The sequence below is a fragment of the Pseudomonas botevensis genome, assembly GCF_019145475.1.
Lineage (GTDB): Bacteria > Pseudomonadota > Gammaproteobacteria > Pseudomonadales > Pseudomonadaceae > Aquipseudomonas > Aquipseudomonas botevensis.
In genome coordinates this window covers 109,740-167,410 of the sequence record NZ_JAHTKI010000004.1, presented here as the reverse complement: position 1 = coordinate 167,410, position 57,671 = coordinate 109,740, and the positions used below count along the sequence as shown (strand labels likewise).

Annotated in this window: 44 protein-coding genes (2 of these 44 cut by a window edge); 19 read left to right on the top strand and 25 right to left on the bottom strand. The window is 61.0% G+C overall.

Annotated elements, in window-relative coordinates:
• Positions 1-602 carry the 3' portion of a LexA family protein gene (locus KVQ74_RS07890; RefSeq protein WP_217830525.1) on the top strand. 55 nt of this gene lie to the left of the window's left edge, so only the last 602 of its 657 coding nucleotides appear in the window; its start codon lies beyond the left edge, outside the window; it ends in the stop codon at positions 600-602.
• Positions 603-641: 39 nt separating this feature from the next.
• Here KVQ74_RS07890 and KVQ74_RS07885 read toward each other — a convergent pair whose 3' ends face one another.
• The 4 genes from KVQ74_RS07885 to KVQ74_RS07870 are packed head-to-tail and all read right to left on the bottom strand — an operon-like array spanning position 642 to position 6,200.
• The gene (locus KVQ74_RS07885; protein ID WP_217830524.1) at positions 642-2,591 is read right to left on the bottom strand and encodes an acetyl/propionyl/methylcrotonyl-CoA carboxylase subunit alpha; all 1,950 of its coding nucleotides are present in this window, start codon (positions 2,589-2,591) and stop codon (positions 642-644) included.
• Complete coding sequence (locus tag KVQ74_RS07880; RefSeq protein ID WP_217830523.1) at positions 2,591-3,403, bottom strand: gamma-carboxygeranoyl-CoA hydratase; 813 nt, start codon at positions 3,401-3,403, stop codon at positions 2,591-2,593. The genes KVQ74_RS07885 and KVQ74_RS07880 overlap by 1 nt, the downstream gene beginning before the upstream one ends.
• 13 nt (positions 3,404-3,416) lie before the next feature.
• Positions 3,417-5,024, bottom strand: a complete 1,608-nt coding sequence (locus KVQ74_RS07875) for a carboxyl transferase domain-containing protein (RefSeq protein ID WP_217830522.1) — start codon at positions 5,022-5,024, stop codon at positions 3,417-3,419.
• A 12-nt stretch (positions 5,025-5,036) separates the two neighbouring features.
• On the bottom strand, positions 5,037-6,200 hold the full coding sequence (locus tag KVQ74_RS07870) for an isovaleryl-CoA dehydrogenase (RefSeq protein ID WP_217830521.1): 1,164 nt from the start codon (positions 6,198-6,200) through the stop codon (positions 5,037-5,039).
• A 200-nt stretch (positions 6,201-6,400) separates the two neighbouring features.
• Here KVQ74_RS07870 and KVQ74_RS07865 point away from each other — a divergent pair, with 200 nt between their 5' ends.
• The gene (locus KVQ74_RS07865; RefSeq protein WP_217830520.1) at positions 6,401-8,098 is read left to right on the top strand and encodes an AMP-binding protein; all 1,698 of its coding nucleotides are present in this window, start codon (positions 6,401-6,403) and stop codon (positions 8,096-8,098) included.
• Positions 8,099-8,708: 610 nt separating this feature from the next.
• On the opposite strand, the gene KVQ74_RS07860 is transcribed toward KVQ74_RS07865, so the two are convergent.
• The 3 genes from KVQ74_RS07860 to KVQ74_RS07850 form a co-directional block, all read right to left on the bottom strand.
• Positions 8,709-9,608, bottom strand: a complete 900-nt coding sequence (locus KVQ74_RS07860; protein WP_217830519.1) for a hydroxymethylglutaryl-CoA lyase — start codon at positions 9,606-9,608, stop codon at positions 8,709-8,711.
• Positions 9,609-9,670: 62 nt separating this feature from the next.
• Positions 9,671-10,072 carry a MerR family transcriptional regulator gene (locus tag KVQ74_RS07855; RefSeq protein WP_217830518.1) on the bottom strand — a complete coding sequence of 134 codons (402 nt, stop codon included), beginning with the start codon at positions 10,070-10,072 and terminating at the stop codon, positions 9,671-9,673.
• Positions 10,073-10,251: 179 nt separating this feature from the next.
• A complete protein-coding gene (locus KVQ74_RS07850) occupies positions 10,252-11,181 on the bottom strand; it encodes a LysR family transcriptional regulator (RefSeq protein WP_217830517.1) in 930 nt (309 codons plus the stop codon).
• A 165-nt stretch (positions 11,182-11,346) separates the two neighbouring features.
• Here KVQ74_RS07850 and KVQ74_RS07845 point away from each other — a divergent pair, with 165 nt between their 5' ends.
• Positions 11,347-12,576, top strand: a complete 1,230-nt coding sequence (locus KVQ74_RS07845) for an acyl-CoA dehydrogenase (protein WP_217830516.1) — start codon at positions 11,347-11,349, stop codon at positions 12,574-12,576.
• Between the two features lie 93 nt (positions 12,577-12,669).
• Here KVQ74_RS07845 and KVQ74_RS07840 read toward each other — a convergent pair whose 3' ends face one another.
• Together KVQ74_RS07840 and xthA are read right to left on the bottom strand one after the other, a co-directional pair.
• The gene (locus tag KVQ74_RS07840; RefSeq protein WP_217830515.1) at positions 12,670-14,010 is read right to left on the bottom strand and encodes a substrate-binding domain-containing protein; all 1,341 of its coding nucleotides are present in this window, start codon (positions 14,008-14,010) and stop codon (positions 12,670-12,672) included.
• A gap of 122 nt (positions 14,011-14,132) precedes the next feature.
• On the bottom strand, positions 14,133-14,945 hold the full coding sequence (gene xthA, locus KVQ74_RS07835; RefSeq protein ID WP_217830514.1) for an exodeoxyribonuclease III: 813 nt from the start codon (positions 14,943-14,945) through the stop codon (positions 14,133-14,135).
• Between the two features lie 171 nt (positions 14,946-15,116).
• Between xthA and KVQ74_RS07830 the strand changes: the two genes are divergently transcribed.
• The 3 genes from KVQ74_RS07830 (at position 15,117) to KVQ74_RS07820 (ending at position 21,231) form a co-directional block, all read left to right on the top strand.
• Positions 15,117-15,767 (top strand): GNAT family N-acetyltransferase, encoded by a 651-nt coding sequence (locus KVQ74_RS07830; RefSeq protein ID WP_217830513.1) that lies wholly within the window; start codon positions 15,117-15,119, stop codon positions 15,765-15,767.
• Positions 15,768-15,832: 65 nt separating this feature from the next.
• Complete coding sequence (locus KVQ74_RS07825) at positions 15,833-17,560, top strand: autotransporter assembly complex protein TamA (protein ID WP_217830512.1); 1,728 nt, start codon at positions 15,833-15,835, stop codon at positions 17,558-17,560.
• Entirely contained in the window at positions 17,557-21,231 is a 3,675-nt protein-coding gene (locus tag KVQ74_RS07820) for a translocation/assembly module TamB domain-containing protein (RefSeq protein ID WP_217830511.1), read from the top strand. Before KVQ74_RS07825 ends, KVQ74_RS07820 begins: the two co-directional genes overlap by 4 nt.
• On the opposite strand, the gene KVQ74_RS07815 is transcribed toward KVQ74_RS07820, so the two are convergent.
• The 8 genes from KVQ74_RS07815 to KVQ74_RS07780 all read right to left on the bottom strand — a co-directional run bounded on the left by KVQ74_RS07815 (position 21,228) and on the right by KVQ74_RS07780 (position 34,260).
• Positions 21,228-23,717, bottom strand: coding sequence for a fimbria/pilus outer membrane usher protein (locus KVQ74_RS07815; protein ID WP_217830510.1), 2,490 nt, complete (start codon positions 23,715-23,717; stop codon positions 21,228-21,230). The two genes, KVQ74_RS07820 and KVQ74_RS07815, sit on opposite strands and share 4 nt — an antisense overlap.
• Before the next feature lie 85 nt (positions 23,718-23,802).
• Positions 23,803-24,552 carry a fimbrial biogenesis chaperone gene (locus KVQ74_RS07810; RefSeq protein WP_217830509.1) on the bottom strand — a complete coding sequence of 250 codons (750 nt, stop codon included), beginning with the start codon at positions 24,550-24,552 and terminating at the stop codon, positions 23,803-23,805.
• Positions 24,553-24,625: 73 nt separating this feature from the next.
• Positions 24,626-25,216 (bottom strand): fimbrial protein, encoded by a 591-nt coding sequence (locus KVQ74_RS07805; protein ID WP_217830508.1) that lies wholly within the window; start codon positions 25,214-25,216, stop codon positions 24,626-24,628.
• Positions 25,217-25,324: 108 nt separating this feature from the next.
• Positions 25,325-25,972 (bottom strand): response regulator, encoded by a 648-nt coding sequence (locus tag KVQ74_RS07800; RefSeq protein ID WP_217830507.1) that lies wholly within the window; start codon positions 25,970-25,972, stop codon positions 25,325-25,327.
• Positions 25,973-25,994: 22 nt separating this feature from the next.
• Positions 25,995-29,159 carry a hybrid sensor histidine kinase/response regulator gene (locus KVQ74_RS07795; RefSeq protein ID WP_217830506.1) on the bottom strand — a complete coding sequence of 1,055 codons (3,165 nt, stop codon included), beginning with the start codon at positions 29,157-29,159 and terminating at the stop codon, positions 25,995-25,997.
• Between the two features lie 86 nt (positions 29,160-29,245).
• A complete protein-coding gene (locus KVQ74_RS07790; RefSeq protein ID WP_217830505.1) occupies positions 29,246-30,433 on the bottom strand; it encodes an EAL domain-containing response regulator in 1,188 nt (395 codons plus the stop codon).
• On the bottom strand, positions 30,420-33,233 hold the full coding sequence (locus KVQ74_RS07785; RefSeq protein ID WP_217830504.1) for an ATP-binding protein: 2,814 nt from the start codon (positions 33,231-33,233) through the stop codon (positions 30,420-30,422). The genes KVQ74_RS07790 and KVQ74_RS07785 overlap by 14 nt, the downstream gene beginning before the upstream one ends.
• 55 nt (positions 33,234-33,288) lie before the next feature.
• The gene (locus tag KVQ74_RS07780) at positions 33,289-34,260 is read right to left on the bottom strand and encodes a fimbrial protein (RefSeq protein WP_217830503.1); all 972 of its coding nucleotides are present in this window, start codon (positions 34,258-34,260) and stop codon (positions 33,289-33,291) included.
• Positions 34,261-34,454: 194 nt separating this feature from the next.
• Here KVQ74_RS07780 and KVQ74_RS07775 point away from each other — a divergent pair, with 194 nt between their 5' ends.
• The 4 genes from KVQ74_RS07775 (at position 34,455) to KVQ74_RS07760 (ending at position 39,207) form a co-directional block, all read left to right on the top strand.
• Positions 34,455-34,928, top strand: a complete 474-nt coding sequence (locus tag KVQ74_RS07775) for a MarR family winged helix-turn-helix transcriptional regulator (RefSeq protein ID WP_217830502.1) — start codon at positions 34,455-34,457, stop codon at positions 34,926-34,928.
• Entirely contained in the window at positions 34,925-36,394 is a 1,470-nt protein-coding gene (locus KVQ74_RS07770) for an efflux transporter outer membrane subunit (protein WP_217830501.1), read from the top strand. The genes KVQ74_RS07775 and KVQ74_RS07770 overlap by 4 nt, the downstream gene beginning before the upstream one ends.
• A 15-nt stretch (positions 36,395-36,409) precedes the next feature.
• Entirely contained in the window at positions 36,410-37,612 is a 1,203-nt protein-coding gene (locus tag KVQ74_RS07765) for an HlyD family secretion protein (protein ID WP_217830500.1), read from the top strand.
• Positions 37,613-37,677: 65 nt separating this feature from the next.
• Complete coding sequence (locus tag KVQ74_RS07760; protein ID WP_217830499.1) at positions 37,678-39,207, top strand: DHA2 family efflux MFS transporter permease subunit; 1,530 nt, start codon at positions 37,678-37,680, stop codon at positions 39,205-39,207.
• Positions 39,208-39,378: 171 nt separating this feature from the next.
• On the opposite strand, the gene lpxH is transcribed toward KVQ74_RS07760, so the two are convergent.
• The gene (lpxH, locus tag KVQ74_RS07755; RefSeq protein ID WP_217830498.1) at positions 39,379-40,125 is read right to left on the bottom strand and encodes a UDP-2,3-diacylglucosamine diphosphatase; all 747 of its coding nucleotides are present in this window, start codon (positions 40,123-40,125) and stop codon (positions 39,379-39,381) included.
• Positions 40,122-40,625 (bottom strand): peptidylprolyl isomerase, encoded by a 504-nt coding sequence (locus KVQ74_RS07750; RefSeq protein ID WP_217830497.1) that lies wholly within the window; start codon positions 40,623-40,625, stop codon positions 40,122-40,124. The genes lpxH and KVQ74_RS07750 overlap by 4 nt, the downstream gene beginning before the upstream one ends.
• Before the next feature lie 263 nt (positions 40,626-40,888).
• On the opposite strand from KVQ74_RS07750, the gene KVQ74_RS07745 reads away from it, so the two are divergent.
• Positions 40,889-42,589: a glutamine--tRNA ligase/YqeY domain fusion protein gene (locus KVQ74_RS07745; protein ID WP_217830496.1), complete on the top strand. Its 1,701-nt coding sequence runs from the start codon at positions 40,889-40,891 to the stop codon at positions 42,587-42,589.
• A 20-nt stretch (positions 42,590-42,609) separates the two neighbouring features.
• Positions 42,610-43,992, top strand: coding sequence for a cysteine--tRNA ligase (gene cysS, locus KVQ74_RS07740; RefSeq protein ID WP_217830495.1), 1,383 nt, complete (start codon positions 42,610-42,612; stop codon positions 43,990-43,992).
• A 126-nt stretch (positions 43,993-44,118) separates the two neighbouring features.
• Here cysS and KVQ74_RS07735 read toward each other — a convergent pair whose 3' ends face one another.
• Positions 44,119-45,972: a sigma-54-dependent Fis family transcriptional regulator gene (locus KVQ74_RS07735; protein ID WP_217830494.1), complete on the bottom strand. Its 1,854-nt coding sequence runs from the start codon at positions 45,970-45,972 to the stop codon at positions 44,119-44,121.
• Between the two features lie 268 nt (positions 45,973-46,240).
• On the opposite strand from KVQ74_RS07735, the gene KVQ74_RS07730 reads away from it, so the two are divergent.
• Genes KVQ74_RS07730 through KVQ74_RS07705 form a run of 6 tightly spaced genes read left to right on the top strand, consistent with a single transcriptional unit; the run spans position 46,241 to position 52,196 of the window.
• Positions 46,241-47,335, top strand: a complete 1,095-nt coding sequence (locus KVQ74_RS07730; RefSeq protein WP_217830493.1) for an ABC transporter ATP-binding protein — start codon at positions 46,241-46,243, stop codon at positions 47,333-47,335.
• Positions 47,335-48,450: an ABC transporter ATP-binding protein gene (locus KVQ74_RS07725; protein WP_217830492.1), complete on the top strand. Its 1,116-nt coding sequence runs from the start codon at positions 47,335-47,337 to the stop codon at positions 48,448-48,450. The genes KVQ74_RS07730 and KVQ74_RS07725 overlap by 1 nt, the downstream gene beginning before the upstream one ends.
• Positions 48,447-49,313 carry a carbohydrate ABC transporter permease gene (locus KVQ74_RS07720; protein ID WP_217830491.1) on the top strand — a complete coding sequence of 289 codons (867 nt, stop codon included), beginning with the start codon at positions 48,447-48,449 and terminating at the stop codon, positions 49,311-49,313. The genes KVQ74_RS07725 and KVQ74_RS07720 overlap by 4 nt, the downstream gene beginning before the upstream one ends.
• Before the next feature lie 9 nt (positions 49,314-49,322).
• Positions 49,323-50,123 (top strand): carbohydrate ABC transporter permease, encoded by an 801-nt coding sequence (locus KVQ74_RS07715; protein WP_217830490.1) that lies wholly within the window; start codon positions 49,323-49,325, stop codon positions 50,121-50,123.
• Between the two features lie 10 nt (positions 50,124-50,133).
• Entirely contained in the window at positions 50,134-50,406 is a 273-nt protein-coding gene (locus KVQ74_RS07710) for a DUF2160 domain-containing protein (protein ID WP_056854889.1), read from the top strand.
• A gap of 47 nt (positions 50,407-50,453) precedes the next feature.
• Entirely contained in the window at positions 50,454-52,196 is a 1,743-nt protein-coding gene (locus tag KVQ74_RS07705; protein WP_217830489.1) for an ABC transporter substrate-binding protein, read from the top strand.
• Positions 52,197-52,312: 116 nt separating this feature from the next.
• Here the strand turns inward: KVQ74_RS07705 and KVQ74_RS07700 are convergent, their stop codons facing one another.
• The 5 genes from KVQ74_RS07700 to KVQ74_RS07685 all read right to left on the bottom strand — a co-directional run bounded on the left by KVQ74_RS07700 (position 52,313) and on the right by KVQ74_RS07685 (position 57,175).
• Positions 52,313-53,272 (bottom strand): class I SAM-dependent methyltransferase, encoded by a 960-nt coding sequence (locus KVQ74_RS07700; protein ID WP_217830488.1) that lies wholly within the window; start codon positions 53,270-53,272, stop codon positions 52,313-52,315.
• A complete protein-coding gene (locus KVQ74_RS07695; RefSeq protein ID WP_217830487.1) occupies positions 53,269-54,492 on the bottom strand; it encodes a YcaO-like family protein in 1,224 nt (407 codons plus the stop codon). Before KVQ74_RS07695 ends, KVQ74_RS07700 begins: the two co-directional genes overlap by 4 nt.
• Positions 54,493-54,542: 50 nt before the next feature.
• Positions 54,543-54,671: a hypothetical protein gene (locus KVQ74_RS29380; protein WP_262150510.1), complete on the bottom strand. Its 129-nt coding sequence runs from the start codon at positions 54,669-54,671 to the stop codon at positions 54,543-54,545.
• A gap of 438 nt (positions 54,672-55,109) precedes the next feature.
• Complete coding sequence (locus tag KVQ74_RS07690) at positions 55,110-56,504, bottom strand: heavy metal sensor histidine kinase (RefSeq protein WP_217830486.1); 1,395 nt, start codon at positions 56,502-56,504, stop codon at positions 55,110-55,112.
• On the bottom strand, positions 56,501-57,175 hold the full coding sequence (locus tag KVQ74_RS07685; RefSeq protein ID WP_217830485.1) for a heavy metal response regulator transcription factor: 675 nt from the start codon (positions 57,173-57,175) through the stop codon (positions 56,501-56,503). The genes KVQ74_RS07690 and KVQ74_RS07685 overlap by 4 nt, the downstream gene beginning before the upstream one ends.
• A 477-nt stretch (positions 57,176-57,652) precedes the next feature.
• Here KVQ74_RS07685 and KVQ74_RS07680 point away from each other — a divergent pair, with 477 nt between their 5' ends.
• A protein-coding gene (locus KVQ74_RS07680; RefSeq protein ID WP_217830484.1) for a TolC family protein crosses the window boundary here: on the top strand, positions 57,653-57,671 show its 5' end (the start). Its footprint extends 1,259 nt past the window's final position; only the first 19 of its 1,278 coding nucleotides appear in the window; it begins with the start codon at positions 57,653-57,655; the stop codon falls past the right edge of the window.

The window sequence follows — 57,671 nt, the reverse complement described above, 5'->3', positions numbered from 1 at the left end:
AAGTCGAACTCGGCGAGCGCGTCGGCATGTCTCAGGGTGGCATTGGCCACTGGCTGAACAAACGTCGCGAGCCCGGTGTCACGGAAATGAACCGGGTGCTCAAGGCGCTGGGTATGGAGTTTCTTGAGGTCGCGATGGTGATTCGCGAACCGCAAATCGATGCCCACGACGAAATGCCGTTGGCGCAGAAGTACAACCCATACTTCCGCTATCCGGTCAGTGACTGGAACGCTCCGGTGGAGGCCCGTGAAAGCGCCCCCGAGTACTCAGGCGCAAAGGACAAGCGCCGTTTCGAACTGACGGATTACCACGCCCGTGGCCCGGCGTTCTGGCTGACGGTGATGGGTAACTCGATGACCGCGCCCACCGGCCAGAGCATTGCCGAAGGCATGCTGATTCTGGTGGATCCGGCGCTGGAAGCGGAACCCGGCAAACTGGTGATCGTTCAGTGGCAGGACAGCGATGAGGCGATTTTTCGCAAATTGGTCGAAGAGGGCGGCCAGCGTTACCTGGTGCCGCTCAATCCGACCTGGCCCAAAGCGCTGTTCACCGACGAGTGCCGGATCATCGGCGTCGTGGTTCTCGCAACGGCCAGGTTCTAGTCGGATCGATCCTCTCTCCCTGTAGGATCGATCCGCTTTTCAAGCTTCCTGCAACTCGACCAAGGCACTGCCTTCGCTGACCATTTCGCCTTCCTGGCAATACAGCGCCTTGATCACTCCCGCCTGTGGCGCACGGATGCTGTGCTCCATCTTCATGGCTTCCAGCACCACCAGTTGCGCCCCGGCTTCAACCGATTGCCCAGCCTCCACCAGTACCCGCACGATGCTGCCGTTCATTGGCGCCGTCAGCCCGCCCTGATGGCTGTGACTGGCTTCGACGGCGCTGATCGGATCGTAGGTCTCGACGCGCCGCAATTCACCGTCCCATTGCAGGTACAGAGCATCGCCGCGACGGATCGCGCGCAACCGACGGCGCAAGCCGTCCTGCTCGATCAGCAGTTGCTCGCCAGTCCATTTCGCGTTGCCGCCAGCGCCGAGGGTGACCGCCCGATCCTGACCTTCGCAGCTCAAATGCAAGGTGGTTTCGTTCGGCAGGCCGGCACGCAAACCGCTGTTCAAAGCCCATGGCGAAGCCGGATCATCTGCTCGGCCAGCGCCCGGCAGACTCTGCGCAAAGGCCTGCGCCGCCGCGTTCCAGAACTCATCGCCAAGCGCCGTGGCCGTCGGCAGCAATTGCTCCTGATAGCGAGGAATGAACCCGGTATCCAGTTGCGCCTCGGCAAATGCCGGGTGAGCGATGATGCGCCGCAGGAAGTTGATGTTGGTCTTCAATCCGCCAATCGCGAACTCATCGAGCATGCTCAACAGACGCAGCCGCGCTTGCTCACGATCGGCTCCCCAGGCAATCAACTTGCCGAGCATCGGGTCATAGAACGGCGAAATCTCGTCGCCTTCCTCGACCCCGCTGTCCACCCGACGCCCCGGTCCTTCATGGGATTCGCGGTACAGATCGAGGCGCCCGGTGGCTGGCAGGAAATCATTCGCCGGATCTTCCGCGTACAACCGAACCTCGATGGCATGCCCGTTCAGCGGCACCTGATCCTGGCTGATCGGTAGCGCTTCGCCCCGCGCCACGCGGATCTGCCAGGCCACCAGATCCAGCCCGGTGATGGCTTCGGTGACCGGGTGTTCGACCTGCAGGCGGGTGTTCATTTCCATGAAGAAGAACTCACCGCGAGCATCCAGCAGGAACTCCACCGTGCCGGCACCGACGTAGCCGATGGCCTGTGCTGAACGCACTGCCGCTTCACCCATTGCTCGCCGCAACTCGGGGCTGAGGCCCGGTGCCGGGGCTTCTTCGACGACTTTCTGGTGCCGGCGCTGGATTGAGCAGTCGCGTTCGTTGAGGTACAGGCAATTGCCGTGTTGATCGGCGAACACCTGGATTTCCACATGGCGCGGCTTGATCAGGTATTTCTCCACCAGCATCCGCGAGTCGCCGAACGATGACAGCGCTTCACGCTGGGCCGAGGCGAGGGCTTCGGCCAGTTGGCTGACGTCCTCGACCACTTTCATGCCTTTGCCGCCGCCACCGGCGGTCGCCTTGAGCAGCACCGGATAGCCGATGCGTTCGCAGGCTTCGCGGAAGGTGTCGAGGTCCTGCGCTTCGCCGTGATAGCCCGGCACCAGCGGCACGCCAGCGGTTTCCATCAGGGCCTTGGCGGCGGATTTGCTGCCCATGGCATCGATGGCGGAGGCGGGCGGGCCAAGGAAAATCAGGCCGGCGGCTTCAATGGCGCGGGCGAACCCGGCGTTTTCCGAGAGGAAGCCATAACCCGGATGGATCGCCTGGGCACCACTGGCCTTGGCGGCCGCGATCAATTTATCGATTTGCAGGTAGCTTTCGGCGGCTTTGCTGCCGCCCAGATCGACGCGAATATCCGCTTCACGGCTGTGCCGCGCTTCGCGGTCGGTGGCGCTGTGGACGGCGACGGTCGTCAGCCCCAGGGCCTTGGCGGTGCGCATGACCCGGCAGGCGATTTCGCCACGGTTGGCCACCAGCAGGGTGGTGAGAACAGGTGCGCTCATCAACGCGACTCCTTGGTGGTTGTGGCTTGCCAGTTCGGCGGGCGTTTTTGCAGAAAGGCGCGCAGACCTTCCTGACCTTCGGGACTGACGCGGATCCGCGCGATGGCGTTTTCGGTGTAGCGGCGCAGCGCCGGGGTCAGCGCACCGTTGCCGACTTCGCGCAGCAAATCCTTGCTGGCCCGCATGGCGGCGGGGCTGTTGAGCAGCAGGTTGTCGATCCACTGTTCGACTTTCTGTTCCAGTTCGATGGCCGGATAGCTCTCGGACAGCAGACCGATGTCCTGTGCCCGTTGTCCGCCGAAACGCTCGGCGGTCAGGGCGTAACGGCGGGCGGCGCGTTCGCCGATGGCTTGTACCACGAACGGACTGATCACCGCCGGTGCCAGACCGATGCGCACTTCGGACAGGCAGAACTGCGCGTCATCGGCGCCAATCGCCATGTCGCAGCAACTGATCAAGCCCAGTGCGCCACCAAACGCCGCGCCTTGCACCACGGCCAGGGTCGGGATTTTCAGTTTGGCGAGGTTGTACATCAATTCCGCCAGTTCCCGGGCGTCGTCGAGGTTGGTGTGGTAATCAAGTTCGGCCGATTGCTGCATCCACGCCAGGTCCGCGCCGGCACTGAAGTGCTTGCCGCGCCCGCGCACCAGCAGAAAACGCAGGCTGGCGTCGCTGGCGACTTTATCCAGGGCGAGGATCAGTTCGCGGATCATCTCGGCGTTGAATGCGTTGTTCTTTTCTTCGCGGCTGAGCCAAAGGGTGGCGAAACCCCGTGGATCGCTCTGCAGTTCGAGGGTGTTGAAGTCGCTCATGAGATTCTCCCGATCACATCCGGAACACGCCGAAGCGGCTCGGTTCGATAGGCGCGTTCAGCGACGCGGACAGGGCCAGGGCCAGCACATCGCGGGTCTGCGCCGGGTCGATGACGCCGTCGTCCCACAGCCGTGCGCTGGAGTAATAGGGGTGACCCTGCTCTTCGTACTGGTCGAGAATCGGTTGCTTGATCTCGGCTTCCTGCTCGGCGCTGAACGGGTGGCCACTGCGTTCGGCCTGCTCGCGCTTGACCTGAACCAGCACGCCAGCCGCCTGCTCGGCACCCATCACGCCGATCCGCGCGTTCGGCCACATCCACAGGAAGCGCGGATCGTAAGCACGTCCACACATGCCGTAGTTACCGGCGCCGAAGCTGCCGCCGATGATCACGGTGAATTTCGGCACCTTGGCGCAGGCCACGGCGGTCACCAGTTTCGCACCATGCTTGGCGATGCCGCCGGCCTCGTATTTCTGACCGACCATGAAACCGGTGATGTTCTGCAGGAACAGCAGCGGAATGCCGCGCTGGCAGGCCAGTTCGATGAAGTGCGCGCCTTTTTGCGCGGCTTCGGCGAACAGGATGCCGTTGTTGGCGAGGATCGCGATCGGGTAGCCGTGCAAGTGGGCGAAACCGCACACCAGCGTGGTGCCGAACAGCGCCTTGAACTCATCGAACACCGAGCCATCGACCAGTCGCGCGATCACTTCTCGCACGTCGAACGGCTGCTTGGCGTCGGCGGAAACCACGCCGTACAACTCGTCGCTGTTGTACAGCGGCGCGATCGGCGTGCGTTGCTGCACGTCGCCCAGCTTGCGCCAGTTGAGGTTGGCGACGCTGCGTCGGGCCAGCGCGAGGGCGTGTTCGTCGCTCTCGGCGTAGTGGTCGGCGACCCCGGAAATCTTGCAATGCACATCGGCCCCGCCGAGGTCTTCGGCGCTGACCACTTCACCGGTTGCGGCTTTCACCAGCGGCGGGCCAGCGAGGAAAATCGTCGCCTGGTTGCGCACCATGATCGCTTCGTCGGCCATCGCCGGCACATACGCGCCGCCAGCGGTGCAGGAACCCATGACCACGGCGATCTGCGGAATGCCCATGGCGCTCATGTTGGCCTGGTTGAAGAAGATCCGCCCGAAGTGCTCGCGATCCGGGAACACTTCGTCCTGACGCGGCAGGTTGGCGCCGCCCGAATCCACCAGATAAATGCACGGCAGGCGGTTCTGCTGGGCGATGGTCTGGGCGCGCAGGTGTTTTTTCACGGTCAGCGGATAGTACGAGCCACCTTTCACCGTCGCATCGTTGGCGACGATCATGCACTCGACGCCTTCCACGCGACCGATCCCGGCAATCACGCCGGCCGCCGGGACGTCCTCGCCATACACCGAGTGGGCCGCCAACTGGCTGATTTCGAGGAACGGCGAGCCCGGGTCGAGCAAGCGGTTGATGCGTTCGCGCGGCAGCAGTTTGCCCCGCGAGGTGTGCCGTTCCTGGGCTTTCGCACCCCCCCCCTGGGCCACTTGGGCGAGCAGGGTGTGCAGGGCGTCGACCTGTTTGAGCATCGCGGCGCTGTTGGCGGCGAACTCCGCTGATCGCGGGTTGAGCTGGGTATGCAGGATAGCCATGGACAGCTCCGTTTAGCGGGTTTCGTTGAACAGTTCGCGACCGATCAGCATGCGACGGATCTCACTGGTGCCGGCACCGATTTCGTACAGCTTGGCGTCACGCAGCAGGCGACCGGTGGGGAATTCGTTGATGTAGCCGTTGCCACCCAGGATCTGGATTGCATCCAGGGCCATTTGCGTGGCGCGTTCGGCGGTGTAGAGGATCACCCCGGCGGCGTCCTTGCGTGTGGTTTCGTTGCGCTCGCAAGCCTGGGCCACCGCGTACAGGTAGGCGCGGCTGGCGTTGAGCTGGGTGTACATGTCGGCGACCTTGCCCTGGATCAGCTGGAACTCACCGATGCTCTGGCCGAACTGCTTGCGGTCGTGGATGTACGGCACGATCACGTCCATGCATGCCTGCATGATCCCGGTCGGGCCGCCGGACAGCACGACGCGTTCGTAGTCGAGGCCGCTCATCAGGACTTTCACGCCGCCATTGAGCACGCCGAGAATGTTTTCTTCCGGCACTTCGACGTCATCGAAGAACAGCTCGCAGGTATTGGAGCCGCGCATGCCGAGCTTGTCGAATTTGTTGCTGCGGCTGAAGCCTTTCCAGTCACGTTCGACGATGAAGGCGGTGATGCCGTGCGGGCCTTTTTCCAGGTCGGTCTTGGCGTAGATCACGTAGGTGCTGGCGTCCGGGCCGTTGGTGATCCAGGTCTTGCTGCCGTTGAGCACGTAGCGGTCGCCGCGTTTTTCCGCGCGCAGTTTCATCGACACCACGTCGGAACCGGCGTTCGGCTCGCTCATGGCCAGGGCGCCGACATGCTCGCCGCTGATCAGTTTTGGCAGGTACTTGGATTTCTGTTCGTGGTTGCCGTTACGGTTGATCTGGTTGACGCAGAGGTTGGAGTGGGCGCCGTAGGACAACGCCACCGAGGCCGAACCTCGGCTGATTTCTTCCATCGCGACCACGTGTGCCAGGTAACCCAGACCGGCGCCACCGTACTCTTCCGGAACGGTGATCCCGAGCAGGCCCATGTCACCGAATTTGCGCCACAGATCGGCGGGGAACAGGTTGTCGCGGTCGATCTGTTCAGCGCGCGGGGCGATCTGGTCGGCGACAAAGGCCTGAACCTGATCGCGCAGCATGTCGATGGTTTCACCGAGGGCAAAGTTCAGGGATGGGTAGCTCATGGGACACCTTTTGGCTTTTTTGTAGGGTGGGGAGGGCGGGGATTTGGCTCTCACCTTTACGTTAACGTAAGCCTGTGACGAATGGCTGTCAATCACCCTTTACGTTAACGTCAACTTGAGCGAGAGTAGAGCCAGTTCTGAAGGTCGGAGCTGTCATTGCTCCGGTCCAACACCCACTAATAAAGACAATAGGGGTCGTCATGGATCAACCCAGTGCAAACCCGCAGCGCAGCTACACCCGCGGTTCCCAGGACAAAGCCTTGCTGGCCATGACCATCGGTCAGAAGTTCGACGACACCGTCGTGCAGTACCCGGACGGCGAGGCGCTGGTGGTGCGCCACCAGCAGTTGCGCTATAGCTGGCGGCAACTGTCCGACGCGGTGGATCTGCACGCCAGCGCCTTGCTGGCGCTGGGTCTGCAGGCGGGTGACCGCCTCGGCATCTGGGCGCCGAACTGCGCGCAGTGGTGTATCACCCAGATTGCTACCGCGAAGATCGGGGTGATTCTGGTCAACATCAATCCGGCCTACCGCAGTTCAGAGCTGGAATACGTGCTCAAACAGTCTGGTTGCCAATGGCTGGTGTGCGCCGGGGCATTCAAGACCTCCGATTACCACGGCATGTTGCAGGGTCTGGCGCCGGAGCTGGCCGACCACGCCATCGGTCAATTGTGCAGCGAGCGTCTGCCGCAACTGCGCGGCGTGATCAGCCTCGACGCGCAGCCGCCATCCGGCTTTCTCCCGTGGGCGCAACTGACGGATCTGGCGGCCGCCATTTCCCCGCAGCAGTTACGCGAGCGTGGCGACAGCCTGCATTTCGATCAGCCCGTGAACATCCAGTACACCTCCGGCACCACCGGTTTTCCCAAGGGCGCGACCCTCAGTCACTACAACATTCTCAACAACGGTTACATGGTCGGTGAAAGCCTCGGGCTGACGGCCGCCGATCGCCTGGTGATCCCGGTGCCGCTGTATCACTGCTTCGGCATGGTCATGGGCAACCTTGGCTGTATCACCCACGCCAGCACGATGATTTATCCCAACGATGCCTTCGATCCGCTGCTGACCCTGAGCACCGTCGCCGAAGAGAAAGCCACGGCGCTGTACGGCGTGCCGACCATGTTCATCGCCATGCTCGATCAGCCGCAGCGCGCCGAATTCGATCTGTCGACCCTGCGCACCGGGATCATGGCCGGCGCCACCTGCCCGATAGAAGTGATGCGCCGGGTCATCAACGAGATGCACATGAGCGAAGTGCAGATCGCCTACGGCATGACCGAGACCAGCCCGGTGTCCCTACAGACCGGGCCTTCGGATGAACTGGAATTACGCGTGACCACCGTCGGCCGTACCCAGCCACAACTGGAAAGCAAGATCATCGACGAGGCTGGCAATCTGGTGCCGCGTGGCACCATCGGTGAACTCTGTACCCGTGGTTACAGCGTGATGCTCGGTTACTGGAACAATCCGCAGAGCACCGCCGAAGCCATCGACCAGGCCGGCTGGATGCACACCGGTGATCTGGCGAGCATGAATGACGAAGGCTATGTGTGCATTGCCGGGCGTAACAAGGACATGATCATCCGGGGCGGCGAGAACATTTATCCGCGCGAACTGGAAGAGTTTTTCTTTACTCACCCGGCGGTGGCGGACGTGCAGGTGATCGGTATTCCGTGCTCGCGGTATGGCGAGGAGATCGTCGCCTGGATCAAGTTCCATCCCGGCCACAGCGCGACGGAGCAGGAGTTGCAGGTGTGGTGCAAGGAGCGCATCGCGCACTTCAAGACGCCGCGTTACTTCCGGTTCGTTGAAGAGTTTCCGATGACCGTGACCGGCAAGATCCAGAAATTCCGCATGCGCGAAATCAGCATCGAAGAGCTGAAGATAAACGACCGGTAACGGTGGGAGCGAATTTGTGGGGGCGGGCTCGCTCGCTCCCCAAATGGATCGGGTGTGAAACACAAATCGCAGACAGCACAAAGGGGAGCCGAAGCTCCCCTTTAATTTTGTCGTCGCGTGCTCTTTTTTTATTATTGAGGGTCGGTCTGTTGTTGTTTTTGGCAACCGTGGCCCTTTACCGCTGTTTTTGGCGATCCCCATCCGGGATCAAGAGCAAACGTATTTTTTTGAGCGCTGATCTGCTTTCTCGCCAAGCGATCCAACCGATTCGGGAGCTACCTGAAGGTAGTTTTATTGTTCTCTGCCCGGTTGCGGGTCACTCCTGGGAGCACCCTGAAAAGCACACCTTCTCCAAAAAAATCTGTTAGCTGCGTCTCTGCCGTGTTGTTCTTGTTATGTCAGAGTCGTTTCGTCTTATTTTTATTGGTTTGCTGCTTTTTATTCTTGTTATGCCATAGAGATAGCAGAAGCCGTGCCAACGTTTAAATTTCCTTATAAATCAACAACTTAAAAATTTGTAGGATTTGGCTGTTGGCTAAAGCCAGACAATTTGTTTCCGTGTTACTCGCTTTTGCCCACGTTTCGCTCGCCGCGGTAACACCGTTCCCCCTCACTGTGCGCTACGCGCCTTCGCCACGCGCGAACCGCTCGGGCGGCCAAGCACCGCGCTGATCTGCTGGCCCGCAGCAATCAAGGCGTCCAGGTCGATCCCGGTCTCGATGCCGAGGCCGTTGAGCAGGTAAACCACGTCTTCGGTCGCGACGTTACCGCTGGCGCCTTTAGCGTATGGGCAGCCGCCGAGGCCCGCGATAGAGCTGTCGAACACCGCGATGCCTTCCAGCAGGCCGGCATAGATGTTGGCCATGGCCTGGCCGTAGGTGTCGTGGAAATGCCCGGCAAGTTTTTCCCGTGGCACGTGCGCCGAAACCACTTCGAACAGCCGCCGGGTCGCGCCTGCGGTGCCGGTGCCGATGGTGTCGCCGAGGGAGACTTCGTAGCAGCCCATCGCGTACAGCTCGCGGGCGACCATGGCCACCTGTTCCGGCGCCACCGTGCCTTCATAAGGGCAGCCGAGCACACAGGACACATAACCGCGCACGGTAACGCCGTGTTGTTTCGCGGCGTCCATGATCGGTGCGAAACGCGCGAGGCTTTCGCTGATCGAGCAGTTGATGTTGCGCTGCGAGAAGGCTTCGGAGGCGGCGGCGAACACCGCGACTTCCTTGACCCCGGCTGCTAGCGCATCTTCGAAACCGCGCAGGTTGGGCGCCAGGGCGCCATAGGTCACGCCGGGCTTGCGCTGGATCTGCGCAAACACTTCGGCGGAACCGGCCATCTGTGGCACCCACTTGGGCGAAACGAAACTGCCGACTTCTATATAGCCCAGACCGGCGGCGCTCAGCGCGTCGACCAGTTGCACCTTGTCGGCGACGCTGATGGGTTGGGCTTCGTTTTGCAGGCCGTCACGTGGGCCGACTTCGATCAGGCGTACTTGGGAGGGGAGGGACATGGCGTTGACCTGCTGTGATTGTTAGACGTCCGGGAAGCGTTCCACAGGGGCATTCGGGAGGTTTACTGAACCGCCTGCTGACTCTTGAGCGTTTGCTCCAGCGCCTGCACGCAGCGCTCCTCGGCGGTGTCGAGTTCCAGTTTCATCTGTTCGATGTCCAGCAGTTGCTGCTCCAGCTGCGCCCGACGCTCGGCGATTTTCGCCAGCATGCTGTTGAGTTGTTTGGTGTTACCGCTGGAGGGGTCATAGAGTTCGATCAGCTCGCGGCACTCGGCCAGGGAAAAACCGATGCGCTTGCCCCGCAGAATCAGCTTCAGGCTGACCTTGTCGCGCGGCGAATAGATGCGCTCCTGGCCCCGGCGCTCGGGACTGAGCAGGCCTTGTTCTTCATAAAAGCGGATCGCACGGGTGGTGATGTCCAGCTCGCGGGCGAGGTCGGAAATGCTGTAGGTCTGGCTGCTCATGGAAGCGCTCGGAAAAGGGTCATGGCGCTAAGCTAATGGCAGGTTGACGTTTACGTCAAGGGGTGGGGTTTTTCATCGAATTCACGGGCTCTTCGCGGGCAAGCCCGCTCCCACAGCGAGCGCAGTTGCTGTTGTGGGAGTGGGCTTGCTCACGAACAACGATAACGCGGCGCAAAGTCCTACACCTTGTCGAGCTTCTTCTCATGCGCCGTGACCTGCTGGCACAACTCGATCATCTGCTCGCGCATCCAGCGGTTGGCCGGGTCCTGGTCAGTGCTTTCGTGCCAGTAAAGATGCGTCTCGACCGGCGGCACATCGTTCACCGGCAGGTTGAACGCATGCAGTTCGTGGCGACGGGCGAAACGCTCCGGTACGGTCATGACCATGTCGGTCTGCTGCAACACCTGGGAGGCCATCAGGTAGTGCTGGGAGCGCAGGGCGATCTTGCGCTGGATACCCATTTTACCCAACGCCAGATCGACATGGCCCAGGCCATTGCGACGGCTGGAAATGTGGATATGGGTGAGTGACAGATAGTCGTCGAGGGTGAGTTTTTCCTTGCCCGCCAGCGGATGGCCCTTGCGCATCGCACAGACATAGCGGTCTTCCATTAGCTTGACGTGGCGCACTTGCGGATCGGTGTTGAGCGGTGCATCCACGGCAAAGTCGAGACGCCCGGCGGCCAGCTCCTTGGTGGTTTCCCGGCGCTTGGACAGGAAACTCTCGATGATCACCGTCGGCGCCAGACGCCGCAGGCGCTGGAACAGCGGCGGCAGGATCACCGCCTCGGTCAGGTCGGTCATGCTGATGCGATAGGTCTTGACCGCTTGCGACGGGTTGAAAATCCGGCTTTCCTGAACCGACACGCGCAGCAACGATAGGGCGTTGCGCACCGGGCCGATGATGTTCTGTGCCATGGGCGTCGGCACCATGCCCTGGGCGGTGCGCACAAAGAGCGGGTCGTTGAAGGTTTCGCGCAGGCGCGCCAGGGCGTTGGATACGGCCGGTTGAGTAATGCCGACAATCTGCCCGGCGCGAGTCAGGTTGGCTTCGGTGTAGATCGCGTCGAAGACGATGAAAAGGTTAAGGTCGACCTTGCTCAGATTCATTACGCGGCTCTCTTCTTATAGGGACGGGGGTAGCCCGGAAAATCAACTGATCATATATCGGTGATGAATGTTAATACACGCCGAGAATAGGCTAGGTAAATTATCAACGCTGTTCTAGCATCGATTGCATGACCTAAACAACCTCTAAAACAGAAGGTGATGCTCATGGATTTCGCTTATTCGCCCAAGGTTCAAGAACTGCGTGAGCGCGTGACCGCGTTCATGGACACCTACGTGTATCCCGCCGAAGCCGTGTTCGAACGCCAGGTGGCCGAAGGCGACCGCTGGCAACCGACCGCGATCATGGAAGAGCTCAAACTCAAGGCCAAGGCCGAAGGGTTGTGGAACCTGTTCCTGCCGGAGTCGGAACTCGGTGCCGGCCTGACCAACCTCGAATACGCGCCGCTGGCGGAAATCATGGGTCGTTCGCTGTTGGGGCCGGAGCCGTTCAACTGCTCGGCACCCGACACTGGCAACATGGAAGTGCTGGTGCGCTACGCCAACGAAGAACAGAAACAGCGCTGGCTCGAACCGCTGCTGCGCGGCGAGATCCGCTCGGCATTCGCCATGACCGAACCCGACGTCGCCTCTTCCGACGCCACCAACATGGCCGCCCGCGCCGTGCGTGATGGCGACGAGTGGGTGATCAACGGCAAGAAGTGGTGGACTTCCGGCGCCTGCGATCCACGCTGCAAGATCCTGATCTTCATGGGCCTGAGCAACCCGGACGCACCGCGCCACGCCCAGCACTCGATGATCCTCGTGCCGGTTGATACCCCGGGCGTGAAAATCCTCCGTCCGCTGCCGGTATTCGGTTACGACGACGCGCCTCACGGTCACGCCGAGGTGCTGTTCGATAACGTGCGGGTGCCGTACGAAAACGTTCTGCTCGGTGAAGGACGCGGCTTTGAAATCGCCCAGGGGCGTCTCGGCCCTGGCCGGATTCACCACTGCATGCGTTCGATCGGCATGGCCGAACGGGCACTGGAACTGATGTGCAAACGCTCGGTGAGCCGCACCGCGTTCGGCAAGCCATTGGCGCGCCTGGGCGGTAACGTCGACAAGATCGCCGACTCGCGGATGGAAATCGACATGGCGCGCCTGCTGACCCTGAAAGCGGCGTACATGATGGACACCGTGGGCAACAAAGTGGCGAAAAGCGAGATCGCGCAGATCAAGGTTGTCGCGCCGAACGTCGCCCTGCGGGTGATCGACCGGGCGATCCAGATCCACGGCGGGGCCGGGGTCTCGAACGATTTCCCGCTGGCCTACATGTACGCCATGCAACGCACCCTGCGCCTGGCCGACGGTCCGGACGAAGTCCACCGCGCGGCGATCGGCAAGTTCGAGATCGGCAAGTACGTGCCGAAGGAGATGTTACGCAGCGGTCATTAAGACCGCGTCGCCTGCTTTGCTAGCGAGCCCGCTCCCGTGTTGTGTGGGAGCGGGCTTGCCCGCGAAGACGTCAGCACAGGCACTGCCGTGCTGTCAGTAAACCCAGACCTCAACCCGCCGATTCTTGATCCGGCCTTCGTCGCCATTGTTGGCGGCGACCGGCATCAATGCGCCAAACCCGCGCACTTCGCGTAGCAGCACGCCGTTTTTCACCAACTCTCGACGTACCGCCATCGCCCGCAGTTTTGACAACAGATCGGCCCGCGCCGGGTCATCCTTGGCGTCGCCGAAACCCACCAGTGTCACGGCGCGGTCAGTCTTGTCATGGCGCTTTATATAGTCGAACACCCGGGCCAGATCCTGGCGTGCCTTGTTATCGAGGCTGGCGCTGCCTTCCTCGAAACGGAAGTTCACGGTCAGACGCTGTGCATGGCGGCTGAGGGATTGATAACCTTCGGGCATCAGCGCATTCGGCGTCACCGCAATCGCCTGCACGGTCTGGGCGATAAAACCGTTGGCCGCGACAATCGCCTGGCCCTGGCGGCTTTGCGCAAACGCCACCAGCGCCTTGGCCCACGGGTTCTGGCTGTCGGGCGGCAAATAGAAGAACAGGCGCCGGGACAGCGGATAGTCTTCGGTGGCGATCAGGCTGTTGAGCGGCAGCATCGCCTGGGATTGACCGTCGACGATGGCCACCGCCTTGGCCTGGCGCACATAGGGCAGACCGATGAAACCAATGGCTTGCGGATCGGCGCTCACCGCGTCGGACAATTGCTCGCTGGATTCGAAACGTTTCGCTGCATTGTTCAGGTTTTTCCCACGGCGGCTGAGGACCAATTCCTTGAAGGTGTCGTAGGTGCCCGACTGGTCATCCCGCGCATAAAGATGAATCGTCCCACCGTGACCGCTGACGTCTTCCCAGGTTTTTGCCTCGCCGCTGAAGATTCGCGCCAGTTGCTCGGTGTCCAGCGTCGTCAGGGGGTTGTCGGGGTGGAGAATAATTGCCAGACCGTCGATGGCGATGACTTGTTCGGCAGCGGGGCTTTTCAGATCGCCGAGGGACTGCAGGCTCTGCAGTTCGCTGTCCTTGATCGGGCGGGAGGCGGCGGCGAGGTCGGCGCTGGCATTTTTCAGCGCGGTGAAACCGGTGCTGGAGCCGTGGGCGGCAATTTCCACGACAACCCGTTTGCCCTGGGCGGTCTGGCCGACGACCCGTTGTTCGTTGGCGGTGTCGGGGTTTTCCCGATGGATTTTCAACAGGCCTTGTTCTTGAAAAAGACCTTCGACCAGCGCCGGACCGAGATCCGCGCCGATGGTATTGGAACCCTGAATGCGCAGCACCGGTCCGCGGTCGGCGATCGGCAAGTCGCCGGCGGCGGCGATCAATGGCAGCCACGCGCCCAGCAGAAAGGAGAACAGAACACGCAGGATCATGCCGGCACCGATTGCAGCCAAGGGGATTGCCGGGGAGATTAAGTCAGATGCATGACGGAGAAGTTACAGAGCGTCGATGTGGGAGCGGTGCTCCCACATTCAGGGTTGAGGTGATGTCGTAATCAGCTCAGTTCCAGCCAGATCGGCGCATGATCCGACGGTTTTTCCATGCCGCGCAGTTCATAGTCGACACCGGCGGCCTTCACCCGTGGCAGCAAGCCATGGGACGCGAGGATCACATCGATCCGCAGCCCGCGCTTGGGCTCATCCTCGAAACCACGGCTGCGGTAGTCGAACCAGCTGAACATGTCGGTCACGTCCGGGTTCAGGTGGCGATAACTGTCGGTCAGGCCCCAGTTTTTCAGGCGCGCCATCCACTCGCGCTCTTCCGGCAGGAAGCTGCATTTGCCGGTTTTCAGCCAGCGCTTCATGTTGTCCGGGCCGATGCCGATGTCGCAGTCTTCCGGGGAAATGTTGACGTCACCCATCACCACCAGTGGTTGCTCGTTGTGGAACTGACTTTCCAGGAGGGTTTGCAGGTCGCTGTAGAAACGCTGCTTGGCCGGGAATTTGGTCGGGTGGTCGCGGCTTTCGCCCTGGGGGAAATAGCCGTTCATGATGGTCACCGGCACGCCGTTGGGGTCGGCGAACGTGCCCCAGATGAAGCGCCGCTGGGCGTCTTCTTCATCGCTGGCGAAGCCTTTGTGGATCGCGATCGGCTCCTGGCGCGAGAGCAGGGCGACGCCGTAATGGCCTTTCTGCCCGTGGAAATACACGTGATAACCCAGTGCCCGGACCTCTTCGAGCGGGAACTGGTCGTCGTGGACCTTGGTTTCCTGCAGGCCGATGACATCCGGCTGATGCTTCTCGATCAGCGCCGCCAACTGATGCGGACGGGCGCGCAGTCCGTTGATGTTGAAGGAAACGATCTTCATGGTCGGCAGTCCTGGCAAAAGGGCGATGCTAGCTGACATGTAGGATCCGGGCCAGTCCAGTCGATGAAGATCCAGCCTTGGGCTATACCTGTGGGGAACTGTGCAGTCACCCAAAGGTTCGTACCAACAAGAGCGCCGCCCTCCGAGCGCGCCCCGGGGAGAATCACCGTCATGCCTGAAAGCCAGACCGCCATCGCCGACATCCACATGCTCGATCGCGGCTACTCCCGCGAAGCCCGTTCCCTGCTGTATCAGGCCTATCGGCATGAACCGACCTTCGGTTATCTGTTCGAGGCCGAGCGTCCGGGTTACGAGCAGCGGGTGCGCGCCACCGTGCGCGAACTGGTCAAGCAGCATTTCCTGCAGGATCTGCCGGCCATCGGGCTGCTGGTCAATGATCGGCTGATCGGCATCGCCCTGATCGCGCCGCCGCAACGGCGTCTGGGTGTCACCGAGAGCTGGGCCTGGCGCTTGCGCATGGTGCTGAGCACCGGTTTTCGCTGCACCCGGCGTTATCTGGAGTACCACGCGGCGGTCGAGGCCTGCGTTCCTTCGGAGTCGGTACACATGCTGCCGCTGCTGGGCATTCACCCGCAGTTCCAGGGCAAGCATTTTGGCGAGCAACTGCTGCAAGCGGTGCACAACTGGTGCGCCGTGGACGAAACCTCCCAAGGCGTGGTGCTGGACAGCGGCAACCCGCGCTACCTGGAATTCTACAAACGCCAGGGCTACGAAGAGATCGGCGAAGTGGCGGTTGGCCCGGTGCGCGAGCATGTGTTTTTCCATGCCAATCCACAGGTGTTACAAACGGCAACGGCATAAAGGTAGAACTTTACCGGCACCCCAGGCTCTATCACGCTCCCAAGCTCGTGATAGCATCCGCGCCTATGAAGTTTCCAGGAAGATTTACCAGCGGTTTGCTGATGCTGTTCACCAGTGTCGCAGCCCTGGCGCAAAGTGAATTGGATGTGCGGGTCAAACCGTCCAACGATGAGCTCAAGGCCAATATAGAAGGCTATATCGGCAGCCTCGGCGATCGTGACGAAGAAGCCTTGCAGCGCTTCAGTCGCGGCGCCGAAGAGCAGGCGCGCAAGGCCGCCCAGGCGTTGGGCTACTACCAGCCGCAAATCGACAGCGAAGTGAAGGGCGGCGAGAAGCCGCGCCTGGTGCTGACCATCGATCCCGGCGAGCCGATCCGTCTGCGCAACGTCACCGTGCGCGTCGATGGCCCGGCCGCCTCGCTCAAATCCTTTCGAGTCCCCAAGAGTGACGTGCTCAAGCCCGGCGCGGTGCTCAACCATGGCCGTTACGAAGACGCCAAGCGGCTGATCCAGAACCAGGCCTCGCGCTTCGGTTTCTTCAGCGGGCATTTCACCAGCCAGAAACTGCTGGTCGACCCGCGTGCCGGAGTAGCCGACGTTGAACTGATCTACGACAGCGGCCCGCGTTATGCCCTGGGCAACGTCAGTTTCGAGGGCGACACGCCGTTCGATGAAGACCTGCTGCAACGCATGGTGCCGTTCAAGGCGGGCGAGCCGTATGACTCGGAACTGATCGCCGAACTCAACCAGGCCCTGCAATCGAGTGGTTATTTCGAAGGCGTGCGGGTCGATGCCGCGCCGACCGCCGCGAAGAATGACGTGATCCCGGTGGCGGTCAAACTCGACACCCGTAAACCGCGCACCATGGGCCTGGGCCTCGGCTATTCGACCGACGTCGGCCCGCGGATCAAGGCCAACTGGACCCGCCATTGGGTCAATGCGCAAGGCGACAGTTATGGCTGGGAAGCCGAACTCTCGGCGCCCCGGCAGAACGTCGGGGTGTTCTATGACATTCCGCTGGATCCGCCGCTGACCGACAAATTGCGCTGGGCGGCCGGTTACCAGTACGAAGACATCGACGGCTCCGACACCTTGAGCAAACTGCTTACGCTCGGCCCGGAATGGCACAGCAAGTTGCCCAGCGGCTGGCAGCGGGTGATTTCCTTGAAGTGGCAGCGCGAGGAATATCAACTGGGCGACGACTCCGGCCTGAGCACCTTGCTGATGCCCGGCGTCAGCTATTCCTACCTGAAAAGCGACAACCGCATCGACCCGCACAACGGCTATCGCCTGACCTTCGAAAGCAAGGTCGCCAAGGAAGGCCTCGGCTCGGACAACAACCTGGTGTATGGCACGGCATTGATCAAGGGCCTGACCACGGTGTTCGACAAGCACCGTTTCCTCGGCCGCGTACAGGTCGGCGGCAGCGCCACCAACGGCTACAAGTCGGTGCCGCCATCGCTGCGTTTCTTCGCCGGTGGCGATCAGAGCGTGCGCGGTTACGACTACCAGAGCCTGTCCCCGGAAAACTCCGAGGGCGACCGCATTGGCGGGCGCTACATGGTAGCTGGCAGCGTCGAGTATCAATATTCGATCGCCGAAAAGTGGCGGGTCGCGACCTTCGTCGATCAGGGCAACTCTTTCAACAAACTCGAACTGCCGAACCTCAAGACCGGGGTCGGTATCGGTGTGCGCTGGGTGTCACCGGTGGGGCCGATCCGCCTCGACCTGGCCCATGCGCTGGACGACGACGGCGGCATCCGGCTGCACTTTTCCATGGGGCCTGAGCTGTGAAACGTGGGTTGACGATAACGTTGCTGGCGATTCTGTCGCTGCTGTTGCTGGTTGTGCTGAGCCTGGCCGCCGTGCTCGGCACCCAGGCCGGCAGCCGCTGGGCGCTGGGTCTGGTGCCGGGGCTGAGCGTGGAGAATTTCCAGGGCCGGCTCGGCGGGCAATGGAGCGCCGATCATTTGTTGTGGCAGCAGGACGGCAACCGGGTCGAGCTGAACAAGCCGATCTTCGAGTGGTCGCCGTTGTGCCTGACGCGCATGACCCTGTGCATCGATCAGCTCAAGACCGATCAAGTCATCCTGCAATTCGCGCCGAGTGCCCAAAGCACGGAAAGCGGCCCGATCACGCTGCCGGATCTGCAATTGCCGCTCGCCATCGAACTGGGCGACGTGCAGATCGGCAGCCTGCTGCTCGACGGCAGCGAACAGCTCAAGGATCTGCAACTGGCGGCGCACTGGACGGCCAAGGGCATGCAGATCGACAGCGTAAAACTGCAACGCGACGATTTGAGCCTGAACCTGTCCGGCCTGCTGCAACCGACCGGCAACTGGCCGCTGAACATCGAGGGGCAACTGACCCTGCCGGCGCCGGGCAGCGCCCCGTGGACGCTGGCGCTGAAGGTCGATGGCGATCTGTTGAAAACCCTCAACCTGCACGCCGACAGCCGGGGCTATCTCGACGGTCAGTTGAGCGGCGAGCTGCAACCGCTGGCGGAAAACCTGCCGGCCAAGGTGCGGATTACCAGCGACGGATTCAAACCGAGCGCCGATCTGCCGGACACCCTGCAACTCAATCAACTGGTGCTGACCGGCGAGGGCGACCTGAAAAACGGTTACCAGTTGCTCGGTAACGCCACGCTGCCCGCCGAGCAGGGACCGGTGGCGCTGCTGCTCAACGGCAAGGTCGACGCCAAGGGCGCGCAGATCGCCGGCCTCGATCTGAACGCCAACGACAAGCAAAGCCTCAAGCTCACCGGCAATGTCGACTGGAGCAAAGGCCTCAGCGCCCAGGCCAATATCAACTGGCAGGACTTCCCGTGGCATCGGCTGTATCCCGAGATTGACGAGCCGCAAGTCGCGTTGCGTACGTTCAACGGCGAAGTGTCCTACACCGACGGTCAATACCTCGGCAATTTCGCCGCGGCACTGGATGGCCCGGCGGGGGCGTTCAGTCTGAGCAGTCCGTTCAGTGGCAACCTCAAGCAGATCTTCCTGCCGCAATTCAAACTCGAAGCCGGGCAGGGCAAGGCCGAGGGCCATGTGAACGTGACGTTCGCCGACGGCATCGCCTGGGATACCGCGCTGGAACTGTCGGCGCTGAACCCGGCGTACTGGGTGGCGGAACTGCCGGGCACTCTGGCCGGGCCGTTGAAAAGCAGCGGCGAAATGAAGAACGAACGCCTGAGCCTCAACGCCGACCTCGACATCAAAGGCAAGCTGCGCGGACAACCGGCAGTGCTGCAAGCCAAGGCTGACGGCGCCGGTGAGCAATGGAACCTCAACGCCCTGCAAATCCGCCTCGGCGACAACAGCATCAGCGGCAAGGGCCGCCTGCAACAGACACTCGCCGGGCAGATCGACATCAAGCTGCCGCGCCTGGCCCAGCTCTGGCCGCAACTGCGCGGGCAGGCCAACGGGCGGGTGGATGTCGCCGGTTCGCTCAAGGCGCCGCAGGGCAAACTCGGCCTGCAAGGTTCGCAACTGGCGTTCCAGGACAATCGCCTGCAAAGCCTCAATCTCGACGCCACCCTCGACAGCGCGCAACGGGCGAAAATCGATCTCAAGGGCAGCGGCATTCAGGCCGGCGACACGTCCCTTGGAACGCTGACCGCCAGTGCCCAGGGCGATATCAAGAGCCAGAAACTCAATCTCGACCTGCTTGGGCCGAAGCTGAAACTGGCGCTGGGTCTGGACGGCAATCTGGACAAGGGTAACTGGCGCGGACGTCTGGCCAGCGGTGACATTCAGGCCGGCGGCCAGGACTGGAAACTGCAGAACCCGGCCAGGCTCGAACGGCTGGCCGATGGCAAGATCAACTTCGGCGCCCATTGCTGGATGTCCGGCACTGCCAGCCTGTGCGGCGAAGATCAGCGCCTGATGCCCGATCCGAAGCTGCGCTACCACCTCAAGCAATTCCCGATCGAAAGCCTGGCGCAATGGTTGCCCAAGGATTTCGCCTGGCAGGGCCGGCTCAACGCCGACCTGCAACTGGACCTGCCGGCCAGCGGTCCCAACGGCGTGATCAGTATCGACGCCAGCGGCGGCACCCTGCGCATGCGTGAAAAAGATCAATGGCTGGATTTCCCGTACCAGACCCTCAAACTCACCAGCAAACTCACGCCCAAGCGTATCGACACCGACCTCAACTTCGTCGGCGGCAAACTCGGCGAGCTGATGGTCCAGGCACAACTCAATCCGTTGCCGAAGAACAAACCGCTGAGCGGCTCGTTCCGCCTCAGCGGGCTGGATCTGTCGGTGGCGCGACCGTTTGTGCCGATGGTCGAGAAACTCACCGGGCGCCTGAACGGCAGCGGCACGATTTCCGGTGGGCTGCTGGCACCGCTGGTCAATGGCACCGTGCAACTCAGCGACGGCGAAGTGTCCGGGCCGGAGCTGCCGCTGGAGCTGCAGAACCTGCAACTGCAAGCGGTGATCGCCGGCGAGTCGGTACGCCTGGACGGCGGCTGGAAAAGCGGCAAGGCCGGGCAGGGCAGTCTCAACGGCAACGTCGCCTGGGGTCAGGCGCTGGTGGTGGATCTGGCGCTCAAGGGCACGCAATTGCCGGTGACCGTCGAGCCGTACGCCAAGCTGGAAGTGGCGCCGGACCTGAAGATTTCCATGGCCGGCGATGAGTTGAAGATTGCCGGCAAGGTGCAGGTGCCGAGAGGCGAAATCACCGTGCGCGAACTGCCACCTTCGACGGTGAAAGTCTCCGACGACACGATCATCGTCGGCGCGCAGACCGAAGAGGGCAAACCGCCGCTGGCCATGAAAATGGACATCGACGTGGTGGTTGGCGAAGACAAGTTGAGCTTCGCCGGGTTCGGCCTGACCGCCAACCTGCAAGGCCATGTCCACATCGGCGACAACATGGACACCCGCGGCGAGTTGTGGCTCAACGACGGGCGTTACCGCGCCTACGGCCAGCGCCTGACCGTGCGGCGCGCGCGGCTGTTGTTCGCCGGCCCCCTCGATCAGCCGTACCTGGATATCGAAGCGATCCGCCAGACCGATGACGTGATTGCCGGTATTCGTCTGAGCGGCAGCGCCGAGCAGCCGACCACGCAGATCTTCTCGGAACCGGCGATGAGCCAGGAGCAGGCGCTGTCCTATCTGGTGCTTGGCCGGCCGTTGAGCACCAACGGCGAGGACAACAACATGCTCGCCCAGGCGGCGCTGGGGCTGGGCCTGATGGGCAGTTCCGGGGTGACCAGCAGCCTGGCGAAAGACCTGGGTATTCAAGACTTCCAGCTCGACACCCAGGGCAGCGGCAACACCACCAGTGTGGTCGCCAGCGGCAACATCTCCGAAAAACTCAGCCTGCGCTACGGCGTCGGCGTGTTCGAACCGGCCAACACCATCGCCTTGCGCTACAAGCTGAGCAAAAAGGTCTACCTTGAAGCCGCCAGCGGCGTCGCCAGTTCGCTGGACATCTTCTACAAGCGGGATTTCTAAGGCGCCAGCGGGCTGCACACCAGTGATGCCCGCTCGTAATTCAACGCCTTGTCACGCTCGGGCAGGGCGTAAGTTGCCTCGCAACGCTGGCCCTGCCAACGGATGGTGAGCGTTCCCGCATCATCTTCGACCAATGCCAGCGCCTTGCCGCTCGGGTCTGAGATCGCCAGTTGCTTGCCCGTGCCATCCTCAAGCGAAGCGCCAAACGGGATGGGCTGGTGCCGGGCATCGTACAAGGCAAACTGCACCCGGCGGCCGGTCTTGCTGGCGTAACGCGCCAGCACCACGGCACCGCGTCGCGGCACCACTTGCCGGGTCGCGTTTTCAATTTCGAATTCACCGCCCAGATCGCGAGTATCCAGACTGATCCAGTTCACCCGGTACGGCTGCGCGTTGGACACCACGGCGAAGCCGTTACCGGCGGTCCTGGCTCCGGCGAAACTGGCGATCTTCACGCCTTTCACGCCTTCGACCTGGGCCAGCGCAAACGTCTCGCCCACGGTTTGCCCCAGATTGATTCCACCGGCGTGACCGACGATCGAACCTGCCAGGTTGAGGTTTTGCGAGTCATATCCGCGGCCCTGGCTGTAGCCGGCACTGATGTCCATCACTGAAGTCCGTGTGCTGATGTTGGCCGAGCCGCTGTTGCCACCGGTGCTGCTGTTACCCGCCTGCACCGAGTAGTAGCTGTCGCTTTCTTCCGAAAAATAGCCATTCACGCCCATCTGGGTGCTGTCGCTGCCTTTTTGTGTGCTGGCAGAAACGAAGGCTCGTGGTGCGCGAGGTTTCGAACCCAACGGGAACGACAGTGACAGGTTGATCAGGGTGTCGTTGTTCGAGGGGCCATAGTTGCCGACATCCTTGGTATAGGTGGCCCCAACGTTGTAGCTCACCTCGCCCCAGTAGTTGCTGTATCCCGCCGACAGGCTTTGCGAACCACCGCGGCCCCAATAGCGCTGGTCACTGGCATTGAGGTAGAGGCTGCCAAATTGCTGGTTGCGCCCCAGGCTCTGGTTGACGGTCAGGTCCGTACGGGTTTTCGAGTTGCCCGTGCGTTTTTCGCCTTCGCTGCTCAGTTCCTCTACGTGTTCGCTGAGAGTGCGATAGCCCTCGGTCGAATACCGGTAGGCCGCCAGGGTGAAGTTGGTGTCGGTGCCGGTGAATGTCTTGGCATACAGCGCACGCAGGCTGTTGCCCTTGACGGTCTGGCCAAAGGTGCGACTGCTGGAGTGGGTCAAATCCAGCGAGACTGCGCCGATCGACGTGTTGCGTCCCAACCCGAGGGACAACGCCTGGAAATTTTCCGTCGCCTGAGTTCCGACGATCGCCGACAGATTGCTGCTGACGCCGTAAGCCAGGGTACTGCTGACAAATTGCGGTGACTGCTGGTCATCGCTGTTGCTGTTGTAGCGGCCCGCCGAAACGCTGTATTTGAGCTGGCCCTGGCGAACCATGATCGGCAGGCTGGAAAACGCTTGCACCGTCACCCGGCGCTGGCCATCGGCTTCGATAACTGTCACTTCCAGGTCACCGTTGGAGCCGCTGGGGTAGATGTCGCTGATCTCGAACGGGCCGGGCGGCACGTTGGCGGTGTACAGAATGTAGTTGTTCTGGCGAATTTCCACCGTGGCGCTGGACTGCGCAATGCCGCGAATGACTGGCGCATATCCGCGCTCGCTGTCGGCGCGCATGCCGTCGTCGGAAGCCAGTTTCAGACCGCGATAGCGCACACTGTCGAACAGGTCGGCGTCGGAGAAAATGTCCCCGGCACTGAACTGCCCTTTGAGCGCGGTCACGTCATGTTGCAGATAGCTGCGGTTGCTCTTGAACGTGCTCGGCCGGCCGGTGCTGCTGTTGAAGTTGGACTCGTTGCGCAATCGCCAGCCGCCCAGGTTGATACCGTTGCGCAGGCCGACGTTGTTGGAAATCGTCGTGTCAGTCTCGCTGCTGTTGCGGTTGCTGCTCACCTGATAGTTGATAAACGCCGCCGATACGCCTTCGTCCCACAGCGCAGGATCGACGTAACCGCGCCGACCGCGTTCCATCGCGCTTTGCGGCACACTGACCAGCAGTTGCAGGCGCGGCACGTCATAACGCACGGTCGCGTGGTCGATCAGCGTGGGCAGGTCGAGACAAGCGTTCGTGTCAGCGGCGTCGAGTTTGCCGCTCGCCTGCAGTTTGCTGATATCGACGCCGATCTGTTGCAGCATTTCCAGGGTCAGGCAGGCTTCGACCTTGCCACTGCCGGGGTGGCGGCGAAATTCGATATCACGGCGGCCGACCAGGGTTTCATTGCCGTACAGGTCGACCCGGTACGTGCCCGGAAGTACACGACTGTTGACGAGCAGGGATTGCACGTCGACCGAAGACGAGGCGCCTTGCAGAAAAGAGGTATTGAATTGTTCATCGGTGTCGGCCAGACACGGGGTGCTACAAACCAGAACCACCGAAAAAGGCGCCAGTCCGTCGCGCTTGAGTAAAAACATTCAGGAACCCTATATCACCTCCGATACGAACTAACGGAGCGAAGAGAAATACAGTGAAAGTGCGGCAATAAGAGCAGCGCGCAAGTTATGGCAATTCTTTATTCGGCGTGGCGCGCGTATCGGAATGGCTGGAAAGTTGCGCGACATAACGGTCTTGCGCGCCATAGTCATTGATGCTGCTGAATAACAGTCGTGGCGAGTTGATGGACTTGAGTTGTTTGAGCGCGAACTCTTTCTGTTCACCCGGGGCGATCATCATCGAATCAAACGGGTGCTCGCTGATTGCACCGGATTGCAGTGTGATATCGGCGATCGATACGTGATACAGGCCGGGATTGTTCACCACCAACACACTTTTGCCGGCGCGCTCGGCCAACCGCCATGTCAACTCGGTGGGCGCCAGGTAGGCGTTGTTTTTCAGCCCGGCCGGGCGAAAGAACACCTTGATTCGCTGGCGTACCGCCAGTTGCAGAGTGTTCTCGGTTTTGGCTGCCCGGGGGATTTCCTGCACGTTCAGCCACACCACCGACTCGCGGTCGTCCGGCATTCCTGTGCCCTCGTAGATCACCCGCAGTATTTGCTGTTCATCGCCACTGACGCGCACCAGTGGCGGGGTCACGGCGAAGGGCGCTGCACCGGTTTCGCTGTTGTCGGTGTCGATCCAGGACTGGATCAGCACGTCATCACCACTATTACGCACCGTGATGCCGGCTTCTTTATGCTTGCCATCGAATACCAGTCGGGTGCTGCTTAACGAAATGCCGGCCATGGCCTGATTGACGGCGAACAGGCCCAGCAGGCCCACGCAGAAGGACAGAGAAGAACGTAAAAACATGAGGATTACCGCGCAAGGTGAATAAAAGTGCAGGGCGGGTCGGCCCTGCACAGTGCTCGATGGCTCGTGCGGTTTACTCGTATTGCAGGGTGAACGGCAGGGTGGCGTCACCGCGACCGGCAACGGCCAGGGCCGGCTCAACGGTGGTGACGTAGGCCGCCGAGAATTTCAGCGTGGTATTGCTGTCTTGCAGGTTGCTCTCGATTCGCGCGGTGGACGGCGAGGTCAGATCGATGACTGCGCCGTTGGCGTCGAGCAAGGCGATACCGATGCCTTTGGCGGCCCCCAGGCCTTCAACCAGTTTCAAGACCTTGGTGCCGGCTTCGATGCCGGAACCGCCGCCCTTGGTCGGTTCGAAGATCATGGCGACTTTGGTACCGGCGTTGCAGTTGATCTTCATGTCGAAGTTTTCAACGCTGAGCGTCCCGTTGCCTTTCGGCGCGGTGGCGGTGCCCATGTCCTTGATCGAAACTTCCCCCATGTTTACCGAGATGGTTTTGTTTTTCCCGGCGCCTTCAACCGAGCAGGCATCGTTGTTGATGGTGCCGGTGAAGTTGATGGTGCCGCTGCCAGCCTTGGTCGGGGTAACCGGGTCGGCCGCCAGGGCATTTCCTGCAACAGCGAAGATCGAAAGGGCGAGAAGCGTACGGGACAGCTTTTTCATGTTGCTTTTCCATTGGTGGGGTTAAAGCAACACGATAAAACGCGGGTTCCCGGTGCAACATCAGACGATTCCTAGAAGCACTGCCAATGCACTGGCATTGTTTTTCAATCAGTTGAACAAGTTGCGCTCTATGCAATAAGCCAGTAACTCCTGGTCACTGCTTACTTCGAGTTTGCGCATGGCCGATACTTTTTGGGTACTAATGGTTTTGGCACTTCTATTCAAACCACGGGCAATTTCGTTGACGCCTTGTCCCTGCACGAATAACCGCAGGATTTCGTGCTCCTTGGGCGACAGTCGGGAAAAACGCTCCTCCAGATCAGCACCGTCCTCCATCACGGAGGTTGGCGGTGGCCCCTGGTGGCGAACCGGGTTGCCCTTGGCAATCGCTTTGAGCGCAATCTCTATTTCATTGTGCAGCTGATTTTTCTGAATGACTGCCAGTACCCCGAGTTCCTGCAAGCGAGTCAGGATCAACGGATTGGAAATCATGGTGAGCACCAGCACCCTCACACCGGGAAAGTGCCGCGTCAGGTATTCCACCAGTTTTAGTCCGTCACCATAGGGCGAGTCGGCGGGCATGTTGAAATCGGTGATCAACAAGTCCACCCGCCGGCTCTCCAGCAGGCTGATCAGTTCATTGGAACAAACGGCTTCACCCACCACGTTGAAGCGTTTGTCTCGTTCGACCAGTTCCCGCACCCCCAGCAATACGATGGGATGATCATCGGCGATGACAACGTTGAAGGATTCCATGGGCTATTCATCCAGAGTGAAGTTATTCAAGGGCGTCGAGCAAGTCATGCAGCCGCGCCAGGTTTTGCCGCACCTCCACCGCCAGGGCAGCGGTCACCGCCATACCGGCCAAGCGACATTCCAGCTCGACAAACGCACTGGCCAGGGCCTCGAGCTGCACGGCACCCAATGCCCCCGCCATGCTGTGCATTTGTTGTGCTACGCGGTTGGCGTCGTCCGCGTCCAGCGCGGCCAGCGTGGTTCGAATGTCCTGGCGCAGGGTCGAGACAAACAGCTCGCGCATTTTCGGCGATAACTGCGGCGTGGTGGTGATGGGAGCCAGCGTCGTTTTGCAATGTTCTTCCAGTTGCGCGCGCAAGGTCGCGAGGTTCAGCGGCTTGACCATCCAGGCGTTCATGCCGACAGCGGCACAGCGTTCGCCTTCCTCGCGCAGGGCATTGGCAGTGACGCCGATGATCGGCAGCGTCGTGTCCCGCTGGCGCAGCGCTTCGGCCAGGCGGTAACCGTTCATGATCGGCATGTTGACGTCGGTCAGCAGCAGATCGAAGCGGCCAGGCGCATAGTGTGCCAAGGCCTGCTCACCATTCGCGGCCACCACCACCGAGCAGCCCAGCGCCTCCAGTTGTTCCTTGATGATCGCTCCGTTGACCACGTTGTCTTCCGCCACCAGCACCCGTAGATGCAAGTGTCGTTTTTTTTGCTGGAGCGCGGATGGGCGCGGGGTACTGGCGCCATGTTGCGCCTGGTAAATCGCCCAGGCGATTGCGCGCACATCATCGGCGTCGACTTCCCAGTCAGTGCCTTTCAACTGCGCCGGATCAGGCCCTCCTGGCACGGCAACAATCCGAGGACCGTTCCACAGCGGGGCGTTGGCGAGGGGGACGAGGTCTACCAGCAGCGTCGCTGGCGGCGCCATTTCTGTTGTGACCAGGCGGCAATCCAGACCAAACCGGTTGAGCCAGGCGATCAAATGCTGCGCCAGTTCAGAGACTGGCGCACGCACCAGAACGGCGGGTGTACCGGCAACGAACGCCGGGCAATCGTCCAGATTGCCCGGTACGCATTCCAGTGTGATTTGCAATGTGAAGCTGCTGCCCAGTCCGGGTTCGCTGACCACGTTCAACTGGCCGTGCATCAGCTCGCACAGCCATTTGCAGATGGCCAGACCCAGGCCCGCACCCGTGTGACGGTCGTCCTCGTTGACCTGATAGAAGGGGTCGAACAATTGTTGTTGCTGCGCCTGGGAAATACCCACGCCGGAGTCGCTGATCTGCCATTGCAGCTCGGCGCGGCCTGCGGTGTTGTGCACGACCTGGAGGCGCAAAACCACGCGACCGTTATCGGTAAACTTGATCGCGTTGCTCAGCAGGTTGTTGAGAATCTGTCGGATGCGCAGCGGGTCACCGCGCAGTCGATCCGGCAGTGTCGAATCGATGCAGGCATACAGTTTCAGGCCTTTGGCGCGGGCAAAGGCGCCGTAGGTACGCACGATGTCTTCGGTCAGTTCCAGCGGGCAGAAGGTCTGAAGCTCAAGGGTCATCTGCCCGGCCTCGATCTTCGACACGTCCAGTACATCGCTGATCAACTGAAACAACGTGGCGGAAGAGCGCTGGATGGTGCGCAGGTAATCCTGCTGGCGCGGGGCGAGCGGGGTCAGGGCGAGCAGTTCCAGAGTGCCCAGTACGCCATACAAAGGCGTGCGAATCTCATGGCTCATGGTGGCAAGGAACCGGCTTTTGGCCTGGTTGGCCGAGTCGGCGGCCTGGCGGGCCACTTCCAGCGCCGCTGCATCTTCGACATGTCGGGTCACATCATGCAGCGCACATAGCCAGGCGTCCTGTCCCTGATAACGGGTCGATACGAATGCGACGTGCAGATGGCGCCCGTCAATCTCCAGCTCGCCGTGACCCGTCGGCGCTTGTTGCTCCAGCAGCCCGATGAGTTCACGGGTGTCGTGCCATTGCTGGGCGCGCTGGTTTTCCAGCAGCACGCGATGGTCACTGCGACGGATCACACAGAGGCCGGTCGGGGCGGTATCGATGACGGCGCGGCTGAAGGCTTCGCTTTCGGCGGTGCTGGCGTGTGCACTTTGCGCGGGCAGGATGACCTGGTTCGTATACCAGCGATTGAGCGCCCGGCCACAGCCGAGCACGGCCAGTACCAGCGCGAAAAGACACAGCAGCGGCCAGAGCGCGCGGTCGAGAAAGCGCTGCACACTGATGACATAGATCGCTGTCCACTGCTGTTCGCCGGAGCTGGTCAGCTTGAATACCAGACCGTCGCGGGTGAAATTCACTCCGTCATTCAGCCCCTGGGTGGCTCTCGGCACGCTGGTCAGTACCTTGCCGCCGGGCGTGATCAAGGTGAAATCGTCGTAGATCGACCATTGCAGCAGCCGTTCGATATTGTTCACCTGGGACAGGTTCAGCAGCGAGGCCACCACCACCCAGGTGCTGGCTCCGTCGATCGTCAGTGCCGTCTCGGCCAGATTGATGTTGACGTAGGCCAGCAGGGTCGACGCGGCTTTGTCATCCTGAGTGGAAGGAAAGGATTCCCAATGCACCTGATGAGCCGGGGGGGAGGCGTTCTCTGCCCGCAGGCGCTGGTTGACCTGAGTCATCACCTCGACCAGCGCACCCACCTGCATCCCCATGGCGCCGCGCACGCGCCCGGCAGCCGGTACGGCCACATCGAAGTTGTCGGGGCCGTTGAGCAATATCACCTGCGGCGATTGATAATGGGACGCCGCCCAGAATGCGCTGTAGTAGGCGGCCAGGTAGGTGCCCAGCGCGAAGACTTTAGGGGACTGGCTGGCGGTAATCTTGTCCGGATCGATCTTCACACTGTACGGCAGGGAAAACGGCAGACCCCGGCCTTCATAAATGTTCGGCCCTTCGTCGGGCAAAGGCCTTTGCACATAGGTGGGCAGGACCGCCCAGGCCGGTTGACCGACCTTGGTGCTTTCCCGCGAGATATCTCGCAGGAACACCTCCTGTTCGCGGATGTTTTCCATCAGCCGGGCGAAATGGAACTGCACGGTATCGTGCTGTTCCTCGATCATGCGCTGCACCCCCACGTAGCTGATGCCCAGCAGCAACAACACCAGGGCACCGAGCACCAGCAAACCTTTGTTCAGGCGCTGTGAGCTGCTGGCCAGTTTATCGAGCAAAGCATTGGGGTCCGGCATCACAACGCCTGGCCAGCAATGAAAGGAAAACCTTTGGACACAGTGACCTCGATGGCAAGTGACGCGTGTCAACGGCGGGTGGCGGATCAAAAAGCGTTCGCCGGTCCGTCATGGGTCAGCAACTGCTGGAATTGATCCGAAGACACGGCATGGGAGATCAGGAACCCCTGAACTTGAGTGCAGTCGATTTTACGCAACAGAGCAAGTTCCTGCGCAGTCTCTACGCCTTCGGCCACGACCGTCAGGCCCAGTTGCCGACCGAGGCTGACAATGCTGGTCAGTGCCTGGGCCAGTTCCGCATTGGCGTTGCAGCCCTGCACCAGTGCGCGGTCGATCTTGAGTTCGGTGAAAGGTGCCGACACCAGATTCATGTAGGAGCTGTAGCCTTTGCCGAAATCGTCCTGGGACAAGCCAAACCCCTTGATCCGCAAGCGACACGCACCAGCGTAGAAATTGCTGATGTCATCGGGCACGGAGCATTCCATCAATTCGAAACAGATCCGCGCCGGCAAACCTTGATGTTTCAGCACGAAGGCGAGGATGCGGTCGGGCAGGTCGTGGCTGTTGAGCAGGTGTGTCGGCAGGTTGATCGATACGGGAATGTCATAGCCCTGCTGGCGCCATATGGCCTGGGCGGCCATCGCCTGTTCCAGTACCCGCCACAGCAGGGGTTCTTCGAGGTCGAAAGCGATCAGGGCCGGCAGAAACAGGCCGGGCAACAGCGTGCCGTGTTTGGGGTGAACCCAGCGCACCAGTGCTTCGGCGGCGACGATGCGGCCATTGTTCAGGGCTTTTTTGGGCTGGAACCAGGCCTGCAGTTCGCCCTTGTCCAGGGCCTGCAACAGACGCTGGCGGTCGATTCCTGTGTGAGCCTCGACCGGCACGGTCTGGCGCAGCGCCTGTAACTGATCGATCAGGCAACCCAGGGCGGCGGCATTCACCGGTTTGGAAAGCAGGCCGATGACTTTGACTTGCAGGTTGCTCGCCACCAGGCTGGCGCCCATCAACATGCGCCGTGAGGCGGCACTCATGATCGCCAGTGCCGGGCGCGAGCGCTGCGCGGCGAGGCCCTGGATGAACTGCACACCGTCCATGCCCGGCATCAGCAGGTCGGTCAGCACCAGATCGAAATCACGCCTGTTCAGACGAGCCAGGGCTTCTGCGCCGTCCCTGGCACATTCCAGGTCGAAGAGGCCCTGCTCGTTGAACAGGTTCTGCAGATACAGTTGCTGGAAAGGGTGGTCTTCGACAATCAGAATGCTAAAGGACTTCATGGGCGACTCGTTCGTAGGGAGCCAATGCAACCGACAAGGCTCGCAGCGTAAAAGGTTTGACCAGGCATTGGTTCATGCCGGCGGCCAGGCACAGGGCGTCTTCGCCGCGCAGGGCGTTGGCGGTGGCGCCGATGATGGGAGTGGTGCAGCCCAGGCCCCGCAAGGCCCTGGCCAGTTCATAGCCGTTGAGTCTGGGCATGTTGACGTCAGTGAGGACGAGATCGAATGCGTCGTCGTGCCAGAGCGACAAGGCTTCCTCGCCATCGCTGGCCAGTGTCACCGTGCAGCCCAGTTCCTGCAGTTGGTCGCGCAGGATCAATTGGTTGATGGCATTGTCTTCGGCGACCAGGATATGCAGGTGCAATGGCGGCAAGACCTGGGCCACTCCTTGCTCCTGACGCCGGGAAGTCTGTCCGCCCTGAGCCTGGCGAACCGCTTGTTGGATGGCGGCCAGATCATTCAGGTTGGCTGTCCAGCCACCAGCGGTGAACTGCGGTTCGCAGGCGCTATCATTGCTGGCCAGCACCCGCGGCCCCGACCAATGCACGTCCGCGCGCTGCTCCATGGGCGTCGGATACAGCTCAAGCAGCACGCCCGTGGCGGCAAGGTCCCCATGGGTTGGCGCGCCGATCTGTGGACGGGCGCCCCAGCGATGCAACCAGCCGCTCAAACTCTCGGCCAGTTCGCGCACCGGTGACACCACGTAGACGCTTTCGGCGGCCAGATCCATTGCGCCTTCAGGTAACTGGCTGCATGGACGTTGCTCAAGTGGCAAGGTGAGAGAGAAACTGCTGCCCAGCCCCGGTTCGCTGACCATGCGCAGGGTGCCGTTCATCAAGTGGGTCAGACGCAGGCAGATCGGCAGGCCCAGCCCGGTGCCCGCCACCACGTTGGTGTTGCCTTGGGTCTGATAGAACGGTTCGAAGATAAAGGCCTGATCGGCGTGGGCGATGCCTCGACCGGTATCCGAGACTTGCCATTGCAGGCAGACGCGTTCGCCTTCTCGGGACAGTGCCTTGACCCGCAATATCACGCGCCCGGAATCCGTGAATTTGACCGCGTTGCTCAACAGGTTGTTGAGAATCTGCCGTACGCGGCTGACGTCGCCGATCAGGTTGTCCGGCAACTGTGGATCGAAGCAGGCAAATAACTGCAGGCCTTTGCTCTGCGCCGCTGCCGCGTAACCCTGCACCACTTCCTGTACCAGCGTCACGACCGAAAACTCGCTCAACTCCAGGGCCAGTTGCCCGGCTTCGATCTTCGACACATCCAGCACGTCGCAGATCAATTGCAGCAGGGTGGCGGACGACCCTTCGATCGCCCGCAGGTAGCTTTTCTGCTGGGTATCGAGCTGGGTTCGGGCGAGTAATTCCAGGGTGCCGAGCACGCCGTATAGCGGTGTACGGATTTCGTGGCTCATGGTGGCGAGAAACAGGGTTTTGGCCTCGTTGGCCGCGTCGGCCGATTGGCGTGCCTGCTCCAGCGCTGCTTCGATTTGCCGGCGCGCACTGATATCGCTGAAGGCACAGAGCAGAACGTCTTCACCTTTGTAGCGGGTGGGGGCGCAGCTCAGGTAAAGGTGACGGCCATCGGCAGTCTCGAAATAATCGGTAAGGCAAGGCGCGTTATCGGCAAACGCGTCACGAATCCAGCCAAGACCCAATAGCTCGCTGCACTGGCCCAGCCATTGTTGGGCGAGGGTGTTTTCCAGGACGATCCGGCCATCGGTGCGCCGCAGTACGCAGAGCGCCACCGGGGCCGTCTGTATTACGTCGCGGCTGAACAATTCACTGTCCACCAGCGCCTGAATCCGGTGCAGGGTCGGGGTGATGAAACGATGTTCTAGGCGCCGGGTCAGCAGGCACACCAGGCTGATACTCAGCAAACAGAACACCAGCGCACCGAGCATTTGCGGCCAGAGTGCCCAGAGCACGGCCGGCAAGTCGATGGAATAGGTGAGTTGCCAGTCCGAGGACTTCAGTTGTTTGCGCAGCACCAACTGCTCGGGCAGCCAGCCAGTCCCGACAAACCCGAAGAAATCCTGTTGGCGCAATAGCGGCAGGTTCTGCCCGGGCGGTGGCTTCTGGCTGTTGCTGAACAGCGGCATTCCCTGGGAATTGAACATGGTGAACTCGCCCGCGCTGTGATCACTCAGGGCGATGGAGACTTCCCGGTCGTCCATTTCCAGGCCGAGCCAGCCGGAGTCGAGGTCGCGTTCATCCAGGCGAATGAAAATGTACAGTTGCGAATGCCCGCGCGAGGTATGGGTCAACCAGATTTCCTGCAGGGCGCTGGTGTTCTGGCGCTTGAGGTTTTCCAGGCGGTCGAGCATCGCCCGGGGGAAATTACCTGTCGCGGGGGCCGTGTTGTAGAGGCGCCATACCTGAGCCTCGGCGCCACTGCTGACGTAGAGCAGGTTCAACTTGTGGGCATTGAGGTAGTCACGCATGCGCTGGGTCAGCCAGATACTCCATTGCTTGCCCGGTGTCTTTCCCAGCAACAGGCGAATCTCTTCCTCGGAAAGCGGTGCGTCCAATGCCGTCTGCCGGGTGGCCGACAGACTGAGGCTTTCCAGTAGCGCTTCGCGAGTGGTGAAGAACGTGTGGGCCTCGGCAATGGCGCTGCTCATGTAGCTGCGCCGCTGGGAGATTTCGTTATTGAAGGTAAACAGCAGGAAGCTGTAGACGCCGCCGAGAATCCCCACCAGCAGCACCAGCGCAAAGATGCGCAACAGGCGACGCGCGGCATGGGGCGTGGACAGGAACGGGCTGATCTGGTGCAGGTAGTTCTTCAATCTCATCCCGGCACATTAGGGACGGCCAGGCACTGCGAACATCAGACGATCCTTAAAGGCTTCACAGGTAATTGACGATGAATGTCACTTCGGTGTTGGCGCTGCCAGCCTGGGGTTCCTCCTTCCCGAGGCGGTAGTACGCCGCCGTCAAGGGGATTTTGAAGCTCGTGCCGGTGGTGGTGAAGGCATTGAACGGGTAAGTGGTATTCAAGGCCATGGGCTGCCCGACGTCATTCATCAATTGCAGGCCGATGCCCTTGGCGGTGGAACTGTCGTTGAGTGCGACGATGCCTTTCGCCGCATCGATGACCGGGGTGTTGGCCTTGAGCGAGTAGGTCACTTTCTTGATGCCGGTCTGGCACTGGTTCAGGCCAATGTTGAAACGTACCGTGCGAGCGTGTGCGCCAGCTTCGCGAAACTCATTGAGTTGGTAGTCATCGCCCATGGCAACGGGCACGGAAGGGGTCTGGCAGGAAGCCGTATTCACCACCAGGGCGTTGGCGAGGTTGAATCGATTCAGAATCAGCTCGCCTGATTGCAGGGTTCCCAGGCTGCCGGCAGCAACCGTGACATTCGCAGCCAATGGGCCTGACTTGATGATTTCCAGGCGCACCGTGCCCGAGGCGATGCCGTAGCCTTTCGGGCTTATCGCAAACAGCGATGGCTCATAGCGATCCAGCATATCCATCCAGATCCGAAACGAGAGCCCTGTCTTGCCCAGGGGAAAGGTCGTGACGTAACTGGCCGGGGTGCCAAAGGCTGGATTGACCGCCACGCCATATTGTGAAGTCGCCGTGCATCTCCAGTAGTGCCACGACGATTGTTGTGCGGTGTCCTGGTAGACCACCGTGCCATCAGGCGTATCGGCGGGGATAGAGATACCACCATTGGCCAGGCTTGCGCCGAAGGAAAGTGTTTGCGTGGAGGGACTGCCGTCGAATGTGCAGTTCGCCGCCAGGGCGTCCGCCGCGCAGGTCAGCAACGTCGCCGTGACCAAGGTGAGCAGGGGGCGTTGCAGTTTTAGACGCTTCATGAAGGGCTGTTCGTGTCGGCCAAAGAGCGCCGTACGTTAAACACGCCGCCTGCCGGTGGACATCAGGCAATTCTGAGAAACCTTCCGCTGATCGGCTGATTACCAAGCCTGCTAACTATTCCATTTGACATTCGCTGCCTAGGCAGTAATATTTCGACATACATTCACTGCCTAGGCAGTTATTAGGTGCGCAAATGAAGCATTTCACCCCGGACGGATTCAAACATTGTCATCTCGGCCTGTTGCTGGGCCGGGCCGCGCTGCTCAAGGACAAGATCATCGACATCCACATGGAACCCCACGGCATCACCGCCGCGCAGTTCAAGGTGTTGATCATCATGGCGCAGTACGGGGTCGATACCCCGGCCGAACTGTGTCGGCACCTGTCCCTGGACAGCGGTTCGATGACGCGCATGCTCGATCGTCTGGAGCAGAAAGACTTCCTGATTCGCCAACGCAGCGAAGGCGACCGCCGTCAGGTGCAGTTGAAGCTGACGGAGCAGGGCCAGCAACTGGCTGATCGCCTGCCGTACATCGGCGCCGACGCGATGAATGAACTGGCCGGTGCGATTACTCCGGACGAGTTGAAAACCCTGGAACACATTCTCAAGAAAATTTTGCTGGCGGCGGGTGATCCGATCACCATTCTGCGGGTAGGTGACAAATGAGCAGTAAAACCTTGCGCAGCAGCCTGACGCTGGTGCTGTCGGCGATGATGCTTGCCGGGTGCGCCAACTACAGCGGCCTCGACACCCAAGGCACAAACCTTGATGCCAAAACCCTCAAGACCGGGCAATCGCTCAACGGCGTGACCCTGTCCCCGGCGGCCTGGCCGAAAAGCGACTGGTGGACCAGCCTTGGCGATCCGCAACTCGACGGCCTGATCCGTGAAGCCCTGCGTGACAACCCGGACATGCAGATCGCCGATGCCCGTGCCCATCAGGCCAACGCGGCCGCGTACGCCGCCGATGCCGCGCGTTATCCGACCCTCGACGCCAGCGCCGGCATCAGCCGTTCGCGACTGGCCAAGGATCAGGATCCTCGCGGTCAGGGCGATGCTTACGCCACCGTGCGCGACGTCAGCGCCGGCTTCAATTACAACTTCGACCTCTGGGGCGGCCAGCGTGACGCCTGGGAAGCCGCACTTGGCCAGGCCCGCGCCGTTGAAGTCGACCGCCAGGCCGCGCAATTGACCCTCGCCGCCGATGTGGCCCGGGCCTACAGCGACCTCGGTGAAGCGCACATCGTCTATGACCTGGCCAATGAAGACCTCAAACGTACCCGCCAGTTGCTCGACCTGAGCCAGCGCCGCTTGAGTTCCGGGATCGACAGCCAGTACCAGTTCCAGCAGACCGAAAGCCTGGAAGCCAGCTCCGAAGCCAGTCAGATCGACGCCGAAAAACGCCTGAACAGCGCGAAAATCGCCCTGGCCGTGTTGCTCGGCAAAGGCCCGGATCGCGGCAACGAAATCGCCCGGCCAAAAGTCCTGCAAGCCAGTGCCGTGGCGTTGCCAACGGTGTTGCCGGCGGAACTGTTGGGACGGCGTCCGGATCTGGTGGCGGCGCGCTGGCGTGTCGAGGCGGCGAGCAAGGACATTGCGGCGGCCAAGACCCAGTTCTATCCCAACCTGAACCTTACGGCGGCCGCCGGTGCCGAATCCTTGTTGGGTGACGCGATGTTCGGCTCGGCCAGTCGCTTCTTCAACATTGCCCCGACCATTTCGGTGCCGATCTTCGATGGTGGACGCCTGCGCGCCAACCTCGACTCGCGCGACGCCGATTACGATCTGGCGGTGGCGCAGTACAACAAAAGCCTGGTGAAAGCCCTCGGCGATGTCAGCGACACCATCAACCAGTTGCGTGACATCGGCCGCCAGATCGGCGCCCAGCAGCACGCGACCGACGTAGCCCAGGATTCCTACAACACCGTCGTCCAGCGTTACGGCTCCGGTATCGGCAACTACCTGGACGTGCTCAGCATCGAGCAGCAATTGCTTCAGGCCCAGCGCCAGTTGGCGACCCTGAATGCCGAGCAGATCGACCTGTCGATTCAACTGATGCAAGCGCTGGGCGGCGGATTCCAGGGGGAACCCCTGACCGCAGCCAACGCCAACCCAGCCACGCTGCACAACTAATTCAAGGTAATTGTCATGGCCACTGCCGAAAACACCCAAACCCAGGAAAACCCGCAAGACGCCGGCAATCCGCGTAAACGCAAAGTGATGCTGCTGGTGCTGGCCCTTGTTGTTGCCCTCGCCGGTGCCGGCGTCTGGGCGTATTACGAGTACATCGGACGCTGGGCCGAAAGCACCGACGACGCCTACGTCAATGGCAACGTGGTGGAGATCACGCCGCTGGTCACCGGCACCGTCGTCAGCATTGGCGCCGATGACGGCGATCTGGTGCATGAAGGCCAGGTGCTGATCAACTTCGACCCGAACGACGCCGAAGTCGGTCTGCAGAGTGCCCAGGCCAAACTGGCGCGCACCGTGCGTCAGGTGCGCGGTCTGTACAGCAACGTCGATGGCATGAAGGCTCAGGTCAACGCCCAGCAGGCCGAAGTGCAGAAGGCTCAGGACAACTTCAACCGGCGGAAAAATCTCGCCGCCGGCGGGGCGATTTCCCAGGAAGAACTGTCCCACGCCCGTGACGATCTGACCTCGGCGCAAAACGCCCTGGCCAATGCCAAACAACAATTGAAAACCACCAGCGCGCTGGTCGATGACACCGTGGTGTCGTCACACCCCGACGTGATGGCTGCCGCTGCGGAACTGCGTCAGGCGTACCTGAACAACGCTCGCAGCACGCTGATTGCACCGGTCACCGGTTATGTCGCCAAGCGCACCGTGCAACTCGGTCAGCGGGTGCAGCCGGGTACGGCGCTGATGGCAGTGATTCCGCTGGATCAGGTGTGGATCGATGCCAACTTCAAGGAAACCCAACTGCGTGACATGCGCATCGGCCAACCGGTGGACATCGAGTCCGACATCTACGGCAGCGACGTGAAATTCCACGGCACCGTCGACAGCCTCGGCGCCGGCACCGGCAGCGCGTTTGCCTTGCTGCCCGCGCAGAACGCCACCGGCAACTGGATCAAGATCGTGCAACGGGTGCCGGTGCGGATTCACGTCAACGCCGAAGAGCTGGCCAAACATCCGCTGCGTGTCGGTCTGTCGACCACCGTCGAAGTCAACCTGCATGACCAGAGCGGTCCGGTGCTGGCCCAGCAACCGCCGCAACAGGCCTCGTTCAGCACCAACGTCTACGACCGCCAACTGGCCGAAGCCGACGCCATGATCACCCAGTTGATCCACGACAACAGCGCTGCGGTCAGCAAGACCGCGCAACGCTGATTCGCCGATCCCCTCGCCGCGTCCCGTGACGGACGCGGCGCCTGCCGAGTTCCAAAGGATTCGCGATGAGCAATAACGCCTCTTTTTCGCCGCCCAGCCTGGTGCTCAGCACCATCGGCCTGTCGCTGGCGACCTTCATGCAAGTGCTCGACACCACCATCGCCAACGTGGCGCTGCCGACCATTTCCGGCAACCTGGGGGTGAGTTCGGAGCAGGGCACCTGGGTCATCACCTCGTTCGCCGTGAGCAACGCCATCGCGCTGCCGCTGACCGGTTGGTTGAGCCGGCGGTTCGGTGAGGTGAAGCTGTTTCTCTGGGCAACGATCCTGTTCGTTCTGGCGTCGTTCCTGTGCGGCATTTCGACGTCGATGCCGGAACTGATCGGCTTCCGCGTCCTGCAAGGCCTGGTGGCCGGGCCGTTGTACCCGATGACCCAGACACTATTGATCGCGGTTTATCCCCCCGCCAGGCGCGGCATGGCCCTGGCGTTGCTGGCGATGGTCACGGTGGTGGCGCCGATTGCCGGGCCGATTCTCGGCGGCTGGATCACCGACAGTTACAGTTGGCCGTGGATTTTCTTCATCAACGTGCCGATCGGGATCTTCGCGGTGATGGTCGTGCGTTCGCAGTTGGCGAAGCGCCCGGTGGTCACCAGTCGTCAACCGATGGACTACGTGGGCCTGATCACGCTGATTATCGGGGTCGGCGCGTTGCAGGTGATCCTCGACAAGGGCAATGACCTGGACTGGTTCGAATCGAACTTCATCCTCATCGGTGCGGCGATTTCGGCGATTGCCCTGGCGGTGTTCGTGATCTGGGAGATGACCGACCGGCATCCGGTGGTCAATCTGCGGCTGTTCGCTTACCGCAACTTCCGCATCGGCACTCTGGTGCTGGTGCTGGGGTATGCCGGATTCTTCGGCATCAACCTGATCCTGCCGCAGTGGTTGCAGACCCAGATGGGCTACACCGCGACCTGGGCCGGGCTGGCGGTGGCGCCGATCGGGATTCTGCCGGTGCTGCTGTCGCCGTTTGTCGGCAAGTACGCGCACAAGTTCGACCTGCGCCTGCTGGCCGGAATTGCATTCCTGGCGATTGGCCTGAGCTGCTTCATGCGCGGTGAATTCACCAACGAGGTGGACTTCCAGCATATCGCGCTGGTGCAACTGTTCATGGGCATCGGCGTGGCGCTGTTCTTCATGCCGACCCTGAGCATCCTGATGTCGGACCTGCCACCGCACCAGATTGCCGACGGCGCGGGCCTGGCAACCTTTCTGCGGACCCTGGGCGGCAGCTTTGCAGCGTCGCTGACCACCTGGATCTGGATCCGTCGGGCCGATCAGCACCATGCCTACATGAGCGAAAGCATCAGCACCTATGAACCGGCGACCCGCGAGGCGCTGAACCAGTTGGGCGGGGCGAGCAACCCGGCGTATGCGCAACTCGATCATGTGCTGACCAGTCAGGCGTACATGCTCTCCACCGTGGATTACTTCACGTTGCTGGGCTGGGGGTTCATGGGCTTGATTCTGATTGTGTGGCTGGCGAAGCCGCCGTTTGCGGCGAAGGCGGGGCCGGCGGCGTCCGGTCATTAAGGTGGCAGAGCGCCAAAGCCCGCTCTCCCGGAGGGAGCGGGGGCTGACCCAGGTGTTCTTTCGACGTACGCCGACCTGAAAATCCTCAGTCGAACTCAGGTTTGAAAAGCACAAGGCTCTGCTCCCTTTCTCACTCGCCCCCTTGGGCGAGAGGGCTGGGGTGAGGGGGCTTCAGCTGTGCGGCAATCCCAACGGCGGCGCAAAATCAAACGGCGCCAACGCAAACCCGTTCTCATCCACCTGCAACGCCCACCCCTGACGATCCCAATCCCCCAGCACAATCCGCTTGGCCGCTTGTTCGCCAAGCTGCAGCTTGTGGATGGCCGGACGATGGGTATGCCCGTGAATCAGGGTTTTCACGCCGTATTCCTGCATGATCCGCGGAATTTCCTCCGGCGTGACATCGACAATGTCATTGGCCTTCATCCGCGTCTGCGCCCGGCTCTCGCTGCGCAGTTTGCGCGCCAGTTTGTGCCGGGTGCGCAAGGGCAGGTGGCGCAGGATGAACAGGGTGATCGGGTTGCGCAGGTAGCGGCGCAGCTTCATATAGGCTTCGTCGCGGGTGCAGAGACTGTCGCCGTGCATCAGCAGGACGGGCTCGTCGTAAAACTGCACGACACTCGGATCCTTCAGCAGGGTGCAACCGGCCTGTTTGCAGAAGGCCTGGCCCAGCATGAAGTCGCGATTGCCGTGCATCAGAAAAATCGCCGTGCCGCTGTCGCTCAGTTCACGCAGGGCCTGGCAGATGGAGCGCTGGAAAGGGGTCATGGCATCGTCGCCGATCCACGCCTCGAAAAAGTCGCCCAGGATGTACAACGCACTCGCCGAGCGGGCGCGTCCGGCGAGCAAATCCAGAAACGCCCGGGTGATGTCCGGGCGCTCCTCTTCCAGATGCAAGTCTGAAATCAGCAGTATCACTCAATGATCTCGGCTTTCTCGATGATCACGTCGTCTTTTGGAACGTCCTGGTGGCCTGCCTTGGAAGTGGTGGAAACGCCTTCGATCTTGTCGACAACGTCGGTGCCTTCAACCACTTTGCCGAATACGGCGTAACCCCAGCCCTGGGCGGTCTTGGCGGTGTGGTTGAGGAAGCTGTTGTCGGAGGCGTTGATGAAGAACTGCGCCGACGCCGAATGCGGATCCATGGTACGGGCCATGGCGATGGTGTACTTGTCGTTCTTCAGGCCGTTGTCGGCTTCGTTCTGGATGCTCGGGCTCTTGTCTTTCTTTTCCTGCATGCCAGGTTCGAAACCGCCGCCCTGGATCATGAAGCCCTTGATCACACGGTGGAACACCACGTTCTCGTAATGACCTTTCTTAACGTACTCGATGAAGTTGGCCGCGGTGACCGGGGCTTTTTCAGCGTTCAGTTCGATGACGATGTCACCGTAGTTGGTGGTCAGTTTGACTTGGGTCATGATCGTGCTCTTTATAAGTGAAGCATTTATAAGGAATTCGTGGTTTTGGGACATTCGGCCCCGCAACCGGTTCAGCCTGTTTCGGCCAAGGTGCGCAGTTTAGCGTGACAGACGCGAAATTCGAGGCTGTTTTTCAAAACAGGTGCATTAAACGCACCTGATTTTGGGCCTGCTCTGTCAGCGGCTTGACAGCATCGGCTATGATAGCGGCTTTGTTTTGTCAGGCCCGTGTCCCGGCCGCGCACTGTACGTTCAAGGATCCTATGAGCAAGCCCACTGTCGACCCTACCTCGAATTCCAAGACCGGCCCTGTTACGCCGGTCAATTTCCTGCGCCCGATCATCCAGGCGGATCTGGACTCGGGTAAGCACACGCAGATCGTCACCCGTTTCCCGCCTGAGCCCAACGGCTACCTGCACATCGGCCACGCCAAGTCGATCTGTGTGAACTTCGGCCTGGCCCAGGAGTTCGGCGGCGTCACTCACCTGCGTTTCGACGACACCAACCCGGCCAAGGAAGACCAGGAATACATCGACGCGATCGAAAGCGACGTCAAGTGGCTGGGCTTCGAATGGTCCGGCGAAGTGCGCTACGCCTCGCAATACTTCGACCAGTTGCACGACTGGGCGGTGGAGCTGATCAAGGCCGGCAAGGCCTACGTCGACGACCTGACCCCCGAGCAGGCCAAGGAATACCGTGGCAGCCTGACCGAGCCGGGCAAGAACAGCCCGTTCCGCGACCGTTCGGTGGAAGAGAACCTGGACTGGTTCGCCCGCATGCGCGCCGGTGAGTTCCCGGACGGCGCCCGTGTGCTGCGCGCGAAGATCGACATGGCCTCGCCGAACATGAACCTGCGCGACCCGATCATGTACCGCATCCGCCACGCCCATCACCACCAGACGGGCGACAAGTGGTGCATCTATCCGAACTACGACTTCACCCACGGTCAGTCGGACGCCATCGAAGGCATCACCCATTCGATCTGCACCCTGGAGTTCGAAAGCCATCGTCCGCTGTACGAGTGGTTCCTCGAGCACCTGCCGGTGCCGGCCAACCCGCGCCAGTACGAGTTCAGCCGCCTGAACCTGAACTACACCATCACCAGCAAGCGCAAGCTCAAGCAGTTGGTTGACGAGAAACACGTCAATGGCTGGGACGACCCGCGCATGTCCACGCTGTCGGGCTTCCGTCGCCGTGGCTACACGCCTGTGTCGATCCGCAACTTCTGCGAGATGGTCGGCACCAACCGCTCCGACGGCGTGGTCGACTACGGCATGCTCGAATTCAGCATCCGCCAAGACCTCGATGCGAACGCCCCGCGCGCCATGTGCGTGCTGCGCCCGTTGAAAGTCGTGATCACCAACTACCCGGAAGACAAGGTCGACAACCTCGAACTGCCACGTCATCCGCAGAAAGAAGAACTCGGCGTGCGCAAACTGCCGTTCGCCCGGGAAATCTACATCGATCGCGACGACTTCATGGAAGAGCCGCCAAAAGGCTACAAGCGCCTGGAGCCGGCCGGTGAAGTGCGTCTGCGCGGCAGCTACGTGATCCGTGCCGACGAAGCGATCAAGGACGCCGACGGCAATATCGTCGAGCTGCGTTGCTCGTACGACCCGGACACCCTGGGCAAGAACCCGGAAGGTCGCAAGGTCAAAGGCGTGATCCACTGGGTGCCGGCGGCCGCCAGCGTCGAGTGCGAAGTGCGCCTGTACGATCGTCTGTTCCGCTCTCCGAACCCGGAGAAGGCCGAAGACAGCGCCAGTTTCCTGGACAACATCAACCCTGACTCACTGCAAGTGCTGACCGGTTGTCGTGCCGAACCCTCGCTGGGCGACGCACAGCCGGAAGACCGTTTCCAGTTCGAGCGCGAAGGCTACTTCGTCGCGGATATCAAGGACTCGAAACCGGGCGCGCCGGTATTCAACCGTACCGTGACCCTGCGTGATTCGTGGGGCCAGTGATCAAGTCTCAAGGAAACAACGTGCTTACGATCTACAACACGCTCACCAAGAGCAAAGAAGTCTTCAAGCCGCTGGATGGCAACAAGGTGCGTATGTACGTGTGCGGCATGACCGTGTACGACTTCTGCCACCTCGGCCACGGCCGCAGCATGGTCGCGTTCGACCTGGTGACCCGCTGGTTGCGGTTCAGCGGTTATGACCTGACCTATGTGCGCAACATCACCGACATCGACGACAAGATCATCAACCGGGCCAACGAGAACGGTGAGTCGTTCGAAGCGTTGACCGAGCGCATGATCGCCGCGATGCACGAAGACGAAGCGCGCCTGAACATCCAGAAGCCGGACATGGAACCGCGCGCCACGGATCACATTCCGGGCATGCACGCGATGATCCAGACCCTGATCGACAAGGGCTACGCTTACGCACCGGGCAATGGCGACGTGTACTACCGCGTTGCGAAGTTCATGGGCTACGGCAAGCTGTCGCGCAAGAAGATCGAAGACCTGCGCATCGGTGCGCGGATCGAGGTCGACGAGTCGAAGCAGGATCCGCTGGACTTCGTCCTGTGGAAAGCCGCCAAGCCGGGCGAGCCGAGCTGGGAATCGCCGTGGGGCGCCGGGCGTCCGGGCTGGCACATCGAGTGCTCGGTGATGTCCACCTGCTGCCTCGGCGAGACGTTCGACATTCATGGCGGCGGCAGCGACCTGGAGTTCCCGCACCACGAGAACGAAATCGCCCAGAGCGAAGCGGCCACCGGCAAGACCTACGCCAATGCGTGGATGCATTGCGGCATGATCCGTATCAATGGCGAGAAGATGTCCAAGTCCTTGAACAACTTCTTCACCATTCGCGACGTGCTCGACAAGTACCACCCGGAAGTCGTGCGTTACCTGCTGGTGTCGAGCCACTACCGCAGCGCGATCAACTACTCGGAAGACAACCTCAAGGACGCCAAGGGCGCTCTGGAGCGTTTCTACCACGCGTTGAAAGGCCTGCCGAGTGTGGCGCCGGCCGGTGGCGAGGCGTTCGTCGAGCGTTTCACCACCGTCATGAACGACGACTTCGGTACGCCGGAAGCCTGTGCGGTGCTGTTCGAGATGGTGCGTGAGATCAACCGTCTGCGCGAGAGCGATCTCGATGCGGCGGCCGGTCTGGCGGCGCGTCTGAAAGAGCTGGCGAGCGTGTTGGGTGTGCTGCAACTCGAAGCCGACGACTTCCTGCAAGCGGGCGCCGAAGGGCGCGTCGATGCCGCCGAAGTGGACGCGCTGATTGCCGCGCGCCTGGCGGCACGTGCCGGCAAGGACTGGGCCGAATCCGACCGTATCCGCGACCAGCTCACCGCCATGGGCGTGGTGCTGGAAGACGGCAAGGGCGGGACGACCTGGCGTCTGGCTGACTGATTGCTTGTCTGGCCAAAAAACAAAACCCGCCTTTGTGCGGGTTTTGTTTTTTTCAAAGTCAAAAGTCCTTAACCCTCTCCCTCGGGAGGGGCTGGGCGGGCGGCGTTCCGATGAGGGGAAGGCGGTTCACTCGATCCCAAACTGCCGCAACCGCTTGTAAAGGGTATTGCGACTGACCCCCAACCGCCGCGCCAGATGGGAAATATTCCCCCCGGCCGCCTGCAACTCCCGGCTCAACGCCTCGGCATCATTCAGATCAATCCCCAGTGGCTCTGCCGTCTCCACCGGCTCCATCTCCAGGTCGACAAAAAAGTCATCCGGCAGATGCTCAGGCCGCACCGGCTGCTCTTCGGCCATCGCCAGCGCCACCTGCATCACGCTGCTGACCTGACGCAGATTCCCCGGCCACGGATGACGGCCGAACAACTCCAGCACCTCCCGACTCAGCCCCGCCCATTGCGCAGGTTCGCGATGCTGTTCCCACAGCCGTTTGAACAATGCTTCCTTGTCACTGCGCTCGCGCAGCGGCGGCAATTCCAGGGTGAGCCCGCCGATGCGGTAATACAGATCCTCACGAAACCGCCCCAGTTGTACCTGTTCGCGCAGCGAGCGGTTGGTCGCCGAGATGATCCGCAGATCCACCGGGAACAACTCGCTGCTGCCCACCGGTTGCACGCAGCGCTCCTGCAATACCCGCAGCAGGCGGGCCTGGGTTGGCAGCGGCATGTCGCCGATTTCGTCGAGGAACAGCGTGCCTTTGTCCGCCTTGCGGATCAGTCCGATGCTGCCTTTCTGGTTGGCGCCGGTGAACGCGCCTTTCTCATAGCCGAACAGCTCGGACTCCACCAGTTCGGCGGGGATCGCCGCACAGTTCACCGCGATAAACGCCTGTTTGCTGCGGGAGCTCGCCTGATGCAGGGCTTTGACGAAGACTTCCTTGCCGACCCCGGTTTCGCCGTGGATCAGCAACGGAATGTCCTTCTCCAGCAAACGTTCGGCCTGGCGCACGGCTTTTTCCACGCGGCTGTCGCCAAAGTGCAGGGTATTGAGGCTGATCGTCGTCGAGGCCGGGGCTGTGGGCTCCGGAGCTTTTGGCTCCGTGAACACGCGTGCCTGGACCGGCGCCTGTTTCGGCCGTTTCAACAGGCATTGAAAGCGGTTGCGCCCGCAAGTCTGCAAGGCGAACGGCAGGCCGTCGGGCTGGTTGATCAACTCCAGCAACGACACTTTGAACAGACTCTCGATACTGACCCGCGACAGGCGCACACCGAGCAGGTTGTCCGCGCGGCGGTTGGCGGACAGCACCTGGCCGCTTTCATCGAAGATCAGCAGCCCGGCCCACTGGCTGTCGAGGTTGTTCAACCCGGTGTTGAACGTCAGTTGAAAGTGCTGACCGTGGAACAGGTTGAGGATCAGCCGGTTTTCCACGGTCTGGCTCATCATCTTGACCATGCCGAGGGTATGGGACGGCGGCAGGTAGCTGTCGCTGGACACGTCGAGCACGGCAATGACCTTGCGCTCGGCATCGAAAATCGGGGCGGCGGAACCGGTCATGAAGCGGTTGGCCTTGAGGAAGTGTTCATCGTGCTCGATATGCACCGCCTGCTCGCAGGCCAGTGCGGTGCCGATCGCGTTGGTGCCGCTGGAGCGCTCCATCCAGCTCGCCCCGGTCTTGAAGCCCCGCGCCAGGTTCGGCTCGATAAAGCGCTGGGTGCCCCATGACGTCAGCACCTGGCCCTGATTGTCGGCCAGCATGATCAGGCAATTGGAGTTGCTCAGGATGTTTTCGTAGTACGGCAGCACTTCCTGATGGGTGGTCTGCACCAGTGAGTGGTGGCTGTCGAGCAACCGCGCGATGCCGGCGGCGGGCAGTTGATCGAATGACGGCGTGCTTTGGTGATTGAGGCCGAAGGCGCGGCAACGGGACCAGGAGTCCTGGACGATGGCGTCATGGGAAAGCGGCGGGACAGGATCGGCCATGGCAGTCAGCCTCTGAAACAGCATTTTTATTGTTGTTATGCGATCACTGGCGGGAGCGGGCCAGCGGATCCGTGCAAAAAAGCATCGCTAGAGTGTTGTTCACTATTGTTCATTGTCAATCGTTGAACTGTTCAATTGTGTTCAGCAATGAAGGTGCATTCACCGCGTTTTCAGCGCTTTTCACGACAAATCAACGGCTTGGGATTTCTGGCACGAATGTCGCTCTGCTGAACACGTTGCTTGACTCCAATAATAAAAAGGCCGAGCCATGTCACTCACCCTGGAGCACGTCAGCCGTACCGTCGAGGGCCAGACCTGGATCGACGATGCGTGCCTGAAATTCGAACCCGGATCCTTCAACGTTTTGCTCGGGCGCACGCTGTCCGGCAAAACCAGTCTGATGCGCCTGATGGCCGGTCTGGACAAGCCCGACAGCGGCCGCGTCCTGATGAACGGCGTCGATGTCACCCAACGCCCGGTACGTTTGCGCAACGTGTCGATGGTCTATCAGCAGTTCATCAATTACCCGACCATGACGGTGTTCGAGAACATCGCCTCGCCACTGCGTCAGGCCGGGATCTCCAACGAGCAGATCCAGAGCAAGGTGCTGGAAACCGCGAAGATGCTGCGCATCGAGAAGTTCTTGAAGCGCTACCCGCTGGAACTGTCCGGCGGCCAGCAGCAGCGCACCGCCATGGCCCGGGCGCTGGTCAAGGATGCCGAACTGATCCTGTTCGACGAGCCACTGGTCAACCTCGACTACAAGCTGCGCGAAGAGCTGCGCCAGGAAATGCGCGAGCTGTTCAAGGCGCGCCACACCATCGCCATCTACGCCACCACCGAGCCCAATGAAGCCCTGGCGCTGGGCGGCACCACGACCATCCTCCACGAAGGCCGGGTGATCCAGAGCGGTGTTTCGACTGAGGTCTACAACCAGCCGCAAACGGTGCTGGCGGCAGAGCTGTTCTCCGAGCCGCCAATCAACCTGATGCCCGGGCGGATTGCCGGCAACGAAGTGAGTTTCGCCAACTTCGTACACTTTCCGCTGAACGTCGACCTGCGTCCGGTGGGCGAGGGCGAGTTCCGTTTCGGCGTGCGCCCGAGCCACATCTCGCTGGTGCCGAGCAACGACGACGACCTGGAACTGGCGGTGACCGTCGAAGTGGCGGAGATCAGCGGTTCGGAAACCTTCCTGCATGTGCGCAACGAGCATTTCCTGCTGGTGCTGCATTTGCCCGGTGTTCACGAATACGACGTCGATGCGCCGATCCGCATTTACATCCCGACCCATAAACTGTTTGTGTTCGATGCGCAGGGCCGTCTGGTGCAGGCACCGGGCCGGCGTATCGCGAGGGTTGCCTGATGGCCGAAATCCGTTTGCAGCACCTCGCCCACAGCTATACCAGTACCCCGAGCGGGCCTGAGGATTACGCGATCCGCGAAATGGATCACATCTGGGAGCAGGGCGGCGCTTTCGCGCTGCTCGGGCCGTCGGGTTGTGGCAAGTCGACCTTGCTCAACATCATTTCCGGCCTGCTCAGCCCGTCCCAGGGCCATGTGCTGTTCGACGGCAAAGCGGTCAACGACCTGTCGCCGGAGCAGCGCAACATCGCCCAGGTTTTCCAGTTTCCGGTGGTCTACGACACCATGACCGTGTTCGACAACCTGGCCTTCCCCCTGCGCAATCAGGGCATGGCCGAGGCGAAGGTCCACAGCAAGGTGCAGGAAATCGCCGAAGTCCTCGACCTGCAGAATCTGCTGAGCAAGAAGGCGCGCAACCTCACCGCCGACGAAAAACAGAAAGTCTCCATGGGCCGTGGCCTGGTGCGCGACGACGTCTCGGCGATTCTCTTCGACGAACCGCTGACGGTGATCGACCCGCACCTGAAGTGGAAGCTGCGGCGCAAGCTCAAGCAAATCCACGAGCAGTTCAACATCACCATGGTCTACGTCACCCACGATCAACTGGAAGCCTCGACCTTCGCCGACAAGATCGCGGTGATGTACGGCGGCCAGATCGTTCAGTTCGGCACGCCACGGGAGTTGTTCGAGCGGCCGAGCCACACCTTCGTCGGCTACTTCATCGGCAGCCCCGGCATGAACCTGATCGACGTGGTGCCGCAACCGGGCGGGGTGGGTTTCGCCTCGACCCATTTGCCGTTGTCCGACGCCTTGCAGCGCCATATCGAACACGGCCAGTGGAAAAATCTGAAGGTCGGCATCCGCCCCGAGTTCATCCATGTGTGGGATGAACCCCTCGATGACGCCCTGCGCGCGCGGGTCGTTCATGTCGAAGACCTCGGCACCTACAAGATCATGACCCTGGATCTCGACGGCGCGGTGCTGAAAGTGCGTCTGGCCGAAGACAAACCGGTGCCCCAGGGCACGGCGTACATCAGTTTTCCGGCGCAGTGGCTGATGGTCTATGCCGATGAGTTCCTGCTCGATACCACCACCGACCCTGAGGAGCGGCCATGAACAAGGTGCAGAACAACAAGGCCTGGTGGCTGGTGTTGCCGGTGTTCCTGCTGGTGGCGTTCAGTGCGGTGATCCCGATGATGACCGTGGTCAACTATTCGGTGCAGGACATCTTCGACCAGTCCAGCCGCTACTTCGTCGGTGCCGACTGGTACAAGCAGGTGCTGCTCGATCCGCGTCTGCACGACTCGTTGCTGCGCCAGTTCATCTACTCGGCGTGTGTGCTGCTGATCGAAATCCCGCTGGGCATCGCCATTGCCCTGACCATGCCAACCAAGGGCCGCTGGTCGTCGGTGGTGCTGATCGTCCTGGCGATTCCGCTGCTGATTCCGTGGAACGTGGTCGGCACCATCTGGCAGATCTTCGGCCGCGCCGACATCGGGCTGCTCGGTTCGAGCCTCAATGCCCTGGGCATCAGCTACAACTACGCGGCCAACACCATGGACGCCTGGGTCACGGTGCTGGTGATGGACGTGTGGCACTGGACCTCGCTGGTGGCGCTGCTGTGTTTCTCCGGGCTGCGGGCGATTCCCGATGTGTATTACCAGGCGGCGCGGATCGACCGGGCCTCGAACTGGGCGGTGTTCCGCCACATTCAGTTGCCCAAGCTCAAGAGCGTGTTGCTGATCGCGGTGATGCTGCGCTTCATGGACAGCTTCATGATCTACACCGAGCCGTTCGTGCTCACCGGCGGCGGGCCGGGCAACTCCACGACCTTCCTGAGTCAGACCCTGACCCAGATGGCCGTAGGCCAATTCGACCTGGGACCGGCGGCGGCATTCTCGCTGGTGTACTTCCTGATCATCCTGCTGGTGTCGTGGCTGTTCTATACCGCCATGACCCACAACGATGCCAATCGCTGAGGCCCGGCCATGAACAAGAAAAAGCTGATTCTGCTGCTGGTCTACATCCTGTTCCTGCTGGTGCCGATCTACTGGCTGCTGAACATGTCCTTCAAGAGCAACACCGAAATCCTCGGCGGGCTGACGCTGTTTCCCCAGGACTTCACCTTGAAAAACTACAAGGTGATCTTCACCGATCCGAGCTGGTACACCGGTTATCTCAACTCGCTGTACTACGTCAGCCTGAACACGGTGATTTCCCTGAGCGTGGCGTTGCCGGCGGCCTACGCCTTTTCGCGCTATCGCTTTCTCGGTGACAAGCACCTGTTCTTCTGGCTGCTGACCAACCGCATGGCACCACCGGCGGTGTTCCTGCTGCCGTTCTTCCAGTTGTATTCGTCGATCGGCCTGTTCGACACGCACATCGCGGTGGCGTTGGCGCACTGTCTGTTCAACGTGCCGCTGGCGGTGTGGATTCTTGAAGGCTTCATGTCCGGCGTACCCAAGGAAATCGACGAAACCGCCTACATCGACGGCTACAGTTTTCCCAAGTTCTTCGTGAAGATTTTCATCCCGCTGATCGGCTCCGGCATCGGTGTGACGGCGTTCTTCTGCTTCATGTTTTCCTGGGTCGAACTGTTGCTGGCGCGCACGCTGACCTCGGTCAATGCCAAGCCGATCGCGGCGGTGATGACCCGCACGGTGTCGGCCTCCGGCATCGACTGGGGCGTACTGGCGGCGGCGGGGGTGTTGACCATCCTGCCGGGCATGCTGGTGATCTGGTTTGTTCGCAACCATGTGGCCAAGGGCTTTGCCCTGGGCCGGGTATGAGGAACTGATGATGGAATGGATGAGCTGGACCGTCCCCACGGCCGCGTTTTTTGGTGTCATCGGTTTGATCCTGGTGGGCATGACCACCTGGGAACTGCGTTCGCCGAGCGTGTTGCGGCGAGGTTTTCTTCCGATTGCCACCACCCGTGGCGATCGCTTGTTTATCGGTCTTCTCGGCAGCGCCTACCTGCATTTGCTGGTAATCGGCGTCACCGACTGGAGCATCTGGGTTGCGTTCGCGTTGTCCCTGGTGTGGCTGTTGGCTGTGATGCGTTGGGGCTAGTCGAATCGCTCGGCAATCTTGCTCCGAAAACCTAACAGGAGGTCTCTATGTTCGATAAGAAAAATAAGCTGCGACATAGCATTTCATTGGCAGCCATGCTGGCACTCAGCGGTTTGAGCGCGTCCGCCTGGGCTGATGCCTACGAAGACGCCGCAAAAAAATGGATCGGCAGTGAATTCAAACCGTCGACCCTGACGGCCGATCAGCAGCTCGAAGAATTGAAGTGGTTCATTAAGGCCGCCGAACCGTTTCGCGGCATGGAAATCAAGGTCGTTTCCGAGACCCTGACCACTCACGAATACGAGTCGAAAGTGCTGGCCAAGGCCTTCACCGAAATCACCGGAATCAAGCTCACCCACGACCTGCTGCAGGAAGGCGACGTGGTGGAAAAAATGCAGACGGTGATGCAGTCGGACAAGAACATCTATGACGGCTGGGTCAACGACTCCGACTTGATCGGTACGCACTTTCGCTACGGCAAGACCGAGTCGATCACCGACCTGATGGCCAACGAAGGCAAGAACTTCACCTCGCCGACCCTCGACATCAAGGACTTCATCGGCATCTCGTTCACCACCGCGCCGGACGGCAAGATCTACCAGTTGCCCGACCAGCAGTTCGCCAACCTGTACTGGTTCCGCGCCGACTGGTTCGAGCGTGCCGACCTGAAAGCCAAGTTCAAGGAAAAGTATGGCTATGATCTGGGCGTCCCGGTGAACTGGTCGGCCTATGAAGACATCGCCAAGTTCTTCAGCGAAGACGTCAAGGAAATCGACGGCAAGCGTGTCTACGGGCACATGGACTACGGCAAGAAAGACCCGTCCCTGGGCTGGCGCTTCACCGATGCCTGGTTCTCCATGGCCGGTGGCGGTGACAAAGGCTTGCCCAACGGCTTGCCGGTGGACGAGTGGGGCATTCGCGTCGAGGACTGTCACCCGGTCGGCTCCAGCGTGACCCGTGGTGGCGACACCAACGGTCCGGCGGCAGTCTTCGCCACACAGAAATACGTCGACTGGCTCAAGGCCTATGCGCCACCGGAAGCGGCGGGCATGACCTTCTCCGAATCCGGTCCGGTACCGTCCCAGGGCAATATCGCCCAGCAGATATTCTGGTACACCGCGTTCACCGCCGACATGACCAAACCGGGGCTGCCGGTGGTCAATGCCGACGGCACGCCGAAATGGCGGATGGCGCCGTCGCCGCGTGGCCCGTACTGGGAAGAGGGGATGAAGCTCGGTTATCAGGACGTGGGTTCGTGGACGTTCATGAAGTCGACGCCTGAGAAACAGAAACTTGCGGCCTGGCTGTATGCGCAGTTCGTGACCTCGAAAACCGTGTCGCTGAAGAAAACCATCGTCGGCCTGACGCCGATTCGCGAGTCGGACATCAACTCGCAAGCCATGACCGACCTGGCACCGAAACTCGGCGGGCTGGTCGAGTTCTACCGCAGCCCGGCCCGCGTGCAGTGGACGCCGACCGGCACCAACGTGCCGGACTATCCACGTCTGGCGCAGCTGTGGTGGAGCCACATCGCCGAGGCGGCCAGCGGCGAGAAGACTCCGCAGCAGGCCCTCGATGGCCTGGCCAAGGATCAGGACGCGATCATGACCCGTCTCGAGCGCTCCAAGGCCCAGGCCGTTTGCGCACCGAAAATGAACCCGGAACGCGATGCGCAATACTGGTTCGACCAACCGGGCGCGCCAAAACCGAAACTGGCCAACGAGAAGCCGAAAGGCGAGACCGTGAGCTACAACGAACTGCTCAAGTCGTGGGAGGCGGCGCGCAAGTAAGCGTTGATTGGGGATGATAAACGGCACCGTGAGGTGCCGTTTTTTTGTGCCTGTCTTGGCCGGCCCCTTCGCGAGCCAGTCTTTTAATAAACTTCTGCTGAACGACAAGCGCCGCATTACCTTGCCATCCTCAGCCGATAAAACTGAAACAACTCAGTCTGCCCCGGTCGCGCCGCGACGCTGGATTCCAGTCGCAGGCCGAGCCGGGCCGCCAGCCAGTTGACGGCTAGCAACACCGGGGAGTGACCAAACACAAGTACCGTCCCGCCCGGTTCGACACAACCGATCAGGGATTCAAAGATTGTGTGGGCCTGCTGCCGTGTCAGCACCTCGGCATTCAGAAAACGCAGTATCAGCACATCGCAACGAACACCGCTGGTGTAGGCATCGCCGGCATCGAGCAGACGAAACTCGACTGGGGTTGCTGCATGCCAGTGCTTGGCATGTTCGATCATCGAAGCCGAGCGGTCCGTGCCCAGAAAGCGGCAGTCGGGCAGTGAGTGGGCCAGATGAGCGATGAACCTGCCCGTCGAGCAGGCCGGGTCATAAATCAATGCGCCGGCTGCGACAGTTGTCTGCAACAACCCGGCGCAATGCTCGCGCAAGTGCTGTTCTTGCGCATCCAGTTGCACCGCGAGGCCGTCATGGCAGTGCCAGAACCGGGGCGGGCAAACGGCTTCCTGGCCATCGGCGTCCAGCAACGGAAAGGGAAACTGGATTTCACTGTCAGGCCCTGCCAGCGCGCTTGCGAAGAACGCTGCTTTTGCCTCGGGCGAAACAGGGCGAAAGCAGATCGACAGGCCTTCGTTACTCCACTGCGATTGAACATGCGGCCCCAGCAGCATTGTGGGTTTGAGCACGCTGCTCGCTTGCCAGCGCTGGTGTCGATCCAGTTGCAGGACTTTGCGGCCAACCCAGGTGCGCCCATCCATGCACAGAAAAAACAGGTGATGAAGACCATTGCCCGGTGGTTCGACAAAGTAGCCGAAAGCCCCGGCCGTAAGGATGTGGGGAGACAGGTCACGGGCCAGCGTCAGTTCCCGGAGGTGGTCGATTTCCATGAACGGCTGGCTCATGCGACGCTCCTCTGCAGGCGGCGACCACGGGTCTGCGGGATGACCACGTTACCGCCAGAGACCACGAAGAAGCGTTCCAGTCCGGGGATCACCACGTTCAGCAGGGTTGTACCGAGTCGGGTTCGTTCCAGGATCGTCGCCCCCACTGTACGACCGTGACTCCGCACGTCTTGCAGCAGACGATAGACCTGCTCCTCCACCGGCAAGTCTTCGCTGCTATCGGGCAGTCTCACCTCATGTTGCGGGCACCGATCCAGCAAGACTCGCGGATCGAACCGGGCACAACGCAGCAGGCGCGGGAATGGCTGCAGGTGGCGCAGGGCGTTGTCCAGGGTTTGCCGATATTCCGGCTCTGCGGCAGCGAGCCGCAATTGCACCAGTTCGCTGAGCGCACGCCATGCAGCATGGCGTGCGTCAAGGGAGCAACCGCTGCCGAACACCCTTGGATGAGCGCCAGAGGCTGCCGAGAACGCCAGAAAGGTGCGTGCCAGGAATTCGCTGCTGATTTCCACCAGCACGATTTCGCTGCCGATTTCCTTCTCGGCGTCGGTCCACAATCGCCCCAGGCTGTCATCCTCATGCGGGCGCGCGACCCGTCGCAGGGGCGGGTGGTGTTCGTAGTAAAAATGCCTGAGCAGAAACAGCGACACGGCATCGCGCTCGATGCACTCGTTGGCCCCATGCAGCAGCGCTTCTTGGTAACTGGCGCCAATGGCGGTGCCGCTGTTGCTCGCGTAACGCTGCACGGCGCGATAGTCCACGGTGTCCTGTGGCAGGCGCGGAGGTGAACAGTTCGGTGCGATCAATGCCACCGGATAGGAAAAGATGTCGTGCCACAGCGGGCAGATGTAGGTTCGACAAGCGATGCGTGCGTCGGGCTGGGCGGTCATCCGTTGCAGCAGCGAGTCGTCGGCAAACATCGGCGTGTCGGTGAAATAGTGTGCCGCCTCGTAGTGGATATCGCGCGTACACAACGAGTCTGTCCAATAGTGTTCGAGTGCTTCGTAAAGTGCGCCCAAACGTGCCTGACCCGCATAGCCTTTGCCGGCACCACGGGCCAGTCGATTGTCGCTGCCGTGAAGGCTGGCTTGCACGGCTAGTACCTTGCTGCCGAGTGTGCGGGTCGTCGCCGTCAGACCGAGGCGCGAAAGCTCGGCGCGAATCCGTTGCTCCGCCTGATGTGCCGTCAGCTCGCGCTCGGCGATCCTTGTCTTGTCCATGAGTCCCTTCCTGTAAAGCCAACGGGGGCGCGAGGCCCCCGTTGTGCTTGTCACTCGACGGTCAGTTCCGCCAGCTCTTCCTCACTCAGTTGCAGCGCTTCGATCTGCTCGGACGAGGGGATTTCCTGTTCGTCGAGGTCATCGAGGTGGTTACCGTTCCAGCTACCCATGTATCCCATTGGTGCGTTCCTTCTAGATGGTTGTTGGTGTGCGCCGTTTTCAGCACGAGCCGAATCTAAAAGCGCTGCGTCGTCGGGGTCAAAAGTGTCCGGAGGTTTCCGCACGCGGCTTTTGCCTGTGTCGAAATACGTACTGGCAAACCGTGAATTGACGATCTCGAACAGCCGGGTGCGCTTGCTCGCGATCAGGCTGAACACCCCATGAAAAGCGCTTTTCAGGGGAGTGATGAAGAGCAGAGGTATCAGCCGGGATGCGGCCCGATCGCCACTCGCTGGAGCGGAACGATTAACCGCAGGCCGGGTTTTGTTTCCCCGGCGCGTCAGATATTTCAGCAGAAGGTTGCCGCACAATCGCACCGATGGACTTGTTCACTCTCCATCGGAGCCATTGCGCGGTGACTTTTCCTATAATGATCAAGCACTCGCTACGCCGTGTTTTCAGGTTTTAGGGAACGCCAGTCTGAACACGGTCATCTCGCCCGGCTGACTTTCAACCTGCGCGACACCTTTGTGCAGGCTCATGATCGAACGGACGATGGCCAGCCCCAGCCCGGTGCTGCCTTGCGAACGGGTACGGCTGCTGTCGACCCGGTAGAAGCGGTCGAACAGATGTGGCAGGTGCTGCGCCTCGATACCGACGCCGGGATTGCTGACAAACAGTGAAACCTGGGTGGCTCCGGATTCGATTATCAGCGACACCGTATTCCCCGGCGGACAGTGGCGCAGGGCATTGGACAGCAGGTTCGAGATCGCCCGCTGGATCATCAGACGATCCCCGGACACCTGCGCACTGCCGACCACACTCAGACGGATCTGCTTGTCCTGTGCCGACAGGGCGAACAGCTCGACCACTTTCAATACTTCATCTTCCAGGGTAATCGACTCGAAAGGCGCATGGGCCGTCGGGTGGCTGGCCTGGGCCAGAAACAGCATGTCCGAGACGATCCGCGCGACCCGCTCAAGCTCTTCGATGCACGACACCAGTACGTTTTTGTATTCCTCGGTCGTGCGCTCCCGGGACAGCGTCACCTGCGCCTTGCCCATCAGGTTGTTGATCGGCGTGCGCAGTTCATGGGCCAGGTCGTCGGAGAACTGCGACAGTTGCTGCACCCCCGCATCCAGGCGATGCAGCATGACGTTGATGCCCAGCGCCAGTTCGCTGAGTTCCTGAGGCATGTTCACCGCTGACAGGCGATGGTCGAGGTCCTGGGTGGTGACCCGCGCTGCAACTTTGCGGAATTCGCGCAGCGGCGCCAGCCCTCGCTGCACGGCGCCCCAGGCACTGAGGCCGATGAAAATCAGCAGCAACGGCAGCGCCAGCAGGGTCGAGCGCAAATAGGCGCTGAGCAGCGCCTGATCGTGGGCATTGTCGGTCGACAGCAGCACCGGCACGCGGGTCCCGTCCTTGAGGCGGATCAGCCTCGACGCGGTGAGGAATTTCGTGCCCTCGGTGTCGGTATTGCTGGTGTAGGCCAGTTGTTCGGTGGTCGCCCGTATGGCTTTCAGTTCCAGACGCGGGTCACTCATGCCCGTGCCGGACTTGAGCAGCGGCGTGCGCAAATTGTCCTGGTCGTAAATGGTCAGCGTGAGGTTGTCGTGGCCCATGACCTGATCGAGCAGAATGTGCGGTTTGGTGCGGATTTCACTGGCATCGGCGTACAGCTTCAGGCTGTGTTCGACCTGCTCGATCTTTTTCTCAAGGCTGTCTCTGGAGAGTGCGTTCAGCTCATGAGTCAGGGCGAAATAAGCGAGGATCGCCACGAACACCACCAGCAGCGCGCCGAGAATGCTCACCGTCAGACCCAGGCGCAGGGACAGGCTGGCCGGCTTCATTCCCGTGCCTCCAGCACATAACCGACGCCGCGCAGGGTGTGGATCAGTTTGTGTTCGAACGGGTCGTCGATCTTGGCCCGCAGACGCCGGATCGAGACTTCGACCACGTTGGTGTCGCAGTCGAAGTTCATGTCCCATACCAGCGAGATGATCTGGGTGCGGGTCAGCACCTCGCCGGACTGGCGCATCAGCAGGTGCAGCAGGGCGAATTCCTTGGTGGTCAGGTCGATGCGTTGCTCGCCGCGAAACGCCCGGTGCCGCCCCGGATCGAGCTCCAGATCGGCGACCTTGAGCACCTGCGGCACCGGTATGTTTTCGCTGCGGCGCATCAGTGTGCGCACCCGCGCCAGCAGTTCCGGAAACTCGAACGGCTTGACCAGATAATCGTCGGCGCCCAGATCCAGACCACGGATCTTGTCGGCCAGACGCCCGCGTGCGGTGAGCATCATGACCCGGGTCGAGTGGGTACGGCGCAACTGTTCCAGCACGGCCCAGCCATCCAGTTCCGGCAGGTTCACGTCGAGGATGATCAGGTCGTAGACCTGCTGGCGGGCCAGATGCAGGCCATCGGCACCGGTTGCCGCGCGGTCAACGATATAACCACTTTCCGTCAATCCCTGATGCAAGTATTCGGCAGTTTTAAGCTCGTCCTCGACGACAAGGATTCGCATGATTTATCACCACTTTATTTAATAGTTACGTAATTAAGAGGGGCGGAAAAGTTGTTGGTTTTGTAAGGTCTTCCGGAGGTTATTCAATAACTGGCAAGCGATTTTAAAGTTGCCGGATCATGCAGGTTCTTCACTTGGGTGACATGCACGGTAAAGGCTGTAGTGGCTACAGAGTCAAACGAATACTCGAAATGAGCGGCTCTAAACTGGCTTTCTGCGACAGCCTGTCGCAGAAAATCATGCGTATGATTTTCAACTTCACGGCAGCTCGGTTGGGGCAAGTGCTGTTCGGCAGATAATCCCGAGTATTTGTTTCGATGTATTGCTGAAATTGCTCGAGCACTTCGAATGCTAGAGCAAAACAACTTGCTGTAACCGTGGATAACGGATTTGTAATGTTCCAGTCACCTTGTCGATAAGTTCAAAACCCTACCGTGGCGCAATCGACATTTCTTGATTTAAAAAGGAAGTATTCAATTGCCCGGTCCAAGAGAAC

Coding starts and splice junctions, on each gene's coding strand:
- KVQ74_RS07830 (WP_217830513.1), top strand. CDS start 15,117: ATGCCTGAAAGCCAGACCGCCATCGCCGACATCCACATGCTCGATCGC.
- KVQ74_RS07800 (WP_217830507.1), bottom strand. CDS start 25,972: ATGGAATCCTTCAACGTTGTCATCGCCGATGATCATCCCATCGTATTG.
- KVQ74_RS07685 (WP_217830485.1), bottom strand. CDS start 57,175: ATGCGAATCCTTGTCGTCGAGGACGAGCTTAAAACTGCCGAATACTTG.
- KVQ74_RS07885 (WP_217830524.1), bottom strand. CDS start 2,591: ATGAGCGCACCTGTTCTCACCACCCTGCTGGTGGCCAACCGTGGCGAA.
- KVQ74_RS07735 (WP_217830494.1), bottom strand. CDS start 45,972: ATGGCCGATCCTGTCCCGCCGCTTTCCCATGACGCCATCGTCCAGGAC.
- KVQ74_RS07880 (WP_217830523.1), bottom strand. CDS start 3,403: ATGAGCGACTTCAACACCCTCGAACTGCAGAGCGATCCACGGGGTTTC.
- KVQ74_RS07710 (WP_056854889.1), top strand. CDS start 50,134: ATGGAATGGATGAGCTGGACCGTCCCCACGGCCGCGTTTTTTGGTGTC.
- xthA (WP_217830514.1), bottom strand. CDS start 14,945: ATGAAGATCGTTTCCTTCAACATCAACGGACTGCGCGCCCGTCCGCAT.
- KVQ74_RS07790 (WP_217830505.1), bottom strand. CDS start 30,433: ATGAAGTCCTTTAGCATTCTGATTGTCGAAGACCACCCTTTCCAGCAA.
- KVQ74_RS07865 (WP_217830520.1), top strand. CDS start 6,401: ATGGATCAACCCAGTGCAAACCCGCAGCGCAGCTACACCCGCGGTTCC.
- KVQ74_RS07690 (WP_217830486.1), bottom strand. CDS start 56,504: ATGAAGCCGGCCAGCCTGTCCCTGCGCCTGGGTCTGACGGTGAGCATT.
- KVQ74_RS07765 (WP_217830500.1), top strand. CDS start 36,410: ATGGCCACTGCCGAAAACACCCAAACCCAGGAAAACCCGCAAGACGCC.
- KVQ74_RS07870 (WP_217830521.1), bottom strand. CDS start 6,200: ATGAGCTACCCATCCCTGAACTTTGCCCTCGGTGAAACCATCGACATG.
- KVQ74_RS07860 (WP_217830519.1), bottom strand. CDS start 9,608: ATGTCCCTCCCCTCCCAAGTACGCCTGATCGAAGTCGGCCCACGTGAC.
- KVQ74_RS07750 (WP_217830497.1), bottom strand. CDS start 40,625: ATGACCCAAGTCAAACTGACCACCAACTACGGTGACATCGTCATCGAA.
- KVQ74_RS07705 (WP_217830489.1), top strand. CDS start 50,454: ATGTTCGATAAGAAAAATAAGCTGCGACATAGCATTTCATTGGCAGCC.
- KVQ74_RS07855 (WP_217830518.1), bottom strand. CDS start 10,072: ATGAGCAGCCAGACCTACAGCATTTCCGACCTCGCCCGCGAGCTGGAC.
- KVQ74_RS07745 (WP_217830496.1), top strand. CDS start 40,889: ATGAGCAAGCCCACTGTCGACCCTACCTCGAATTCCAAGACCGGCCCT.
- KVQ74_RS07810 (WP_217830509.1), bottom strand. CDS start 24,552: ATGTTTTTACGTTCTTCTCTGTCCTTCTGCGTGGGCCTGCTGGGCCTG.
- KVQ74_RS07805 (WP_217830508.1), bottom strand. CDS start 25,216: ATGAAAAAGCTGTCCCGTACGCTTCTCGCCCTTTCGATCTTCGCTGTT.
- KVQ74_RS07845 (WP_217830516.1), top strand. CDS start 11,347: ATGGATTTCGCTTATTCGCCCAAGGTTCAAGAACTGCGTGAGCGCGTG.
- KVQ74_RS07695 (WP_217830487.1), bottom strand. CDS start 54,492: ATGGACAAGACAAGGATCGCCGAGCGCGAGCTGACGGCACATCAGGCG.
- KVQ74_RS07715 (WP_217830490.1), top strand. CDS start 49,323: ATGAACAAGAAAAAGCTGATTCTGCTGCTGGTCTACATCCTGTTCCTG.
- KVQ74_RS07775 (WP_217830502.1), top strand. CDS start 34,455: ATGAAGCATTTCACCCCGGACGGATTCAAACATTGTCATCTCGGCCTG.
- KVQ74_RS07720 (WP_217830491.1), top strand. CDS start 48,447: ATGAACAAGGTGCAGAACAACAAGGCCTGGTGGCTGGTGTTGCCGGTG.
- KVQ74_RS07780 (WP_217830503.1), bottom strand. CDS start 34,260: ATGAAGCGTCTAAAACTGCAACGCCCCCTGCTCACCTTGGTCACGGCG.
- KVQ74_RS07770 (WP_217830501.1), top strand. CDS start 34,925: ATGAGCAGTAAAACCTTGCGCAGCAGCCTGACGCTGGTGCTGTCGGCG.
- KVQ74_RS29380 (WP_262150510.1), bottom strand. CDS start 54,671: ATGGGATACATGGGTAGCTGGAACGGTAACCACCTCGATGACCTCGAC.
- KVQ74_RS07850 (WP_217830517.1), bottom strand. CDS start 11,181: ATGAATCTGAGCAAGGTCGACCTTAACCTTTTCATCGTCTTCGACGCG.
- KVQ74_RS07730 (WP_217830493.1), top strand. CDS start 46,241: ATGTCACTCACCCTGGAGCACGTCAGCCGTACCGTCGAGGGCCAGACC.
- KVQ74_RS07840 (WP_217830515.1), bottom strand. CDS start 14,010: ATGATCCTGCGTGTTCTGTTCTCCTTTCTGCTGGGCGCGTGGCTGCCA.
- KVQ74_RS07725 (WP_217830492.1), top strand. CDS start 47,335: ATGGCCGAAATCCGTTTGCAGCACCTCGCCCACAGCTATACCAGTACC.
- KVQ74_RS07760 (WP_217830499.1), top strand. CDS start 37,678: ATGAGCAATAACGCCTCTTTTTCGCCGCCCAGCCTGGTGCTCAGCACC.
- KVQ74_RS07700 (WP_217830488.1), bottom strand. CDS start 53,272: ATGAGCCAGCCGTTCATGGAAATCGACCACCTCCGGGAACTGACGCTG.
- KVQ74_RS07815 (WP_217830510.1), bottom strand. CDS start 23,717: ATGTTTTTACTCAAGCGCGACGGACTGGCGCCTTTTTCGGTGGTTCTG.
- KVQ74_RS07825 (WP_217830512.1), top strand. CDS start 15,833: ATGAAGTTTCCAGGAAGATTTACCAGCGGTTTGCTGATGCTGTTCACC.
- KVQ74_RS07795 (WP_217830506.1), bottom strand. CDS start 29,159: ATGCCGGACCCCAATGCTTTGCTCGATAAACTGGCCAGCAGCTCACAG.
- KVQ74_RS07875 (WP_217830522.1), bottom strand. CDS start 5,024: ATGGCTATCCTGCATACCCAGCTCAACCCGCGATCAGCGGAGTTCGCC.
- KVQ74_RS07785 (WP_217830504.1), bottom strand. CDS start 33,233: ATGAGATTGAAGAACTACCTGCACCAGATCAGCCCGTTCCTGTCCACG.